The sequence below is a fragment of the Roseovarius azorensis genome (assembly GCF_900109455.1).
Classification (GTDB): domain Bacteria; phylum Pseudomonadota; class Alphaproteobacteria; order Rhodobacterales; family Rhodobacteraceae; genus Roseovarius; species Roseovarius azorensis.
The window spans coordinates 54686-108691 of sequence record NZ_FOAG01000010.1 but is presented as its reverse complement, the minus strand read 5'-3'; the positions used below and the strand labels follow the sequence as shown (position 1 = coordinate 108691).

Sequence of the window (54006 nt, the reverse complement as noted above, 5' to 3'; positions counted from 1 at the left end):
CGGCTGACGCACCGGATGAGCGATACCAACCCGGTTCAGGTCGCGCTGATGCGGCTGGCCGAGGGGCAGGAACGGCTGGTTCAGGCGCTCGAGTCGCGTGAGGTTGTTGCCAACGAGGGGCTTGATGCCGAAAGCCGGATGCGGCTGCGGTCGATTGACGTGCAGATGCTGCGCATTCTGGAAGAAATCAGCGCCGGCCGGCAGGAGGCGATGAGCGAATTGCGCACCGATCTGGCGGCCTTGACGCGGGTGCTGGGTCAGGCGCGCGGCTCTACCGCGCGGTCGATCCGTCAGATGCCGCTGCGGTCCGAGGCGGATTCCGGCGGGGAGGGCTGAGCCATGGCGCTGTCGCGGCGCACCGGCGCGCGGTTTCAGGCCTCGATCTGGCCCGGCTTTGTCGATGCGATGACCGGACTGTTGCTGGTGCTGATGTTCGTTCTGACGATTTTCATGATCGTGCAATTCGTGCTGCGCGAGGAAATCACCGGTCAGGCGAGCAGACTGGATACACTGTCTGCCGAGGTGGCGGCGCTGTCGCGGGCGCTTGGGCTGGAACAGGACAGGAGCGCCACCTTGCAGGATCGGGTGGGTGCGCTCACCGCCACGCTGGACGAGGCGCGAGGCCGCATCGCGAGTTTCGAGGAACAGGTGGCGGGACTCTTGTCGGAGCGCGCGCAGTCGCAGGGCCGGATTGCCGATCTGGAAGACGAGCGCGAGGCCTTGCTGAGCGAACAGGAGCAGTTGCAGCTGGCGTTGGCGGGCCTGCGCGAGGAAGTGGACGCACAGGCCGAGGCCGCCCGGCTGGCCGCTGCGCGCCGTGAGGCGCTGGAGGCGCTGGCCGAGGATTTGCGCCGCGATCGGGCGGAGGCTTTTGCAGCGCAGGCGGCGCTCGAGCAAAAACTGAGCGAAGAGGAACAGGCGCGGCTCGCCGAGGCGGCGGCGGCGGAGGCGCTGCGCAGGCGGCTGGAGGGGGCGCAGGCCGAACTGACCGCGATGACGCTGGCGCTGGAGGAACAGCGCAGGCGTGCCGAAGAGACGCTGATCTTGTTGGCGGCGGCGGAAACCGCGCGCGAGGATCTCAACAACCAACTGGCACAGGCGCTGCTGGATGCGGAGCGGGCAGAGGTCGCGCAGGAGACCGAGATTTCGCAGTTGCAGTCGGCATTGGCGCAGGCTCGCGCTGAGAAGGAGGCTGCGGAAAGCGCCGCACTCGATGCCGAGGAGGTGCGCGAACAACTGGTGGCGGCGCTGGCGGCACAGCGCGCGGCAGAGGCAACCGCCGCCGAAGAAATGAGTGCCGCCGAAGAGCGGGCGGCGCTCTTGTCCGAGGCGCGCGCCCGACTGGCAGAGGAGCGCGAGGCCGCGAGCGCCGCGCAAAAGGAGACGGCCTTGCTCAATCAGCAGGTCGCCGCGCTGCGTCAGCAGTTGTCGGGCTTGCAGGCGCTGCTGGATGACGCGAGAGAGCGGGAAGAGGCGGCGGAGGTTCAGCTACAGTCGCTTGGGAATGAGCTCAACACCGCGCTTGCGCGGGTGGCGGCAGAAGAGCGGCGTCGGCGCACGGCGGAAGAAGAGCGTCGGCGGCTTCTGGAGGCGGAGGCCGAACGGCTTGCGGCGGAAAAGGAGGATCTGGAGAAATACCGCTCTGAATTCTTTGGCCGCCTGCGTGACCTTCTGGGCCAGCAGGAAGGTGTGCGAATTGTGGGCGACAGGTTCGTGTTCTCCTCCGAGGTGCTGTTCGCGCCGGGTGAGGCGCGGCTGTCGGCGGCGGGCGAGCAGGAGATCGCCAATGTAGCGGCGATCCTGCGCAATGTGACCGATGCCATTCCAGAAGGTATCGACTGGGTGCTTCAGGTGGACGGGCACACGGATACGGTGCCCATCGTCGGGGGCGCACAATTCGCGGATAACTGGGAGTTGAGTCAGGCGCGGGCGCTGTCGGTCGTGCGGTATATGACCGATGTTCTGAGCTTCCCGCCCGATCGGCTGTCGGCCAACGGGTTTGGCGAGTTTCAGCCGGTGAATCCCGCGGATACGCCGCAGGCGCGGGCGCAGAACCGGCGCATCGAGTTGAAGCTGACAGGGAAATAACCGGGTCTGGTCTGGCCGGTTAAGTTGTTGCGGCGGCCACAAGGGTAAGGGCCGCCGCAAACGTTTCATTCGGCCGTGAGGAGCGGCGGCTTTTTCTTGCCTGTCAGACGGCGGTTGACAGGGCCTTCGACATCGAGCGCGATCTTGCCCTCCCTGACGCTTACCCTGACCACGCCGCCCTTGGCCAGCTTGCCAAAGAGCAGTTCCTCGGCCAGCGGCTTCTTGATGTGTTCCTGAATGACCCGTGCCAGGGGGCGCGCACCCATCTTGTCGTCATAGCCCTTGTCGGCTAGCCATTCGGCGGCAGGTTCTGTCAGTTCGATGGTCACGTCGCGGTCCAGCAGTTGCGCCTCGAGCTGGAGGACGAATTTCTCGACCACCTTGAGGATTACGGATTTCGGCAGCGGCGCAAAGGAGATGACCGCATCCAGCCGGTTGCGGAACTCGGGGGTGAAGGTACGCTCGATGGCGGCGGTGTCCTCGCCCTCGCGGCGGTCACGGCCAAAGCCGATGGCGGATTTCGCCAGCTCCGATGCGCCCGCGTTGGAGGTCATGATGAGAACCACGTTGCGGAAATCCACCTTGCGACCGTTGTGATCGGTCAGCGTGCCGTGGTCCATCACCTGAAGCAGGATGTTGAACACATCGGGATGCGCCTTTTCGATCTCGTCGAGCAGCAGCACGCAGTGCGGGTGCTGATCGACACCATCGGTCAGCAAACCGCCCTGATCGAAGCCGACATATCCCGGAGGCGCGCCGATCAGGCGCGAGACGGCGTGTTTCTCCATGTATTCGGACATGTCGAACCGCAGCAGTTCCACGCCCAGCGTGTCCGACAGCTGTTTGGCCACCTCGGTCTTGCCCACGCCGGTGGGTCCGGCGAAGAGATAGTTGCCGATCGGTTTTTCCGGCTCGCGCAGGCCCGCGCGGGCGAGTTTGATCGAACTGGCCAGCGCCTCGATTGCCGCGTCCTGACCGAAAACGGTGCGCTTCAGGGCGGCTTCGAGATCCTTGAGCACCTCGGCGTCGTTCTTGGAGACATTCTTGGGCGGGATGCGGGCGATCTTGGCCACGACATCCTCGATCTCCTTGACGCCGATCGACTTGCGCCGCTTGGACGCGGCCACCAGATGCTGCGCCGCGCCCGCCTCGTCAATGACGTCAATCGCCTTGTCGGGCAGTTTGCGGTCGTTGATGTAGCGCGCCGCGAGATCGACCGCAGAGCGGATGGCGTCGTTGGTGTATTTGACGTGGTGATGATCCTCGAAATAGGGTTTGAGACCCTTGAGTATTTTCACCGTATCCTCGACCGTCGGCTCGTTCACGTCGATCTTCTGGAACCGGCGCGACAGAGCGCGGTCCTTCTCGAAGTGCTGGCGGAATTCCTTGTAGGTGGTCGAACCCATGCAGCGCAGCTTGCCGCCCTGAAGTGCGGGTTTGAGCAGGTTAGAGGCGTCCATCGCCCCGCCGCTGGTTGCGCCCGCCCCGATCACGGTGTGAATTTCGTCGATGAAAAGCACGGCGTCGGGATGTTTTTCCAGATCGTTGACCACCGCCTTGAGCCGTTCCTCGAAATCGCCGCGATAGCGCGTGCCGGCCAGCAGCGCGCCCATGTCCAGCGAAAAGATCGTGGTGCGGGACAGCACCTTGGGCGTTTCGCCCTTGACGATCTTGAGCGCCAGCCCCTCTGCGATGGCGGTCTTGCCGACGCCGGGATCGCCCACCAGAAGCGGGTTGTTCTTGCGTCGGCGGCAGAGCACCTGAATGCAACGCTCGACCTCGGAATCACGACCGATCAGCGGGTCGATATCGCCCCTGCGCGCCTTTTCGTTGAGATCGACGCAGTATTTCGACAGCGCAGAGTCGCCCGCCTCGACAGCATCGGTTTCGGTCTGTTTGCCCGCCGCCTCGTCCTCGAGATCGGAAGCGCCGATCACCGGGCGGGATTCCCCGTAGGCGGGATCCTTGGCGACGCCGTGGGCGATGAAATTCACCGCGTCATAGCGCGTCATGTCCTGTTCCTGCAGGAAATAGGCGGCATTCGACTCGCGTTCTGCAAAGATGGCGACCAGCACATTGGCCCCGGTCACCTCGGTCCGGCCCGAGGATTGCACATGGATCGCGGCACGCTGGATGACGCGCTGAAAGGCGGCGGTCGGCACCGCCTCTGATCCGTCGATATCGGTCACCAGATTGGCGAGGTCGTCGTCGATGAATTCGACCAGAGTGGTGCGCAGTTCCTCGGTGTTGACGCTGCATGCCTTCATGACGCGGGCAGCGTCAGGCTCGTCCACGAGGGCGAGCAGGAGGTGTTCCAGCGTGGCGAATTCGTGCTGGCGTGCGTTGGCCAGGGCCAATGCCGCATGGATTGCCTGTTCGAGCGTGTTCGAGAATGAAGGCACGGCGTGGTGCTCCTTCTGATCTTGGTCGGGGCAGCATGCCCGCAAACCTTGGCCTCATAGTGTTAAAGTTTGGTCGATAGTGGCGCGGCTTCAAGGATTATTTCGTCAAACTGCCTCACTTTTCGTTATACTGATGCTGCTTTTGGTCACATGCGCGTCAAAACCGGTCCTTGCGGCTCCGGATTTCGGCAAAAACCTTTGTCTGGTCCGTGCCCGAAAGTCCCAACCGGCTCTGGATTGCCGGATCACCGGCGCGCAGAAACGGGTTAGTCGCGAGTTCTTCTGCAAGCAGCGAGGGAACTGTGGGTCGCCCTGTAGCACGGGCGGCGTCGATTTCTTTCGCTCTGGATCTAAGCGCGGGGTTCTCGGGGTCAATGGTCAGCGCGAATTTCGCGTTCGCCTGCGTGTATTCATGGCCTGAGCAGACCACCGTTTCCGGCGGCAGGGCGGCGAGTTTACGGAGGCTTGCGTGCATCTGCGCCATGGTGCCCTCGAACACCCGGCCACAGCCGAGCGCCATCAGGCTGTCGGCGGTAAAGACAGCACGGCTTCCGGGGAAATGAAAGGCGACATGGCCGATCGTATGGCCCGACACATCCATGACATGACCGGTCTGCGTGCCGATGCGAATGGTATCACCCTCCTGCACCGCCTGATCGAGAGGCGGCAAGCGGTGAGCGTCGGCAGCGGCACCGATGACCCGCGCCGGGGCGGATTTCAGCAGGTCGTCGAGGCCGTCGATATGGTCCCAGTGATGATGGGTGAGCAGCACATGGCTGAGCGTCCAGCCATTGTTTTCAAGCGCTTGCAGGATAGGTGCGGCCTCCGGCACATCAATCGCCGCGGTCGCTCCGGTGTCAGGATCATGCGCCAGATAGGCGTAGTTGTCGGAGAGACAGGGAATGGTAAGGATTTGCAAAGCCATGGTATTTTCCCGATTTCCGGTTAGTGTTAACCTCCAGAGTGACTGATCTTGGGCCGTGCCGCAATGCATCTGGACGTGCAGGACTTGCGAAATTTCTATTACCGCAACCCTCTGGGGCGGGCGGTGCAGAGTGCTGTGCGCGAGCAGGTGACGACATTCTGGCCCGAGGCGCAGGGGCAGACCGTGGTGGGCTTTGGCTTTGCCCTGCCGTTTCTGCGGCCCTATCTTGCCGATGCCCGCCGGGTGATCGGGCTCATGCCCGCCCCGCAGGGTGTCATTGGCTGGCCGCAGGCCATGCCGAACATCTCGGTGCTGTGTGAAGAGACGATGTGGCCGATCGAGACCGGACATGTGGACAAGTTGTTGGTGGTGCATGGGCTGGAAACCTCGGAGCAACCCGGTGCCCTGCTGGAGGAATGCTGGCGGGTTCTGGGGCCGGGGGGATCGGCGCTCTTTATCGTGCCGAACCGGGCCGGGCTCTGGTCGCGTTCCGACCGCACGCCGTTCGGTTTCGGGCGGCCCTATAGCCAGACGCAGCTGGAGAGCCAGCTGAAGCTGCACAACTTCCTGCCGGAGCGGCACGCCACGGCGCTCTACCAGCCGCCTTCGGACCGGCGGTTCTGGCGCAAGACGGCCGGAATGTGGGAACGGTTGGGTGCCAGGCTGTCGGTGGTGGCGGCGGGCGGCGTGCTGATGGTCGAGGCCACCAAGCGGGTGCAGGCCCCGAGCGGACCGGCCTTGCGCGACAAGGTGCGCAAGCCGCTGGAGGCGTTGGCTCCGCGGCCCGAGGCCAAGCCGGTCTGAAGCGCGACCGGTTTTTCCGTTTCGGGGCTAACGGCGCGCCCGGAGTGGGCATGCGTGGGCTGGTTCGCGGGCCGGGGTGAACCGCGGCCTACGCGGTTTGCAGGTAGAATGCTGGTCCGCACGGGCGTCCTGGTGCGTCAGACAGGGTGGTAGCGGTAACGATTGTGGCGGGTTTCGGCAGAGCCTGCGCAGATGGAATCGCCAAATCATGAGAAAAAGCGATCTTTTTTGCAGAGGAAAAAGCATGCAATAGGTCGCAGTTTGCGCAAGTCTTTGAAATAAATCGGTATTCAATGGTATACTTTGGTTTTCAAGCGGCTTGCCCGCTCGGGAAGGCTCTGCTACACCGCAGCCGAATTTGGGTGTTTCGCGAAGGACACCAAAGGCCAACGCCCCCGGAGGTGACCCCTGCGTCGCCCCAGACCAACCGGGGCCAGATTATCGGAAGGGTGGACGTGTCCGAACCAGCTTCGATTTCCTCAGGCATTGCCGCGCGCTATGCCACAGCGATGTTCGAGCTTGCGAAAGAGAGCAAGTCTCTGGCCAAACTGGAAGGCAATCTCAATGATCTGGCGCAGGCGTTGACCGAGAGCGGCGATCTGCGCGCGATGATTGCCTCGCCGGTGCTGAGCCGGGACGAGCAGGGCACCGCGATGGGCGCGATTGCCAAGAAGATGAACCTCGTTCCCGAGTTGCAGAACGGCCTCGCGCTGATGGCGCAAAAGCGGCGTCTGTTCGTCCTGCCGCAGCTTGTCGCGCAACTCGACGCGATGATCGCCGAGGACAAGGGCGAGGTGAGCGCAGAAGTGGTGAGTGCCAAGGCGTTGACCAAGGCGCAGGCGGAAAAATTGGCCAAGACGCTCAAGGCGCGCGTCGGCAAGGATGTAAAGATCAATGCGACCGTTGATGAAAGCCTCATCGGCGGTCTTGTCGTCAAGATGGGCTCGAAGATGATCGACACCTCGATCCGCTCCAAGCTCGATTCCCTCCAGAATGTAATGAAAGAGGTCGGATAAATGGGTATCCAAGCAGCAGAGATTTCTGCGATCCTGAAGGACCAGATCAAGAATTTCGGCCAGGACGCCGAAGTCGCAGAGATCGGCCGGGTTCTCTCGGTCGGGGATGGGATCGCACGGGTGCATGGGCTGGACAATGTCCAGGCTGGCGAACTGGTCGAGTTTCCGGGCAAGATCATGGGCATGGCGCTCAACCTCGAGAGCGACAACGTCGGCGTCGTGATCTTTGGCTCTGACCAGGACATCAAGGAAGGCGACACCGTCAAGCGCACCAAGTCGATCGTGGACGTGCCAATCGGTGACGAACTTCTGGGTCGGGTCGTGGACGGCCTGGGGAACCCATTGGACGGCAAGGGGCCGATCAAGACCAAGAAACGCGGCCTGGCCGACGTCAAGGCGCCCGGCATCATCCCGCGCAAATCGGTGCATGAGCCGATGGCGACCGGCCTGAAATCGGTTGACGCGATGATCCCGATCGGGCGCGGTCAGCGCGAGCTGATCATCGGCGACCGTCAGACCGGCAAGACTGCCGTGGCGCTGGATACGATCCTGAACCAGAAGAATTACAATGACGCCGCCGGCGACGATGAGAGCAAGAAGCTCTACTGCATCTATGTTGCCGTCGGGCAAAAGCGCTCGACCGTGGCGCAACTGGTGAAAAAGCTCGAAGAGAGCGGCGCGATCGAATATTCCATCGTGGTAGCCGCCACCGCGTCGGACCCCGCACCGATGCAGTTTCTGGCACCCTATTCCGCAACAGCGATGGCCGAGCATTTCCGCGACAACGGCCGTCATGCGCTGATCGTTTACGATGACCTCTCGAAACAGGCCGTGGCCTATCGCCAAATGTCGCTGCTGCTGCGCCGTCCGCCCGGGCGCGAAGCCTATCCGGGCGACGTGTTCTACCTCCACTCGCGTCTGCTGGAGCGCTCGGCCAAGCTGAACGAAGACAACGGTGCGGGTTCGCTCACGGCGCTGCCGATCATCGAGACGCAGGGCGGTGACGTGTCGGCGTTCATTCCGACCAACGTGATTTCGATCACTGACGGGCAGATTTTCCTTGAGACGGAACTGTTCTATCAGGGGATCCGCCCGGCTGTGAACACCGGTCTGTCGGTGTCGCGCGTGGGCTCTTCGGCCCAGACCAATGCGATGAAGTCGGTTGCCGGTCCGGTGAAGCTGGAACTGGCGCAGTATCGCGAGATGGCGGCGTTCGCGCAGTTCGGCTCGGATCTGGATGCGGCGACGCAACAGCTGCTCAATCGCGGCGCGCGTCTGACGGAACTGATGAAGCAGGCGCAGTATTCGCCGCTGACCAATGCCGAGATCGTCTGTGTCATCTATGCCGGCACCAAGGGCTATCTGGACAAGATCCCGGTCGATCAGGTGGGGCGTTTCGAACAGGGGCTGCTCAAGCATCTGCGCGGCAAACACGCCGGTCTGCTGGAGCACATCACCAAGGACGACCCCAAGATCAAGGGTGAATCCGAGGACCGGATCAAGGCTGCGCTGGACGAATTCGCCGCTGATTTCGCGTAAGGGGGATAGCGCATGCCTTCTCTCAAGGATCTGAAAAACCGGATCGGAAGCGTCAAGAACACGCGGAAGATCACCAAGGCCATGCAGATGGTTGCCGCGGCGAAATTGCGCCGCGCGCAGGAAGCTGCCGAGATGGCGCGCCCCTATGCCGAGCGGTTCAATGCCGTGATGGAGAAACTGGCGGCCTCGGTGGGCGACGCAGAGAATGCGCCGCGCCTGCTGACAGGGACCGGCGAGGACAAGGTTCATCTGCTGGTCGTGATGACCTCCGAGCGCGGACTGTGTGGCGGGTTCAACGCGAATATCGCCAAGCTGGCGAAATCCCGCGCCGCGGAATTGCTGGCAGAGGGCAAGACCGTCAAGATCATCACCGTCGGCAAGAAGGGCCGCGATGCGATGAAGCGGGAATATGGCAGGTATTTTGTCGATCACGTCGACATGTCCGAGGTCAAGCGCGTCGGCTATGCCGAGGCGCAGGCGATTGCCGTCAATGTGCTGAACCGTTTTGATGCGGGCGAGTTCGATGTGGCCTCGCTGTTCTTTGCGCGGTTTGAGAATGTGGTCAGCCAGATTCCGACGATGCAGCAGATCATCCCCGCGGATGTCGGCGGCGCGGCGGTCGAGGCCGATCAGGGCAGCTTTTACGATTACGAGCCTGACGAGCAGGCGATCCTAACCGATCTGCTGCCGCGCGGTGTGGCCACCGCGATCTTCAGCGCGCTGCTTGAGAACGGGGCAGGCGAACAGGGGGCGCGGATGTCGGCGATGGACAACGCCACCCGCAACGCGGGCGAGATGATCGACAAGCTGACCATCGAGTACAACCGTTCGCGGCAGGCCGTGATCACCAACGAGCTGATTGAAATCATTTCGGGCGCGGAAGCGCTTTAAGATAACCGGAGACGAAACATGGCAAAAGCAAAAGGCAAAGTGACCCAGGTCATCGGCGCCGTGGTGGACGTGCACTTTGACGATCACCTGCCAGCGATCCTGAACGCGCTGGAAACCGATAACAACGGCAAGACGCTGATTCTCGAAGTGGCGCAGCATCTGGGTGAGAACACCGTGCGGGCGATTGCGATGGACGCCACCGAAGGTCTGGTGCGCGGACAGGAGGTCAGCGACCGGGGCGAACCGATTTCGGTGCCGGTGGGCGATGCCACGCTGGGCCGCATCCTGAACGTCGTCGGCGAGCCGGTGGACGAGAAAGGCCCGATCAAGGCGAAGGAACACCGCACCATTCACCAGCCGGCGCCGGAATTCTCGGAACAGGCGACCGAGTCGGAAATCCTGGTCACAGGGATCAAGGTGGTGGACCTGCTGGCGCCTTACGCGAAAGGCGGCAAGATCGGCCTGTTTGGCGGTGCCGGTGTGGGCAAGACGGTTCTGATCATGGAACTGATCAACAACATTGCCAAGGTGCACTCTGGGTTTTCGGTGTTCGCCGGGGTGGGAGAACGGACCCGCGAGGGCAACGACCTCTATCACGAGATGATCGAGTCGGGTGTGATCGTGCCGGACAATCTGACCGACTCGAAGGTGGCGCTGGTCTATGGCCAGATGAACGAGCCGCCGGGGGCACGGATGCGCGTGGCGCTGTCGGGTCTGACGCTGGCCGAGCAATTCCGCGATCAGTCCGGGTCTGACGTGCTGTTCTTTGTCGACAACATCTTCCGATTCACGCAGGCGGGGTCCGAGGTATCGGCGCTGCTGGGGCGTATTCCCTCGGCTGTGGGCTATCAGCCGACGCTGGCCACCGACATGGGCGCGATGCAGGAGCGCATCACCTCGACCAAGGCGGGTTCGATCACGTCAATTCAGGCGGTTTATGTGCCGGCGGACGACCTGACCGACCCGGCGCCTGCCACGACATTCGCACACCTCGACGCAACCACCGTGCTGAGCCGGGCGATTTCGGAACTGGGCATCTATCCGGCCGTGGACCCGCTCGATTCCAACTCGCGCCTGATGGATCCGGGCATCGTCGGCGAAGAGCATTACAAGGTGGCGCGGGACGTGCAGGGCGTGTTGCAGCGCTACAAGAGCCTGCAGGACATCATCGCCATTCTCGGCATGGACGAATTGTCTGAGGAGGACAAGCTGACCGTGGCGCGCGCCCGGAAGATCCAGCGCTTCCTGTCGCAGCCCTTTGACGTGGCCAAGGTGTTCACCGGCTCGGACGGTGTGCAGGTGCCTCTGGAAGAGACGATCAGGTCGTTCAAGGCCGTGGTTGCCGGTGAATACGATCACCTGCCGGAGGGCGCGTTCTACATGGTCGGCGGCATCGACGATGTGATTGCCAAGGCCGAACGCATGGCAGCCGACGCAGCGTAAGGGAAAGGTGGGGATTTCCCCACCATTCGTCACAAGAGGAGGCCGGAATGGCTGAGACAGTGCAATTCGATCTTGTGAGTCCCGAACGTCTGCTGACGTCGGTGGCGGCGCGAGAGGTGCAGATCCCCGGAGCCGAAGGCGATCTGACGGCCATGGCCGACCACGCGCCGCTGATCACCACGCTGCGCCCTGGCGTCGTGAAGGTATCGGGCCCCGAGGGTGAGCGCGAATATGTCGTGACCGGCGGCTTCGCCGAGATCAGCGGCGACAGCGTGTCGGTGCTGGCCGAGCGTGCCGTGGCGCGCGAGAACATGACGCAGGAACAGTTCAAGTCGATGGTGGCCGAGGCCACTGCCAGGCTGAACCACGCGCAGGAGGCCCATGCCTCCGAGCCCGGCGCGGTGGACGAGGCGGCAAAGCTACTGGCCGACATGGTGGCGGTGGGTGATCATATCGGTTTGTCGGCGCAGTGATATCTGCCCGAATGTAATGCTGGAAGGGGTCGTTTTACGGCCCCTTTTTCGTTCCCAATTATGCCCAGAATGATGACTAGAGAAGGGCCGGGACCGGAAGGCGCGGGCATGCAGGTATTCATCCAACAGGCCATTGGAATTGATCAGGGCGATGACGTGCTGTTCACGGATTATGCCGATGGTGGCGACATGTGGACGGGCAAGGGGGATCGCGAACGCCGCAAGAAGATCGCGTTCAGCAAGCCGTTCAAATCCGCGCCGGTGATTCATATCGCCCTGTCGCTGTGGGATATCGACAGCGCCCGCAACACGCGCGCCGATGTGACGGCGGAAAAGATCACATCACAAGGGTTTGAAGCGGTGTTTTGCACTTGGGGCGATACCCGGGTGGCGCGGGTGCGCGTGCGCTGGATGGCAATCGGTGCCGCGTTCCACGAGGATGACTGGCGGGATTTGTGTTGAGGCAGGTTTGGCGGGGTGAAACCCCACCCCACGGGGCTCAGCCGCCGAACTGACCCTCATAGACCGGCTCGAGGGTGGGGGTCTCGAAGAGCGAGGAAACCGATGTGCCGTTCCAGATGTTGAGGATCGCCTGCGCGAACACGGGGGCCGTTGGGATGATGCGCATGTTGGGGGTGGCGCGCACGGCCTCGGTGGGTTGGATCGTGTCGGTGATGACCATCGACTTCAGCACCGAGTTGGTGATCCGTTCGACCGCCGGACCGGACATGACGCCGTGGGTGGTATAGGCGTGCACCTCCTGCGCGCCGTTCTCGATCAGCACCTCGGCGGCCTTGCACATGGTGCCCGCGGTGTCGCACATGTCGTCGACGATGATGCAGATCTTGCCGGTCACCTCGCCGATCACGGTCATCTCGGCCACTTCACCAGCCTTTTCGCGGCGCTTGTCGACGATGGCGAGCGGCGCATTGATCCGCTTGGCCAGTTCGCGGGCGCGGGCCACGCCACCCACGTCAGGTGAGACGATCATCACATCCTCCACACGGCCCTTGAACTGGGTCAGGATATCCAGCGCAAAGATCGGCGAGGCGTATAGGTTGTCGACCGGAATGTCGAAGAAGCCCTGAATCTGTGCGGCGTGCAGATCCATGGTCAGCACCCGTTCGACGCCCGCCTCGACGATCATGTTGGCCACCAGCTTGGCCGAAATCGGTGTGCGCGCCTTGGAGCGGCGATCCTGACGGGCATAGCCGAAATAGGGGATCACGGCGGTGATGCGCGCCGCGGAGGACCGGCGCAGCGCGTCGGCCATGATCAGCAGTTCCATCAGGTTGTCATTGGCCGGATTCGAGGTGGGCTGGATGATGAACATGTCCTCGCCGCGCACGTTCTCGTAGACCTCGACAAAGATTTCCTGATCGTTGAACCGTTCGATCCGGGCATCAACCAGCCCCACGTTGACGCCGCGATGCATCGACATGCGCCGCGCGATGGCGGTGGCGAGTGGCATGTTGGCGTTTCCCGAGATCAGTTTCGGCTGCGACGTGGTTGGCATTATGGTGGTCCCCGGCTGTGCGATGTGACAGATTCGTGATGTTGACACCGCTTAGCATGTGCCTAGGGTCAGGCAAAGCGATGCCAGCAGGGAGCGAGCCGAAATGGCCCATATCGACTATTATTTCTCGACATTGTCCCCTTTTGCCTATCTGGCGGGACGCGGGCTGGAAGAGATCGCCGCGCGTCACGGGGCCAGCGTGACCTACAAGCCGCTGGATATCATGGCGCTGTTCGCGCGCACCGGCGGCACGCCACCCGCGGAACGGCATCCGTCGCGCAATGCCTACCGCGCGCAGGATCTGCCGCGGCAGGCGAAAAAGCGGGGTATGCCGCTTAATCTCAAGCCCGCATTCTGGCCGACCAATCCGGCGCCGTCCTCTTATGCGATCATTGCCGCGCAAGAGGCGGGCGGCGGGGATATGGGATCGCTTGTGCATTCGGTGCTGCGCGCCTGCTGGGCCGAAGAGCGCAACATAGCAGAGGATGAGGTGGTGCGTGATTGTCTGACAGCGGCCGGGTTCGATCCGGATCTGGCGAATCGCGGGTTGCTGAGCGGGGCCGAGACCTATGCTGCCAATCTGGAGGATGCGGTGAACGCGGGTGCCTTCGGCTCGCCGTTCTATGTCGTGGACAGCGGGCAATCGTTCTGGGGACAGGACCGGCTGGAGGATCTGGATCTGCATCTGGCGGGCAAGCTGTGAGCGATGCCGCGGGCTGAGCGGGCGGGTTTTCCGACCTGGTGGCGAGAGTTCGGGAAGGGACCGCGCGCCGGTCTGGCAATCCATTGTTCGCTGGCGCACTCGGGTAGCTGGGGCGCCGTGGCGCGCGATCTCGCAGAGGTTCTGACAATCACCGCGTTCGATCTGCCGGGGCACGGGCAGAGTGCGGCCTGGGACGGGCGCGGCGAGATTCAGGCCGTGAGCACCGCGATTGCGGCGGATTTTCCCGATCGGCCTGCGGATGTCATCGGGCATTCCTTTGGCGCGACGGTCGCGCTGCGGCTGGCGGTGGAGCACCCCGATCTGGTGCGCACGCTGATCCTCTATGAGCCTGTGTTCTTTGCGGTGGCCTTTGCGGATCAGCCACAGATGCGGACCGCTTATGCTGCGACCATGGCGGAGTATGATGCGGGGATCGCCGCCGGGGATCATGCACGCGCCGCAGCGGAGTTCACCCGTATCTGGGGCGATGGGCGGCGCTGGGTGGATTTACCCGCCGCAGTGCGCGCACAGCTTGCGTCACAGATGCCGATGATCGAGGCGGCGGCCCCGGCGCTGCATGACGATGCTGGCGGGATGCTGTCCAGCGGCGCGCTGGAGAGGATCGGCGCGCCGGTGCTGTTGATGGAGGGGAGCGCCTCGCCCCCGATAATCGCGGCGATCAACGCGGGGCTGGCCGCGCGGATGCCCCACGCCCGGCGTGCCGTGATCGCTGGCGCGGGGCATATGGGGCCAATCACCCATCCGGCACAGGTGACGGCAGAGGTTCGGCGGTTTCTCGAAGCGGGTGTGAAGGTGGGGTGAAACCCCACCCTGCCGATGTCATGCGCCGTGAGCGATATCGAGAAACCGGCTGATATCCGCCTCGGTGATCGACCAGTCGCAGACGAGGCGCATCATCAGGGGTTCGTCGGCGGGGCCGTTGTCCAGCGGGCCATCGTAGAGCGCATAGGCGGCACCTGCCGCCCTGAGCCGTTGATGCGTGGCGCGGGGCAGGGTTGCAAAGATCATGTTGACCTCGCGGTCAAAGACGATCTCGGCCCCCGATACGTCGCGCAAGCCCGCGGCCAGCCGTGCGGCGCGGGCATTGGCGGTCTGCGCCGTGTCCAGCCAGAGATTGTCGCGCAGATAGCCAAGCATCTGCGCCGAAAGATAGCGGTGCTTGGAAAAGAGATGCGCCGAGCGTTTGCGGCGCAGTTCGAATTCCCATGCGTTCTCGGGGTTGAAGAAGATCACCGCCTCGACCCCGAGGCAGCCGTTCTTGGTGCCGCCCATGCTGACCGCGTCAATCCCTGCCTTCCATGTCATCTCGGCCGGGGTGCAGCCAAGGGCGGCCACCGCATTGGCGAACCGCGCGCCGTCCATATAGGTGGGCAGGCCGTGATCGCGCGCGATCTGGCAGAGCGCGGCAATTTCAGCGCAGGTATAGATCCGCCCGCGTTCGGTGGCCTGGGTCAGCGCCACAGGCCCGTGCTGCGGGTTGTGGACATCGCCCGCAGGCCATGCGCCGATAGCAGCACGCAGGGCGTCCGGCGTCATCTTGTCGGCCTGTCCCACAAGGCTGAGTTTCGCGCCGCCGGTGAAAAACTCGGGCGCGTTGCATTCATCGGTGTGGATATGTGCGAGCGGCGTGCAGAACACCGTCTGCCAGGGCTGCGACAGCGTGGCCAGCGCCAGTGCATTGGCCGCCGTGCCGGTCGCCACCAGATAGACACTGGCCTGCGGCGCCTCGAAGAGCGTGCGCAGCCGGTCGCGCACCTCGTCCATCAGCGCATCCTCGCCATATGAGGGCGAATAGCCCGCATTGGCGTCGATCATCGCCTGCATCACGGCGGGGAGGGCGGGGCCGGTATTGTCGGAGGCGAAGTTCATCAGATGGGTTCCTCGATTATATGGTCTTCCCAGTCGTCCTCGGGCACTTCGAATTCCGGCAGGGTGCGGTGCTGCATGGAAACGCCCGCCCGATGCACGGTTTGCGGATCGCCCGAAATCAGCGGGTGCCAGTCGTAAAGGCGCTTGCCCTGATGCAGCAGCTTATAGGCGCAGGTGTCGGGTAGCCAATAGGCGTGGCTGTCGATGGTATGCGGCTTGAGTGTGATGCATTCGGGCACGAACTGATGCCGGATCGGGTATTGTGCGCAAAGACACGTGGTGTCGTCGAAGAGACGACAGGCAACGCGGGTAAAGGCGACCTCGCCGGTTTCCTCATCCTCGAGCTTGTTCATGCAGCATTTGCCGCAGCCGTCGCAGAGCGCCTCCCATTCCTTTTGCGTCATGCGGTTCAGGGGTGTGGTTTCCCAGTAGCGCGGGCGCAGGCCGGAGCGGTCGATGGGGTCGGTCATAGCGCGGCCAGAATGCTGCGCGCGCGGGCGCAATCGGCGTCCATCTGCGCGATGAAGGCGTCCAGACTGTCAAAGGTTTCCTCGGGGCGCAGATAGTCGATCAGCCCGACCGAGAGGTGAGCGTCATACAGATCGCCGGAGAAATCGAAGAGGAAGGTTTCGAGATTGGGTTCCGCGCCGTGGAACATCGGGCGAACGCCCAGCGAGGACGCCCCCTGATACTGGCCCTTGTGCGGCCCATCGAGCACGTCGACGAGTACCGCATAGACGCCGAACCTGGGCAGGTGCAGCCCCTTGAGCGACATGTTGGCGGTGGGATAGCCCAGCGTGCGGCCGCGCTGTTCGCCGCCGATCACCGGCCCGTCGATGCGGTGCCAGTGACCCAGCATGGCGGCGGCGGTGCGCGGTTCGCCGTCGCTGAGCGCGCGGCGGATGGCGGTGGAAGAAACCTGGCCGGAACTGCCCTCGACCAGTTGCGCGATGGTGGTGCCAAAGCCCATCTCGGCACCGAACTCCTGCAGCATTGCGGCGTTGCCCGCGCGCCCCTTGCCAAAGCAGAAATCCGCGCCGACGACCACATGACGCAGCCCGAGGCCGTCGCGGATCACCCTTGCGGCGAACTCCTGCGGGCTGAGCGCGGCGAGTGCGGCGTTGAAATTGATCTCATAGAGCCTCTCGACCCCGAGTTTTTCCAGCCGGTGCGCGCGTGTCTCGCGACCCATCAGGCGAAAGGGAGGGGCGTCGGGTGCGAAATATTCGCGCGGATGCGGATCGAATGTCAGGACACCCAGGGGTGCGCCGATGGCATCACCGGCGCTGCGGGCGATGTCAATCACCGCGCGGTGGCCGAGATGGACGCCATCGAAATTGCCGATGGCGACAGAGGCCCCGCGATCGGCCTCGGTGACATAGGTGTAATCCCGGATGATACGCATGGCGCAGGGGTAGCGCCGGACGCGCCCACGCGCAAGGGCGATCAGGCGCGGGCGGGGCGCACCCGGCGGGCCAGGAGCGCGGCAAGATAGAGAAGCGTCAGGATCGCCGCCATCCCGGCGACAAAGAGCACCAGTGCCGAGGGTTCAGTCGGCAGCGGCAGGGCATCGGACAGCGGCGCGGGCAGCGCGCCGGTGGCGAGTGTCCAGCCCATCGTGGTGGCGAACCAGACCGGCATCGCGGCAAGCCCAAGACCGAGCGCCAGCCCCAGTCGCGCGCGGCGCACGCGCAGGCCCCGGCGCAACGCGGTGATCTGGCGCGAGAGATCCTGTCCGATGGCGATGAAAGCGGGCACCACCAGAAGCACCAGCAGCATACCGAAGCCAAGGCCATAGACCAGCGTGATCACCGTCGGTTTGAGAAACTGCGCCTGCGTCGAGCGTTCGAAAAGCAGCGGCGCAAGGCCCAGCACCGTTGTCAGAGTGGTCAGCACCACGGCGCGCAGGCGATCTGCCGTGCCCTCGATGATGGCGGGCACGATGCCGCGCTCGCGGGCGTATTCGTCGATCGAGGTGACCAGGACGATGGAATCATTGATGATGATGCCGGTCATGCCCAGAAGGCCCACGACGGTGAACATCGAGAGCGGCACATTCCATTGCGCGTGGCCCCAGATCGTGCCGACAAGGCCAAAGGGGATAATTGCCATGACCACCAGTGGCCGGGTCCAGCTGGAGAACACGAGCGACAGCACAAGATAGATACCCAGCAGCGTGAGCATGAGGCCGAGGCGGGCGTCGGCCATGAATTCGTCCTCCTGTTCCGACAGGCCCGCAAGGCGATACTCGATCTGATGCTCGCTGGCGATGGCGGGCAGGATTTCGGTTTGCAACGCCTGCATGATTTCGGCGGCGCGGGCGGGGTCGTCCTCGGAGATGTCGCCGGTCACCGTGACGACCCGCAGCCCGTTCTCGCGTCGCACGGTGGCAAAGCCGGTGCGCGATGTCACGCTGACGACATCGGCCAGCAGGACATGGCCGCCCGCGGGCGTGCGCAGTAGCATCCGGTCGAGAAAATCGGCGGCAAGGTCTTCTTCCGGCAGTTCGACGCGCACCGTGGCAGAGCGCGGGCCGTCGGGATAGGTCGCCGCCTCGATTCCGTTCACGCGGTGGCGCAGGATACGGCCAAGGTCATCGGTGCTGATGCCGAGCGCCCGCCCCTGTGGGGTCAGGTCGAGGATGAGTTCGGACTTGTCATAGGCAAGGTTGTCTTCGAGCGCCGAGACCTCGGCATAGCGTCCAAGCGCGGATTTCAGCGCCTCGGCGGCGGCTTTCAGCTCTTCGGCGGTGGCGCCGTAGATCTGCACGTCAAGCGCATCGCCGCCGGGGCCGGAGCGCGCGCCGCGAAAGCTGAGCGTTTCGGTGAGCGGCAGTTGCGGCACCCGGTCCTGCAGGTCGGCGACAAAGGCAAAGCTGGAATAGGGGCGCAGGTCGGCGTCGATCAGTTCGATGGAAATACCGCCCAGCAGGTCCGAGTCGCGGGTGTCGGATCCGGCCAGTCCGCGCCCCGCGGTGCCGCCCAGCTGCGCCACCACATAGGCCAGCGGGTTGGTGCCGTACCGCTCTTCGTATTCCGCGCCGAGCGTCTCGGTGGCGCGCTGCATCTCGCGCATCTGCGCGAGAGCATCCGCACGGGTGGCCCCTGGCACCATCGCGAAATTGCCCGAAACAGTGCCCTGTTCGGGCGCGTTGAAGAACCGCCATGTGACATCACCGCGGATGAAGCTGGCGATCTGCGTGGCCAGCAGCACCAGCGCCGTGGCCACCACCACATAGCGCGCGTGGATTACCCAGGCGATAAACGGGCGAAAGACGCGGTCGCGCATCCTGGTGAACTCGCGATTCATCACCCGGCTGGGGATGTCATACCAATGCTGCCTGGCGGAGTGGGCCAGCGCATGCGCCATGTGGTTGGGCAGGATCAGAAAACACTCAATGAGGCTCGCCAGCAGCACGGCGATGACGGTGAAGGGGATGTCATAGATGAGATCGCCGAACCGCCCGCCGATAAAGCCCAGCCCGAAAAACGCAATAAGGGTGGTCAGAGTCGCCGAAAAGACCGGCAGCGCCATGCGCGTGGCGGCGCGTTCGGCGGCCAACGGCGGGGGTTCACCCAGTTTCCGGTGACGTGCATCGGCATGTTCGCCAACGACGATTGCATCATCCACCACGATGCCAAGCGTGATGATGAGCGCGAAGAGCGAAATCATGTTGAGCGTGAGACCGGCGGCATACATCAGCGCGATCGCGCCAAGCATCGCCACCGGAATCCCCGCCGCCACCCAGAACGCGGTGCGCGCGTTGAGAAAGAGAAACAGCAACCCCACGACAAGCGCAAGGCCGGTCATCGCATTATCGAGCAACATGCTGAGTCGGCCGGAAATAGCCTCGGCGCGGGTGCGGATCAGGTCGATGGTCACGCCCTCGGGCAGGGTGTCGGTCATCTGGTCGGCGATGGTCTGGACCTGCGCCTGAATCCTGATCGCATCGCCCTGCGCCGAGCGGTCGACGCGCAGCGATATGGCCGGGGCATCGCCCACATAATAGGCGAGATTACGGGTCGCCCCCTCGACCCGGATGCGGGCAACATCGCCAATGGTGAGCGTGGTGCCGTCGGGGGTGGAACGCAGGGGGATGGTGGCCAGATCGCGCGGGCTGCGTTTTTCGGTGCCGGTGCGCACGCGGGTATTTGCTCCGGTCATGTCACCGGCGGGATCGGTGCTGACCCCGGTGGCGATGGCGGCGGCGATTTCGGCCATGGTGATGTCATGGGCGATGAGGTTGGTGCCGGGCACCTCGACGATGGTTTCGGGCGCTGCGACGCCCTGGATGGTGGTGCGGGTCACGCCTGCGTCAAAGAGTCGGGTCACGAACTCATCCGCCAACCGCGCCAGTTGCTCGGTGCCCACGGGGCCGGTGATTACCACATCTGTCACCCGGTCGCGCCACGCGCCGCGCCGGATCACGGGTTCCTCGGCCTCGTCGGGCAGGGTGGTGATCACATCGAGCGCCGCCTGCACCTCGTTCGTGGCACGGCTCATGTCCCAGCCGGGCTCGAAGTCCAGCGTGATGCTGGCGCTGTTCTCGCGGCTGCTGGCGTTCGAGCTTTCGCCCCCCTCGACCGCCAGCAGGGCCGGTTCAAGAATCTGGACGATTGCGTTGTCGACATCCTCGGCGCTGGCCCCCTCCCACGCGACCGAGACGGTGACGTTGTCGATCACCACGTCGGGAAAGAACTGCGCGCGCATTCGCGGCAGGGTGGCCAAGCCAAGCACCAGCATCAGGACCAGCAACAGGTTTGCCGCAGTGCGGTGGCGGGTGAAATAAGACAGCAGGCGGGCCATGGGTCAGCCGCCGATCCGGCGTTCCAGCCGCTCGACCATCTGCGCGGGCACCTGCGGCTGACCAAGTTGCGCGAGCAGGCGCTGTTTGACCGCATCGGGCATGTCGGGGCTACTTTCGACGTAGGCCACCAGCCGCGCGCGCCGGTCGGGGGTCAGGGTCACGGTTTCCTCGTCCGTTTCCTCATCGGGTGCGGTGGGCAGTGGGCGGACCTTGATGCCGGGTCCAAGCACGGGGGTGCGGTCGCGGACCACCGCGCGCCCCGAAAGCCCTTCGCCACGCACCAGGACATCGTTGCCCTGACGGCGCAGAACGTTGACCGGCAGGGCCTCGAGCCGGTCCCCGGTATCCAGCACCAGAACCGTGCCGTCCGGTCCCAGAGCATCCGCGGGCAGGTGGACAACGCGTTCGAGCCGAGGTTCCTCGACTGTGACGGTCACGAAATCGCCGGGCTTCATCGCCGGAGCGCTGTCGAGCGTCGCAAAGATCAGCCGCCCGGTCTGGCCCTCACCCACCGCCGCCGATTGGCGGGTGACGGTTCCCGTCGCGGTGAGATCGAGGCCAAAGGCGTCCAGCGTGGCGGTGACGGGCGCGGGCAGCAGCGCGCCGCTGTCGTCCAGCAGGCGGGCATATTGCGGGGTGGAGACACGAAAGGCCACCTCCAGAGCCGTACCATCGACCAGTCGCGCCAGTTGCTCATTGGCCGACACCAGACGGCCTGCAACCAGCGTCACATCGCTGAGCGTGCCGCTGAAACCGGCGTTGATACGGGTTTCGGCAAGGCGGCGCTCGGCCTCTGACAGGGCCAGTTTGGCGCGCGCGGCGGCGGTTGCTGCCTGATCGACACGCGCCTCGGCCTGCGCCAGCGCCTGACGCCCGGCCAGAACCGCCTGACGCGCCTGCACCACGTTGTATTCGGCGGTCTCGACGGCGGTAAGCGTGCCCACGCCGCGCGATTCCAGATCGCGCTGGCGGGCCAGCGCGCGCTCTTGCAACGCGGCCTGATCGCGGCGGGCGGCCAGTTCGTCCTGCGCCAGTGTCAGGGCGCGGGCGGCCTCGCGTTCTTCGGCGCGCGCGTCCATCAGATCGGTGCGGGCGCGGTCAAGCGCGGATTGGGCGTCGGCGGGGTCTATGCGGGCCAGGAACTGTCCGGCCCGCACCTGGCCCCCTTCAATGAAATCGGGAGACAGTTCCGTGATGGTGCCGGTGGCCTGAGCACGGATTTCGAGGGTGCGGCGGCTCTGAATCTGGCCAAAGGCGGTGAGTTCCGGGGTGATCGTGGCCTCGGTGGCCAGCGTGGTGCGCACGGCAAAGACGCGCTCGCGGCGTTCGGGCACGCGGGTTTCGCGGCTCAGGCGCTCTTCGATCGCGCTCATGATTGTCTGCCCGGCATAGGCCAGAAGGCCCAATGTCAGCGACAGAAGAAAGAGCCCGGTCAGGCCCTGACGCAGAAACCGCATGGCGCGCAACCCTTGCTGGTACGGTCTGTTGGACGGACCCAATTCAATTTAACCCCGGCTGGCGAAAAGCCAAGCCACATGGTCGTCAAACGCAGGCGAGGCCTATTTCCGGCGCTTGTGTTCGTCGAGACGCGGGAGGATCTCGACGAAATTGCAGGGCATGTGGCGGTAATCGAGCTGCCATCTGAGAATTTCGTCCCATGCGTCGCGGCAGGCACCAGGGCTGCCGGGCAGAGCAAAGAGATAGGTACCGCCCGCCACACCCCCGGTGGCGCGGCTCTGCACCGCCGAGGTGCCGATCTTCTGCATCGAGATGATGGTGAACACGGTGCCGAAGGCGGTAATCTCTTTCTCGTAGACATCGCGATGCGCCTCGATTGTCACGTCGCGCCCGGTCAGCCCGGTGCCGCCGGTCGAGATCACCACATCCACCTCGGGGCTTGTCACCCATTCGCGCAGCTGTGCGGCGATCTGGTCGCGCTCGTCGCGCACGATCATCCGGTCGGCGAGAATGTGGCCCGCGCTCTCGATCCGCTCGACCAGCGTCGCGCCGGAACGATCCTGCGCCATGTCGCGGGTATCCGAGACCGTCAGGACGGCGATGCGGATCGGGATGAATTCCTTGCTGTCGTCGATGCGGGACATGGTTGTTCAACTCCGTTGCAGTAACGCGAGACGTGCGGCAAGGCTGGCAAATATCGCCGCCGAGACCAGGCCGAGGCCGCGGGTGAAACGCGGTGAGGTCGCCATGCTGCGGCCAAGCCCCCCGGCAAAGACGCCGACCGCACCGTTGATGACAAACCCGCCGAGCGCCAGCACGAGGCCGTAGATCAGGAACTGCGGCAGGATGGCGTGGGCGGGGTCAATGAACTGTGGCACGAAGGCGAGCACGAAGAGGATCACCTTGGGGTTGGTCAGGTTGACCACCATCCCCTCGCGAAAGGCGCGGGCGGCGCGCATCGGCGCGACGGTGGAGCTTTGCGGGCATTGGCGCAGGGCGTTCCACGCCAGCCACAGAAGATAGGCCACGCCGATCCAGCGGATCGCGTCAAAGGCCCAGGGCAGGGCGGCGATCATGGCGCCGAGACCGAGACCCGCGAGCGTTACATGCACCATGCCGCCCGCGGCGATCCCGGCGCTGGCGGCGACGGCGGGGCGCGGCCCCGCGCGCAGGCCGAGACCAAGGCAGAACATCATGTCCGCGCCCGGCGTCAGGTTGAGCGCGAGACCGGCAGGGATGAAGGCCAGAAGGGTCAGCGGATCTAGGATCACTTGCTGCCTCCCAGTCGCGCCCTGAGCGCCAGAAGATCTGCCCAAGCCTCGCGCTTGGCGTGCGGGCTGCGCAAGAGATAGGCGGGGTGAAACATTGGCAGCGCGGGTTTGCCATAGGCCTCGGCCCAGTGTCCGCGCAGCCGGGTGATGCCGCGCCGCCCCAATCCTGCCTCGCAACTGATATTGCCCATGAGCACGATGAGGTCGGGATCGGCAAGCGCCACATGGCGCTGCATGAAGGGACGCATCATGGCGATTTCCTCGGGGCTGGGATCGCGGTTCTGTGGCGGGCGCCAGGGCAGGACATTGGTGATATAAAGCGCCTCGTCGGGGCGATCCGCGCCGCGCGACAGGCCGATGGCGGCGAACATCCGGTCCAGAAGCTGTCCGGCGCGGCCGACAAAGGGCTTGCCCTGCAGATCCTCGTCGCGGCCCGGTGCCTCGCCAATGACCATGACGCGGGCGGCGGGAGTACCATCGCAGAACACCAGATTGCGCGCGCCGCGTCTGAGATCGCAATGTGGATAGGCCGCGAGGGCCGATTGCAGCGCGTCCAGCGTGGTCGCGGCAGCGGCAGCGCGCTGTGCGTCGGTCACGGGATCGGCGTGCAGTGCCACGCCCGGAGGGGGTGTAACCGGCTCTGGCGCGGGTCTGGCGGATTTTTCGGGCAGGTCGTAACGATTGAGCGGCGCGTCCGAGACAGCCTCGGTCGCGCCAAGTTCGATCTGCCAGGCCAGGCAGGCAAGGGTGTCATGCGGGCTGAGCATCGATTCCATGGCGCGAGGCTATCCTGCCTCGGCGGGGCGTGAAAGAGGTGATGGTGGCGCAGGGGGCATGAGTATCTGCAGTACGATGAAAGCAGGCATTTGAGGATGGCTGAAACCCTGCCTTGCTCATGGGCGGTGCGGGTTTTAAAAGCGTTGGAAACCGGATCGGAGGCGGCATGAGTTTTCCACACGCGCATCTCTTGGGGATCGAGCCGCTGGCGCCTGAGAACATCACTGCGATCCTCGATCTGGCCGAGGAGTATGTGACCCTCAATCGCAGCGATACGAAACATGGTGACGCGCTGGCGGGTCTCACGCAGATCAACATGTTTTTCGAGGCATCGACCCGCACGCAGGCCAGTTTCGAACTGGCCGGCAAGCGGCTGGGCGCGGATGTGATGAACATGGCGATGCAGGCCAGCTCTTTGAAGAAAGGCGAGACGCTGATCGACACTGCGCTGACGCTCAACGCCATGCATCCCGATCTGCTGGTGGTGCGACACCCGCAGTCGGGCGCGGTGGATCTCTTGGCGCAGAAGGTGCGGTGCGCGGTGCTGAACGCGGGCGACGGGCGGCACGAGCATCCCACGCAGGCGCTGCTCGATGCGTTGACGATTCGGCGCGCCAAGGGGCGGCTGCACCGGCTGAACATCGCGATCTGCGGCGATATCGCACATTCTCGAGTGGCGCGGTCGAACATCCTGCTCTTGGGCAGGATGGAGAGCCGGGTGCGCCTCATTGGTCCGCCGACGCTGATGCCTGCGGGGATCGAGGAGTTCGGTGTCGAGGTTTACGACGATATGCGCGCGGGGCTTGACGGCGTCGATGTGGTGATGATGCTGCGCCTTCAGAAAGAGCGGATGGATGGCGGGTTCATCCCGTCGGAGCGGGAATATTATCACCGCTACGGGCTTGACGCGGAAAAGCTGGGCTACGCCAAGCCTGATGCCATCGTCATGCACCCAGGGCCGATGAATCGCGGCGTGGAGATCGACGGCGAGATCGCCGACGACATCAACCGCTCGGTCATTCAGGATCAGGTCGAGATGGGGGTGGCGGTGCGCATGGCGGCGATGGATCTTCTGGCGCGCAACCTGCGTGCGCGGCGGGCCGGATGAGCATGGTGCTGAATATACCCGCGCAGGAGGCGCATGTGGTGCGCGTCTTTGCAGTGATCGAGAATCCGGATGCGCCGCTCGCCGACGAGGCGGTGCTGGCGGCACTAGGCGCGGGGGGCGCGCTGCGAACCGAGGAAATTGAGTTGTTCGATCTTGGGGATCTGCAGGATCTTCCGCTGGCGGATTATCTGGCCGAGGGGCATGGCATCGGTGCTGCGGATCTGGAGCCGATGCGCGGGCAGTTGAACGGGCTGACAGGCCGGGTGCTGATCCTGCCGTCGCGCGCCTTCGCGGGCCGCGCGACGGAGATGCGGGTCGAGGCGGCGCTGCGACTTGTCGGACGTTTTGCCGAGGAGGTGGCTCCGGTGCGGTTCGCGCCCATGCCCGGTGGTGGCGCCGAGGGCGGGCTTGTGGCTGGCGCCGGCAAGCGGGCGGGACGGCAACGGGCGGCGCGGTGGCTGGCCTTTGGCTTTTTCGCGATCATGGCAGCGGTGCTGGCGCTGGTGATCGGACTGGCGGTGAAGTTGTGATGGGCGCTTCGCTCCGTGCGATGCCACACGCCGCCGGTCTCGTCGATGACGAGCGGGCGCCGACGGCGTCAGGTATGGAGTGAGACCGACGATGCAGGAGCCGAAAGATCCAAGGATGTCCGGCCGGATCGCCATGATCGCATTGCTGGTGATTGCCGCCCTGACCTTGGTCATGATCTGGGTGGCGGCATGAGCGCGTTGCGAAATGATAAGAGAAAGAGTGGTTCATGACCCGCACGCTGTTTATTGATGCCCGTCTGATCGACCCCGAGGCGGGGACGGATGCACCGGGCTGGCTCTTGATCGACAAGGGGGTGATTGCCGGGCGGGGGGCCGAGGGTGCGCCGCAGGCCGATACCGTGGTCGACTGCGGTGGCCATTGCCTTGCCCCCGGCATCGTCGATATCGGTGTCAAGGTCTGCGAGCCGGGCGAGCGGCACAAGGAAAGCTATCGCTCTGCCGGGCTGGCTGCCGCTGCGGGCGGGGTGACGACGATGGCGACGCGGCCCGATACGCTGCCTGCGATCGACAGTCCCGAGGTGCTGGAATTCGTGGCCCGCCGCGCCAATGAGGCCGCGCCGGTGAATGTGCTGGTGATGGCGGCACTGACCAAGGGGCGGCAGGGCCGCGAGATGACCGAGATCGGGTTTCTGATGGATGCGGGCGCCGTGGCCTTTACCGATTGCGACCATGTTGTGACCGACACCAAGGTGCTGAGCCGCGCGCTGAGCTATGCGCGGTCCTTGGGCGCGCTGGTGATCGGCCATCCGCAGGATCCGGGGCTGAGCGCGGGGGCGGCGGCAACATCGGGCAAATTTGCAAGTCTGCGCGGTCTGCCCGCCGTTTCGCCCATGGCCGAGCGGATGGGGCTAGACCGTGACATAGCCCTGCTGGAGATGACCGGCGCGCGCTATCACGCCGATCAGATCACCACCGCCCGCGCGCTGCCCGCCTTGCAACGGGCCAAGCGGAACGGACTGGACATCACCGCAGGCACCTCGATCCATCATCTGACGCTCAATGAGCTTGATGTCTCGGATTATCGCACCTTTTTCAAGGTCAAGCCGCCGCTGCGCGCCGAAGAGGACCGGCAGGCCGTCATCGAGGCGCTGCGCGAGGGGCTGATCGACACGATCAGTTCGATGCACACACCGCAGGATGAGGAATCCAAGCGCCTGCCGTTCGAAGAGGCGGCGAGCGGCGCGGTGGCGCTGGAGACGCTGCTTCCGGCGGCCCTCCGGCTCTATCATGCCGAGGCGCTCGACCTGCCGACGCTGTTCCGGGCAATGGCGCTCAATCCGGCGCGGCGGCTGGGGCTGGCCTCGGGGCGACTGGCGGTGGGTGCGCCTGCTGATCTGGTGCTGTTCGATCCTCATAAACCCTTTGTGCTGGATCGCTTCGCGCTGAAATCGAAATCCAAGAACACGCCCTTTGACGGGGCGCGATTGCAGGGTAGGGTGCTGGCGACCTATGTTGCAGGAACCGTCGTTCATGAGGCCGAGTGATGCCCGCGATTGAAAGCACTGCCGCCGTTCTGGGGCTCTGGGCGGTTGTCGGTTATCTGATGGGATCGATCCCTTTCGGGCTGGTGCTGGCGCGGGTCATGGGTCTTGGCAATCTGCGCGAGATCGGATCGGGCAATATCGGGGCGACCAACGTTCTGCGCACCGGCAACAGGACCGCGGCGGCGCTGACGCTTGTGCTGGACGGGGCCAAGGGGGCGGTGGCGGTCCTGCTCGCGCGCGCCTTCACAGGCGAGGATGCGGCGCAGCTGGCGGGGCTCATGGCGTTTCTCGGGCATTGCTATCCGGTCTGGCTGGGCTTTCGCGGCGGCAAGGGTGTGGCGACCTTTCTGGGGCTTATGCTGGCGCTGGTCTGGCCGGTCGGAGTGGCGTCTTGCCTGACATGGCTGGTGGGTGCGGTGACCACGCGGGTGTCGTCGATGGCGGCATTGCTGGCGGCGGCGCTCTCGACCGGCTGGATGATCCTGCTGGGAGACGGAGGAACCCTCACGCTGGGGATCACGCTGACACTGCTGGTCTTCTGGCGGCATCGGGCCAATATCGGGCGGCTCAAGGCGGGGACGGAACCGAAGATCGGGCAGAAGGATTGAAAGGGGGCGGAATGGATTTCAGAACGGCGGTAAAGACCTGTCTTGTCGAGAAATACGTCGCTTTCGAAGGCCCGAACCGGTTTGACCCCGATCCTATGGCCGGGCAGGCCTGAGCAGTCGTCGGCTCAGCGCTCGGGCAGCCCGGCGCGCTGCAGGCAGGCGCGGAATTCCCCCATCCTGTCCGCATCCTTGAGTGGCATCCGGTCGAGATCGGCGACGGTCATTTCGGGCAGTACCTCAAGGCAGGCACGGACCGCCTCTTGCGCCTCGGGCAAACGCCCCGCCTGCACGTGGCTGGCCGTCAGGATGAAATGGCCGATATACCAGCGAGGCATCCGATGGATTGCGCGTGCCGCCCACTCCACCGCTGCATCGAACCGCCCGGCCATGTAATGCGCAAGCGCAATGCCGCTGAACCGGAAGAAGATGCTGGGATCGCGTGGGTTGGAACGGATCGCGATCTGCTGATTGGCAATCGCCTCTTCGCTGCGCCCGACGAGGCCCAGAGCGGTGCCAAGGCTGCCGTAGGCGAGTGAGCAGTTAGGATTGAGTTCGACCGCGCGTTGCAGGGCGACAATCGACTCGTCATGTTTGTGCAGACCCCAGCCGCTGATGCCAAAGGCCCAGTGGGCGTATTCGTTGCGCTCGTCGAGTTCTGTCGCGCGGCGGCCGAGTTCGTATGCCTCGGTGATCGTCGCGCGGGCGTCTTCGGCATAGCCCATCAGCGCGGTGTGATGCTGGATGAGCGAGAGTACCATTGTCGCCTCGGCGCTGACTGGATCGAGTGCCAGGGCGCGGTGCAGGAGACCGCGGGCCGTATCAAAGCTCTGGGGAGTGAAATCATAGAGCAGATGCCAGGCGCGCATGGTCAGCTCCCACACCGTCAGATCGGGGCGGGTGGAGCGCTCGACTGGCTCCTCGATAGTGGTCAGATGCACGCGGGTCTGTATGGAGGCCACGACATTTCGGGTGATCTCGTCCTGCAGGTCGAAGACATCCTCAAGCTGACCGTCGTAGCGCTCTGACCAGACATGGCCGCCGCTCAGGCCATCGATGAGCTGTGCGGTGACGCGGATCCGCTCGCCCGCGCGGCGCACGCTGCCTTCGAGCACGAAGCGCACGCCAAGCTCGGTGGCGACGCGGCGGATATCCACGTTCTGCCCCTTGTAGGTAAAGGTCGTGTTGCGTGCTATGATGAAGAGCCAGGGCGAGCGCGACAGCGCGGTGATGATATCCTCGGTGATGCCATCCGAGAAATATTCCTGCTCTGGATCGCCCGACATGTTTTCAAAGGCCAGAACAGCAATCGAGGGTTTGTCGGGGCGCGGTGGCGCCTTATCGGGCAGGTCGGATCCCCCGGCGTTCCGCAGATGGCGGTGCAGGTCGAGCTTGGAGGAAACACCAAGCTTGCGGTAGATCGTCGTCAGGTGGGTGCGCACCGTCGAGGGCGCGATGCAGAGACGCTCTGCAATGGCCTGATAGGTGTCGCCGCCGGAAAACGCCTCGGCGATCTGGCGTTCCCGGGCGCTGAGGGTTTCTGGCCTTGAAATGTCTTTTTCCAATGCGCGTCCCGTCGTTTGTCGCCGGCCGTCCGGCACTTATGCGCGTTTGGGCCGGTGCTGTAAGCGAAATACTACACATGCCCGAGCCAAAATACAGCACTTGCCCGATACTGGCAGGGAGCAATCCCGCGTATGCTGCCACTATCACTGCAAGACATGGAGGTCACAATGCTCAAGGAACAGACAAGAACGTCGGAGATCGTGCGACGCGGATGGGACGCGGTGGCGCGGGGTGACTGGGAGGCGCTGGTCGCGGATTATATCGAGGATATGGTGTTCGTCATGCCGGGGCAGGCCGATGTGCTGAACGGGCGGGCGGCCTTTAGAGAAGCGCTGGATGGACTTGGTGGGCTTTTGCCCAAGGGGTTCTCCATCAGCTCGATCCGTCAGATTGGCGAGGGACCAGAAGTGGTCTCGATCGTTGAATGGACCTGCGACAGCATTCCCGAGGGCAGTCAGTTGGCGGTGCTCTTTCGGTTCCGTGGCGACAAGGTGGCCGAGGAACGCTGGTTCGTGGATACCGAACAGTGGAAGGCAGCGTTCTGAGAGCAGAATCCGGGGCGGGAGTGCCCGCCCCGAAACAACCGTTCAATAACTGTATTCAGCGTAGATCCGGCTCAGGTCGCCCTGCCAGTCTCCGTGGTAATGATCCAGAAGTTCATCGGCCGGAGTTTTGCCTGAGTCCACGCTCTCGCGCAGGGCGTTCAGGAAATGCGTCTCGTCGGGGATCAAGCCGCCGCCGCCCGCGCGTGCGCGAGCCTTGAGTCCTGCCTCGGAGATATCGAGAACCTCGCGCGCCAGTCGGTGCATGCGGATGTCGCCGACACGCGCCTGCAATCCGTCAACGCTGGCGGCGACGCGCAGCGCGTCGCGGGTCGCCGCATCCCAGCCCTTGGCAAGATCCCAAGCGGCATCGAGCGCGCCCTGATCATACATGAGGCCGACCCAGAACGCGGGCAGCGCGCACAGCCTGCGCCACGGGCCGCCATCGGCACCGCGCATCTCCATGAATTTCTTGATCCGCGCCTCGGGGAAAGTGGTGGTCAGGTGGTCCGCCCAATCCGAGAGCGTGGGTTTCTCGCCGGGCAGGGCGGGCAGTTCACCGCGCAGGAAATCGCGGAAACTCTGACCGAGGGCGTCGATATACTGCCCGTCGCGATAGACGAAATACATCGGAACATCGAGCGCGTATTCGGCATAGGCCTCAAAGCCGAAGCCCTCGTCAAAGACAAAGGGCAGCATGCCGGTGCGCGCCGGATCAAGATCGCGCCACACCCGCGCGCGCCAGGATTTATGCCCATTGGGTCTGCCCTCGAAGAACGGCGAATTGGCGAAAAGTGCGGTGGCCACGGGTTGCAGGGCAAGTGCCACGCGCAGTTTCTGCACCATGTCCGCCTCGGAGGCGAAATCGAGATTGACCTGCACCGTGCAGGTGCGGCGCATCATGGTCTGGCCCATGGTGCCTACCTTCTGCATGTAGCTGTCCATAAGCTTGTAGCGGCCCTTGGGCATGAGCGGCATGTCCTGATGCGTCCAGACCGGGGCCGCGCCAAGGCCGATGAATCCCACGCCCACCTTGTCGGCGATGTCCTTCACATCCGCCAGATGCTCGTTCACCTCGTCGCAGGTCTGGTGAATGTTCTCCAGCGGCGCGCCCGACAGTTCCAGCTGGCCGCCCGGTTCGAGGCTGACATTGGCGCCGTCCTTTTCCAGCCCGATAAGCTTGCCGGCCTCCTCGACCGGGGTCCAGCCGTGCAGATCGCGCAGCCCTTCGAGCACGGCCAGAATGCTGCGGGGGCCCTCGTAGGGGATCGGCCGCAGCGTGTCCTTGCAATAGCCGAATTTCTCGTGCTCGGTGCCGATGCGCCAGTCCTGTCTGGGTTTGCAGCCGCTTGCGAGATATTCGGCAAGCTGACTGTGACGTTCAATCGGCCCGCCGCCGGATTGTGGGATGGACATGTTCGGGCCTCCTGATGGGTCATGGCGTTTCGCGGGCCACAGTTGGCGTCAATCTGACGGACTGTCAATGCAGCCAAAGGTGCGAGGGCGCGCTTTGCCTGCGCTGCCAGATCACTGTGGGGTGATCGGGCAGGCGGCGCATCTGGGCCAGCATGTGTTCGGTGCGAAGACCCGGCAGGGTAGCGAAGGCGTCGAACAGCGCTTCGGCCCCTTCGGCGGTAAGGGGGATGTGCAGATCAGGCTGATCGGGCTGGCTGAGCACCCAGTGGGCGGGCGTGCCGGACGGATCGAGAGTGAGTGCGCTCAGATCGCGGACCGCAACGATGCCACCCGTCAACGGGCCAAAATAGGTCACCTGCCCCTCGTCCACCGAGACGATGCCCGGGCCGCCGCTGCCTGCGCGAAAGCGGGCGCGTTGCAGACCCATGACCAGGATCGCGCCGGCCAGCGCGATGGCGGCATAGCCCAACCAGTGCAGCAGCCCGCCGGTGGTCAGCACCCACCACAGACCAACCGCCGCCAGACCCAGCCCGCTCAGAACCTCGCGCCAGCGCCAGAGGGCGGCGCGAGCCTCCGGCCGCACAAAGCTCATGTCCAGTCTCCGAATGTGATCTGCCAGAGAGTGAGCGCCGCGACAACGGCGGTGTCGGCGCGCAGGATGCGCGGCCCGAGGCTGACGGGACGGGCCTGTGGCAGGCCCGCTATCCGCGCACGTTCGGCATCGGAAAAGCCGCCCTCGGGGCCGATCAGGATGGCCCATTTGCCCGTCCCCGCCGCGCCGGGTGTCCGGGCGCTGTCGGCAAGCGTTTCGTCGCAGAACATCAGATGACGGTCCTCGGGCCAGGCATCGAGCATCCGGTCGAGCCGGTGCAGATCGCTCACCTCTGGCACGAAGGTGCCACCGCATTGCTCGGCGGCCTCGATGGCATGGGCCTGAAGGCGATCCTGCCGGATACGTTCCGAGTTGGTAAAGTCGGTCTGAACGGGGAGGATCCGCGCCGCCCCCATCTCGGCTGCCTTTTCGACGATGAAATCGGTTCGCGCCTTCTTGATCGGCGCAAAGAGCAGCCACAGATCGGGCGGATCGCGTTGCACTGCGGTCTCTTCCTGCGCAATCAGAACGCCGCCGCGCTTGCCCGCCTCTGTCACTTCGGCGCGCCATTCGCCGTTGCGCCCGTTAAAGACCAGAACGGCATCGCCCAGCCCCTGTCGCATCACGCCAAAGAGGTAATGAGCCTGCGCCTGGGTCAGAGCAATGGTTTGCCCTTGCCCCAAAGGGTGTTCTACATAAAGTCTGATCTTAGCCGTTTTCATGGGGACAGCATATGACCGGACACAACCAGACGCCAGAGGCCGCAGGCGTGGTTGCCGATGCCTACAGTGGCAACTGGGTGGACCGTCTGGCGCCGGAAATCACCCGGCCCTATCTGCGGCTTGCGCGCGCCGACCGACCCATCGGCACATGGCTCTTGCTTCTGCCTTGCTGGTGGGGGCTGACGTTGGCGATGCTGTCGGACGGGCGGGCGGGCTGGCACGATCTGTGGATCCTCATCGGCTGCGCCATTGGCGCGTTTCTGATGCGTGGGGCGGGTTGCACCTGGAACGATATCACCGACCGGCACATCGACGGGTCGGTGGCGCGCACCGCGTCGCGGCCGATTCCCTCGGGTCAGGTCACGGTGCGCGGCGCAGTGCTCTGGATGGTGGCACAGGCGCTGGTGGCCCTTGGCATCCTGTTCACGTTCAATACTGCCGCCATCGCGCTTGGCGTGCTGTCGCTCTTGCCGGTGGCGGTCTATCCGTTTGCCAAGCGGTTCACATGGTGGCCACAGGTGTTTCTGGGTCTCGCGTTCAACTGGGGGGCGCTTCTGGCCTGGACGGCCCATGCCGGGCGGCTGGAGGTCCCGGCGGTCGTCCTCTATTTCGCTGGAATCGCCTGGACGCTGTTTTACGATACGATCTATGCTCATCAGGACGCCGAGGACGATGCGCTCATCGGGGTCAAATCCACCGCGCGTCTCTTTGGTCGGGATTCTCCCCGCTGGCTGCGCTGGTTTCTGGCGGGCGCGGTGTCGCTGATGGCGGTTGCGATCATTCTGGCGGTGCCCGACGGGCGCATGGCGGCGCTGTTAGTGGCGCTTTGCGGACCATGGGCGATGGGCTGGCACATGCACTGGCAGATGCGGCGGCTGGACCTCGATGACAACGCCCGCCTCCTGATGCTGTTTCGCTCGAACCGCGACGCGGGCCTTCTGCCTGTGCCGTTTTTCGCCGTCGCGCTGCTGCTGTGATTGATCTCGGTCCAAGGCGGGCCTAAAGACGAGGGCAAGGTCAACAGGAGTGGTCATAGCCTGATGCGTTTATCCTCGGTTTTCACCATTGCGGCGACCTTTCTGGGAGCGGCAGTGACTTGCGTCGTGGCGGCGGGCTTTGCGGTGAGCGCGATCGAGGACGGATCGCGCCACGCGGTGCGCGACCGACTGGACGGTGAGGGCATGCACTGGGCCGAGGTGCATACCGATGGGTTGCAGGTATTTCTGGCGGGCACTGCACCGACCGAGGCCAAACGCTTCAAGGCGCTTTCCTTGGCGGGCACGGTGGTGGATGCGGCGCGGGTGATCGACCAGATGCTCGTCGAGGATGCCGCCGATATCGCGCCTCCGAAATTCGCCATCGAGATATTACGCAACGAAAGCGGGATATCGCTGATCGGGTTGGTGCCTGCGGCCACCGACCGCGAACAGCTGCTGGCCGATATCGGCTCTGCGACCAACGATGCGGCGGTGGCGGATTTGCTTGATGCAGCGGATTATCCCACGCCAGAGACCTGGCCCGACGCGCTGCTCTATGCGGTGCGTGCGCTGGGCCAACTGCCGCGCAGCAAGATCTCGGTCAGCGCTGAACGTGTCGAGATCACCACCATGGTCGACAGCGTGGAGGCGCAGCGGCGGATCGAGACCGATCTGGCGCGGCGCGCGCCCGAAAATGTGCGCCTTGCGCTCAATATTTCCGCACCACGCCCGGTGATCACGCCCTTTACATTGCGGTTTGTCATCGACGAGGGCGGTGCGCGCTTCGACGCCTGTTCTGCCGATACCGAAGAGGCCCGAGAGCGCATTCTGCGCGCCGCCGGGCAGGCGGGGATGCAAGCCAGGGCCGATTGCGTGGTGGGCATGGGCGTGCCCTCGCCGCATTGGGCGCAGGCGGCGGAACTGGCGATTGCTGCGGTTGCCGAACTGGGGGGCGGTAACGTTACCTTTGCCGATGCCGATGTCGCGCTCTGGGCACCGCACGGCACCGGGCAGCGCGTCTTTGACGATGTGGTTGGCCGACTGGAGGCCGATCTGCCCGAAGTGTTTTCGCTCAGCGCCACGCTGCCGCCTCCGCCCGCTGACGCAGCGCCGGTGGTGCCGGAATTCATCGCCACCCTGTCGCCTGAGGGGCAGGTCCTGCTGCGCGGTCGGGTGGGCAGCGAGCAGACGCGGACCACCGTGGCAAGTTTCGCCAAGGCGCGCTTTGCCTCGGATGCGGTGCATGTGACCGCCCGGGTGGCCGAGGGCCTGCCGGGGGACTGGCCGATGCGGGTTCTGCTTGGGGTCGAGGCGCTCTCGTATCTGTCGAGCGGAGTGGTGACGGTCACGCCTGACCGTCTGAGCGTCGAGGGAAATACAGGCCGCGAGCGCGCCAGTTCCGAGATCGCCCAGTTTCTGGCGGACAAGCTGGGTGGGGCGGAGCAGTTCGCGATCAATGTCGCCTACAAGGAACAGCTCGATCCCGTGGCGAGCGTCCCGACACCCGAAGAATGCGTGGCGCGCATTGCCGAGGTGCAGAGCGGGCGCAAGATCAATTTCGAGCCTGGCTCGGCGACGATCGACGGGCAGGGTGCGGAAATCATGGATGATATAGCCGACATTCTCAGGGAATGCGGCGAAATTCGCATGGAGATCGGCGGCCATACCGATAGCCAGGGTCGCGAAGAGATGAATGCACAACTGAGCCTGGACCGCGCCCGCACGGTGCTGAACGAATTGCGGCTGCGACGTGTGCTGACCTCGGCCCTGGAAGCCAGAGGCTATGGCGAGAGCCAGCCGATTGCCGACAACGACACGGAAGAGGGCCGCGAGACCAACCGGCGCATCGAATTCCGTCTGATCCGGCCAGAGCCGGTGGCGGAAAAGGAAACAGGTCTTGAAAGCCTAGAAGAACAGGTGGAAGAAGGAACTGAGCAATCCGAAGATGCGCAGGACCAGACCACCAATGAACAGAACTGAGTTTATAATCGCCACGGCCATCGTGCTGTTCGTGGCGTTCTGCATGGGCTGGTTCGCCAACTGGCTGGTGCATCGCTTTATCCGGGTGCCCGGTTCGGACATGGGCGAACTGGATCGTATGGCGCAGGAACTGCACGAGGCCGAAGAGACCCGCGATCAGGCGATCACCTATCTGCAGCAGCGCGAAGCGGAACTGACCAATCAGCTGAGCCAGACCGAGGCAGAGCTGGCCGCCACCATGGAAGGGCTGCGCGAGGCCCGCTATGAGGCCGAACAACTGCGCGTGCATCTGGAAAAGGTCGCCAATCGAGCGACGGGGTAGCCTTGGGGTCGCCATGATGCCTGTGAGGTCGCTTCGGGCGACGATACCGGAGGGGCCGCGCAATGCAGCATGCGGTAGATTTACACGCTATGTGAGATCGGGCGTATGTGTCTCGCCCCATTGGCGCAGTGCGCCCATCACGGGGCCAAGCGCACGGCCCGCTTCGGTCAGCACGTATTCAGAGCGCGGTGGGTTCGAAGAATAGGCGCGGCGCGCCACGATGCCTGCGTTCTCCAGTTTCTTCAATCGGTTGGAGAGCGTGTTGGGCGACAGCCCGAGCATGTCTTGCAAATCCTGAAAGCGGCGTGGGCCTTCGAGAAAGAACTCGCGCAGGATGAGGATCGACCATTGGTCGCCCATGACATTGGTGGCGCGCAGGATCGGGCAATTGTCACGGCTGGATGTGATCATGCGCGCGATTATAGCGGGAGAATTCAAAACGGGAATTGACTATAATAAATGAAGTAACTACCAAAAAGGTAGCAATAATGGAGATTCCGATGCTATCTGATGTCTTTCTTGCCTATGTGCATGTCTTTTTCATTTTCCTGCCCGGTCTGGCGCTTGTCATTGTGGCTCTTGGAGCGGCACGCGCCGGGCTGGGCGGGGCCGCCTTGATGCGTGCGGTGCTGTGGCCTGCCGGGCTCTTGTCGTTTTGGGGGGCGGGGGCGATGGCGCTCTCGCAATCGGGAGCGTTCATGGTGCCCGCCACGCTGAGCGATCCGCCGGTCGTGCTCTTCTCGATGCTGGGCGGAGCGGTCACGCTGTGGCTTCTGGCAACGCGCACGCGGACCGGGCAGGCCATCGTCGCGCATACCGATCCGGGGCTGCTCATCGCCTTTCAGATCCCGCGGGTCATGGGCGCGGTTTTCCTTGTCGGCTGGGCGGCGGGCGTTATCCCGTGGCAATTCGCGCTGTTAGCGGGGCTGGGCGACATCTGGGCCGGAGTCGAGGGTTATCGGGCGTGGAGGGCCTGTGCACGGGATGCCCCGGATGCCCGGGCCAAGGTGATGCGTGCCAACCTTGTCGGGTTGGGTGATTTCGTCGTGGCGGTGCTGGTGGGAATCACCACGTCGGAAGGGTTCGCGCATCTGATGGCGCACGAGACCCCCAACATCATCAATCTGCATCCGCTGGCAATGTTTCCCGGTTTCTTTGTTGCAATCTTTCTCGCCTTCCACTTTGTCTCTCTGAGCAAGCTGCGGTCCCCTCCTGCATCTCTGCAGCCGTCTGAGAGGCGCGCGTGCAAGGCGGTGGTCTGCCGTCTTGCGCGTTGCGCGCGTGATGTGGCTGCGGCGCAATCAGCCCTTGGCAAATTTCACGATCGCATCGGTCAGGCAGTCAAGGCTGTCGGTCGCTGGCGTGCCGCGTGGCAGGGCATCGGTCATAAGCGACAATTCGGTGCAGGCCACGAGCAGGTGATCGGCGCCCTGCGCGAGCAGGGTTTCGGCCTCTGCGTGCAGGCGGGGGCCGAGGGTGGCGGCGGTCTCGCCTGCCTTGACCGCGCGGATGATCGTCAGGAGCGCGCTGTCGTCGGGCAGGGTCACGGCGGTCAGCCCATGCGCGGCAAAGGCGGCATCGAACACACCCGCAAGCCGCGTGGCGGGCGAGGCGAGCATGCCGACGCGCTGCGCACCCTGTGCCGTGAGCGACCGCGCGGTCGCCTCGATCATGTCGAGAAACGGCAGGGGTGTCGCCGCCGCAACGGCTGGGGCATAGTGGTGCGCGGTATTGCAGGGCATGGCGAGCGCCTGCGCTCCGGCGGAGTGCAGATCGCGGGCCATGCGCGCGAGGGTGGGCCCCGGATCCTCGCCGGTACCCTCGATCAGCGCCTTGATCCTGCTGGGCACCTGCGGGTTCTGATGCACAATCAGCGGAATATGATCCGCATCGTCGCGTGCGGGCACGGCGTTGAGCAGTTTCTGCATCAGCAGGATGGTGGCCTCGGGTCCCATTCCCCCCAGAATGCCGACGGTTTTCATGTGGCGGTCTTATCCTGTCGATGTTGCCGTGCGGCTCTGCGTGACGAGCCGGATGTCGGCGCTGCGGGCGTGTCCTTCCATGCCCTCGGCGCGGCTGAGACTGGCGGTGACGCGTGCAAGATCAGGCAGCGCGCGCGCATCCACCTCTTGCCAGGTCACGGTCTTGAGGAATTTGTGCACCGAAAGCCCCCCTGTATAGCGCGCCGCACCGGATGTGGGCAAGACGTGGTTGGGGCCTGCCGCCTTGTCGCCGAAGGCCACGGTGGTGTTCTCGCCCAGAAAAAGCGAGCCATAGGCGCGCAGGCGCATGCGCCACCACGGCAGGTCGCGGGCCTGAACATGCAGATGTTCGGGCGCCTTTGCATCGGCATATTGCGCCATGTCCTCGGGTGTATCGCATAGCGCCACCTCGGCCAGATCGCGCCAGGCGGCGGTGGCCGCCGCGCGGTTCGGTTCCGGCAGCTCGGCGATCAGGGCGGGCACGCGGGCCAGCACGGCATCGGCCAGCGGGCGGTGCGTTGTGACGAGCCAGACGGGGGAATTGCTCCCATGCTCCGCCTGTCCGACAAGATCGGCGGCGACGGTTTCGGGATCGGCGGTGTCATCGGCGAGGACCAGGCTATCGGTGGGGCCTGCGAACATGTCGATGCCGATGGGGCCGAAAAGTTGTCGTTTCGCCTCGGCGACATAGGCGTTGCCGGGACCGACGAGGATATCCGCCGTCGGCGCGCCGAAGAGGCCAAAGGCCATCGCGGCAATGCCCTGCACGCCGCCGATGGTCAGGATGCGCGTGGCCCCCGAGAGGTCCATTGCGTAGAGCATAGCGTCGGGGATGCCCTGGCTGCCGTTTGGTGGTGAGCAGGCGGTAATGTCGGGCACGCCCGCCTCACGCGCGGTGGCAATGGACATCAGCGCCGAGGCGATATGGCTGTAGCGCCCGCCCGGAACGTAACAGCCTGCGGCGGCGAGTGGGATCTGGCGTTGGCCCGCCCACAGACCGGGGCGTAATTCGAGGGCCATGTCCTGCGCGGTGGCACGCTGTGCGGCGGCAAAGCGCGAGATGTTGTCATGTGCCCAGCCGATATCGTCCTTGAGCCCCTGCGGCACGCGGGCCACGGCGGCGTCGATCTCGGCGCGGGTGACGGTGATCGCCCCATACCAGCCGTCGAGCTGACGGGCATATTCCAGCGCGACCTGGGCGCCGCCCGTGCGCAGCCGCGCCAGCATGACCTGCACGGTATCGGCCACGTCGGCGGCGGTGCGAGGCGGTTCTCCGGGAGCGGTTTTCAGATGAGTGACGGACATGGTGCGATCTCCTTGCCTCTATGGAATGGGGGGACGCACGCGCTGTGGCAAGGGAATTGCCGGGATCGTGACGAGGATTTTTCAGGTGCTGAAAGGCCCTTTCGGAAATCCCGAAAGCGGCTCAGAGCCGGGCGACAAGGCCGCGTGCGCAGATCTCGATCAGATTGAGCGCACTCTCGAAATCCTGCGTGTAATAAGGATCGGGGATCGTATCGGTGCCCGCATCGGGCGCATAGTCGGTAAACAGCCGCACGGGTGTGATTTCACCTGCGGGGCGCAGCGCCTCGATATCGTGCAGGTTTTCGGTGTCCATCGCAATGATCAGGTCGAACATGGAAAAATCCATCGGGCTGAACTGGCGCGCGCGCAGGTCCGAGATATCATAGCCGCGGGCACGCGCAGCGGTCTGCATCGGGCCGTAAGGGGCCTCGCCGACATGCCAGCCGCCGGTTCCGGCGCTGTCGGTGATGAGATGCGGCGCGAGGCTGCGCACAATGCCCTCTGCCGCCGGAGAGCGGCAGATATTGCCGAGGCAGACAAAGAGGATGCGAGTGGTCATCAACGCTCCTTTGCCCATAAGATACGCGAAGGAGGGCGAATGCGAAAGATTGTCATTCTGACCGGGGCGGGGATTTCGGCCGAGAGTGGGCTGGGCACATTCCGCGACGCCGGCGGACTCTGGGCGCGGCACCGGATCGAGGATGTGGCGACGCCTGAGGGGTTTGCCCGCGATCCCGCGCTGGTGCACCGGTTCTACAATGCGCGCCGGGCGCAGGCGGTGGAGGCGCGGCCCAACCCGGCCCATGCGGCGCTGGCGCGGCTGCAGGCGGCGCATGATGGCGAGGTGGTGATCATCACGCAGAATGTGGACGGGCTGCATGAGACGGCGGGCGCGCAAAATGTGATCCACATGCACGGCATGCTGTCAGGGGCGCTGTGCGCTGCCTGTGACGCGCGCTGGCAGGCGCCGCTGGCGATGGGGCCGGGCGATGCCTGTCCGGTCTGTGCTGCGCGCGCGGCGCGACCCGATGTGGTCTGGTTCGGCGAAATCCCATACCGGATGGTGGAGATCGGGCAGCATCTGGACGAGGCGGATGTCTTTGTCGCGATAGGCACCTCCGGGCAGGTCTGGCCTGCGGCGGGTTTCGCGCAGCAGGCGGCGCGCGGCGGGGCCTGGCGGGTCGAGATGAACCTGGAGCCGTCCGACATAACCGGCGATTTCTCCGAGACACGGCTGGGCCGCGCCTCGGAGGTGGTGCCGGTCTGGGTGGCCGAGGTGCTGGGTGCCTAGTTGCCTGTGCCGTGGCTGTGCCCGTGCCCATGACCCTCGGCGGATTTGCGGGTCAGGTCGACGGGGATGTCGAGGGTGATCTCGCCGGATTTCTCGAACACCAGCGTGAGCGGCACGGTCTTGCCCTGCTCAAAGCTTTCGGTCAGCCCCATGAACATGATATGGCTGCCACCGCGTTCCAGAAACAGCGTCTCGCCTGCGGGAACGGGCAGCCCATCCTCGACATGGATCATCTTCATCACGCCGCCCTCTTCGCGGTGGGTGTGGATCTGCGCGATCTGCGCAACGGGGGAATTCGCTCCGATCAACCGGTCATCGGCATCGCCGATGTTTTCGATCAGCATGAAGGCTGCGCCGGTCTTGGCCGCCGGGCTGGCGCTGCGGGCGTAGGTGTCGAGGATGTGGATTTCCTGCGCCATGGCGGGCAGGGCAAGGGTGGCGGCGGCAAGCGCCACGAGAAGGGTGGATTTGGGGGACATCTGTCGCTCCTTTGATCTGTCTGTGAATGGGTCTACGGGATCAGACAGCCGGGGGCGCGCGCGCCGTGAAAGCGGGGTATTCGGATCCGGCGGGGCGTCGCGTGATCCCGGTCAGCCGGGGGGCTGCGGTCGCCGCTGCCCTGTGGGCCGCGTCGGGCGCGGCGGGGGCCTCGCCAAAGAGGCCGAGCATGCAGTCGGGGCAGATATGCGGCGTGCCGGTGGGCTGGCCCGTGGCATCGACCGCAACGCTGACCGGGCCGGTGCCGGTACAAAGCACGATATGTCCCACCGGCTGCGCGGCGCCACGCGCCACGGCCAAGGTCTGACTGGTCAGCGCCAGAAAAAGGCAGAGGCCGAGGGCCGTCAGGGAATGCCGCGTGATCATCATGCAGCGATATAGGTGCTCAGCCGGGGCCGGGGCAAGCCGTAACGCAAGACAGCCCCGCCGCGAGGGACGGGGCTGTCGGAAAATTGACCGGGGACGGCAATCAGGCGGTTGCGGCCTGCGCCTTGGCGATCTCTTTCTTGACCCTGAGCGCGTTGGCTGACAGTTCGTCGTCCTTGGCCTTGGCGAGGAACGCATCCAGCCCGCCACGATGATCGACGCTGCGCAGCGCATGGGCCGAGATCCGCAGCTTGATGCCACGCTTCAGGGTTTCCGACTGCAGCGTCACATCGTTGAGGTTCGGCAGATACCGACGCTTGGTCTTGTTGTTGGCGTGGCTGGAGTTGTTGCCAACCATCGGGCCTTTTCCGGTCAGTTCGCAGCGGCGCGACATGGGGTCATCCTCGTCTTTGAAGAGGGCGCGTGCTGGCCCTTCTTAACACAAATGGGCACCGCCACAGGCAGCGCCCCGAATTCCGTCTGGGGTCTTTAGGCCCAAAGCGGCGGCGCGTCAAGGGATTCGGGCGTGGAATTTGGGGCATTGATCGGGGTGGGGATGCGGCTAGGATCGGGGCAAAGCGGAAGGAGACGACGATGGAGATCATGAAGGCAGGAACACGGGCCAGCCGTCTGGCCAGCACGGACTATTTCACCGGGCGGGTCTGGCAGGACACGGTGATCGAGGCGCCGGCGCCGGCGCGGGTGCGGGTGCTGCGCGTCACCTTCGAGCCGGGGGCGCGCACGGCGTGGCACACGCATCCCTTCGGGCAGACGCTGCATGTGCTGTCGGGGGCGGGCCTGATCGGGCGGCGCGGCGCGGCGGCGCAGGTAATCCGGCCAGGCGACACGGTCTGGATCCCGCCAGGCGAGGAACACTGGCACGGCGCGACACCCGAGATGATGATGTGCCACCTGGCGGTGCAGGAGGCCGAAGACGGCCGCACAGCGGACTGGTTGGAGCATGTGAGCGAGGAGGAGTATGGGGCGATTGGGGGGTGAAGGGGGGAGGGATTGAGCGGTCATTCGTGGTAGACATCGACGCTGGGGCGCGGAGCCGTAATCGGGCTGATCACCGCGATGCAGCCCCAAAAGTGTCCGTGACACTCTTCGTGCGGCATGGCATGGTGCGCACAACCTTGAATGGTGGCGGTGCAGCATGGCGGAAAACGACGGAATTCATCGCGCAATCATTGATCGAGACAGCCTTCCGGCAAAGTGGCCGACGCATCGCCACGCGCCGGAATTCTGGGAACAGCTTGGAAGAACCGTCGCAACCTTTGGCTTTCTTGAAGAAGTCTTGGGTAAGGCGATTTTTGCATATACAGCAACACGGCGGTATGAAACGCAAGCCAAAGCGCAAGCAGCCTATGCGGCATGGCTTCCGACTCTTGAACGCGCCTTGACGGAAACGTTGAAGCCGCTTGCCGATGCTTACGGAAAGGCGGTCCGTGACAATTCCGAAAACACTACTGAAAACGTCGGCAAACTGATTGTGGCGATAAAGGAAGCGTCGGAAATAAGGAATGTAATTTGCCACGGCTCTTGGCGAACGCCCGACGCCGAAGGACGTTCTTTACCTCTTTTCATAAACAAGCGTAAAGAGATTTTCGAAACGCCTATAGATATTGCGTATCTTCACCAAGTTCACTGCCATGTTGCGGAACTCGCCTGCACCGTAGTTGATACCGTAACCCACATGGGCTTTCAGTTTCCTGGCGGTGCTGGGCCGGGGAAGCGGGTTTGGAACAATGAGTGAAGGCATCTTGGCAGTCCAACACCATTGGTGGTGAGGAACTCCCTCGCGGCTGGCATCTGCGCGCGGAATCAAGCCCGTAGGGCGCCGCGCGATCGCCGGGCCGTCCCGCGGCCTGGCGATTTTGAGGCGTCGCATGACGCTTGGAGGTCACACGGGATTTGCTGGCATAAAGCGGCAGTTCCCGCCGTTGCTTCGCCAGTCCCCGGCCCAGCGACCGCGCACCCCGGCCGGGATCGGTCCCCCTCACCCCCGTCCATGCGCCGAGTCGAAATCCAGCACCGGGTTCACCGGGATGATCCGGTTGGGATTGATGGTGTCGTGGCTGTAGTGGTAGTGGCGCACGATGTGGTCGAAGTGGACCGTCCGGCGCACGCCGGGCCATTGGTATAGCTCGCGCAGATAGCCCCAGAGGTTGGGGTAGTCGATGATCCGGCGGCGGTTGCATTTGAAATGCCCGTGATAGACCAGATCGAACCGGATCAGTGTGGTAAAGAGCCGCCAGTCGGCCTCGGTCAGCCGGTCGCCCATTAGATAGCGGTTGCTGTCCAGCCGCTCCTCCAGCCAGTCGAGGCTGTCGAAGAGCGGGTGGACGACGGCGTCATAGGCATCCTGCGAGGTGGCGAAACCGGCCTTGTAGACGCCATTGTTGACCGTGTCGTAGATGCGTTCGTTGATCGGCTCCAGCGCTTCGCGCAGATCCTCGGGCCAGTAATCGTCGGTGTTGCCGGTGATGCGGTCAAAGGCCGAGTTGAACATGCGGATGATCTCGGAGCTTTCGTTCGACACGATGGTTTCACGCTTGATGTCCCACAGGATCGGCACGGTGACGCGGCCGGATATCTGCGGATCGGCCCTGAGGTAGATGTCGCGCGCGAAGGGCAGGCCATAGAGCCGGTCGCCGGTCGCGCCGGGATAGTCGGTGGCAAAGGTCCAGCCGTCGGACAGCATGTCGGGATGCACGACAGAGACGCCGACATGATCCTCGAGCCCCTTGAGGGCACGAAAGATCAGCGTGCGGTGCGCCCAGGGACAGGCATAGGAGACATAGAGGTGATAGCGACCGCTCCCGGCTTCGAAGCCGCCCTCGCCCGAGGGGCCCGCGCGCCCGTCCGCCGTGATCCAGTTGCGGAACTTCGCGGTCGAGCGGACGAACTTGCCGCCCGTCGATTCGGTATCATACCATGTGTCCTGCCATTTGCCGTTGACCAGCTGGCCCATTGTCATGCCCTCCGTTTGAGCACAATCTAGGATCCGGCCCGCGTGGCGGTAATACGCGGGTCCGCGCAGGGCCCGTGCATGTCCGCACAGGCGGGTGCGGTTCAGTCGTCAGCGGCGCGTCTCGCGTTTCCCGAATTCGCTGTCCAGCAGGGCGCGCAGTTTCTTCGCCCCGCCGCGCAGCGCCGCCTGAACATTCGCATCGTGATGGGTGATGGTCTGTGGCTGCATGCCTTCGGGGCGGGCCTCGATGGTGCAGCGGATGTCGTCCGCGCCGCCCTTGGCGGCGTTGACATCGGCCAGATGAACCTCGATCCGCGAGAGGCGTCCGGTCAGATGCCCGAGGGCGTCGGCGAGCGTCGCCTGCGCGATCTCGGATAAGCGGTCGTCGCCGTGGATGTTGTGATCCGTGTTGAGCTGAAACTGCATGTCGCGCCTCCGCGGTTTTTCTGACATTTATCACAGGACAGCTATGCAGCGGTTTGATCCTGCGCAAGATGCGGGAGGGCGGGAGGAGAAAGGATGCAGGCGGCAGAAGCAAGACGGGTACTGCTGCTGGGGGCCACGGGAACCATCGGGCGCGCGGTGCTGACCGGGTTGCGGGTGCGGGGGCATGCGGTGACCTGTCTGACCAGGCCACCGGGCGGGGCGCTGCCCCAATCGGCGGCCCTGGATCGGGTGATGGCCAGGGGGCGGTTCGATGCTGTGCTGTCCTGCATGGCCTCGCGCAGTGGCGCGCCGGACGATGCCAGGGCGGTGGATCACGATGCGCATCTGGCGGTGCTGCGGGCGGCGCAGGCGGCGGGTGTGTGGCAGTTCGTGCTGCTCTCCGCCATCTGCGTGCAGAAACCGCTGCTGACGTTTCAGCAGGCAAAGCTCGACTTCGAGGCGGCGCTGATGACGTCCGGGCTATGCTGGTCCATCGTGCGGCCCACTGCCTATTTCAAGTCGCTGTCGGGACAGATCGCACGGGTGCGGGCGGGCAGGCCCTATCTCATCTTCGGCGACGGGCGGGGTACCGCATGCAAGCCGATCAGTGATGGCGATCTGGCGGCCTATCTGGTGGAGTGTCTGCACCGCGAGGACCGCTGGAACCGGGTGCTGCCGATCGGCGGGCCGGGACCGGCGATCACCCCGCGCGAGATGGGTGAGGAACTGTTCCGGCTGACCGGGCAGGCACCGCGGTTCCGCTCGGTGCCACCGGGGCTGATGGATGCCATCGTTGCAGGGTTGTCGCTGGCCGGGCGCGTTTCGGGGCGGCTTGCCGCCAAGGCGGAACTGGCGCGGATTGGGCGCTATTACTCGACCGAATCGATGCTGGTCTGGGACGCGGCGGCGGGACGCTATGATGCTGCGGCCACGCCCGAGACAGGCAGCGAACGGCTCTTTGACTATTATGCCGCGGTGCTGCGCGGCGAGGCCAGCGCCGAGCGCGGGGAGCACGCGGTTTTCTGATCGTTTTCAGCAGGATGAAGATATTGCATCCAGCTTATTGCAGGTCCCCGAAGGCCGCTTGCAGCCGTTCCATCGCTTTGGTTACCTGCGCGCGCTGAGTGCCGAGGTTGAAGCGCAGGAAAGTCTCACCTCCGCTGCCAAAATCTGCGCCGATGCTGGGAGCGATGCGGGCGTCGGTCTTGACGCGCCGGATGACCTCTTCCATCTCCATCCCGGTATTGGCGAAATCGACCCAGCCCAGATAGGTCGATTGCATCGGCATGGCTGTCAGCCCCGGAATCCCGGAAATACCGTCAACAAAGATTTGCCGGTTGCCGTCCAGATACCGCACCAGCGCGTCCACCCATGCCGCGCCGCGCGGGCTGTAGGCGGCCTGGGTCAGAACGACACCGAGCAGATTCGGCTTGATGTCGAGGGCGCGCATCGTGGCGGCGAAACGCTGGCGCAGGCGCTCGTCGGGGATTGTGACACAGCCAAGGCGCGACCCGGCGATGTTGAAGGTCTTAGAGGCCGAGGTCAGCATGATCAGCCGGTCGATCACATCCGGTGCGGCGATCGGGAACGGGACATGAGTATGGCCGGGAAAGACAAGATCGTGATGAATTTCGTCGGACATCAGCAAGAGATCGTGGCAGGCGCAGAACGCGGCCAGGGCGTGCAGTTCCTCGGGTGCCCATACCCGGCCGGCGGGGTTGTGCGGCGAACAGAAGATCACCACCTTTTCCCTACCGCTGAGCGAGGCCTCAAGCGCGTCGAGATCCATGTGATAGACCCCGTTCCCGATCCTGAGCGGGCTCTCCCTGACGATGCGTCCGGCCCTGCGAATCTTGCCGATGAATTCGTGGTAGACGGGGGTAAAGATGATCACCTCGTCGCCGGGCTCGGTATAGCTTTGCAGGCAGAGGCCGATGCCGTTGCCGAGGCCAAAGGTCGAAAACATCGCCTGTGGGTCGGCGGCCCAGCCGTGCCGCTCGCGCATCCACCAGGCGACCGCGTCCTTCATATCGCCTTCGCCGGTGAAATACCCGTAATTCGCCTTGTCCAGAAGGCCCGTGGTTGCCTCTTGCAGCACATCCGCCGCGCTAAAATCCATATCCGCCACCCACATCGCGATACCGTCCGGGTCGGCGACGCCGGTTATGGCGGCCATTTCGTCCCATTTATTCGAATTGGTGCCGAACCGGTTGATGGGCTCGTCAAAGTTGACGTTGATGACGGCCTTGCTGGAATTCATGCCCGGACTCTCCTGATGTTTGCGCGCAGGCTAGCGGATCACGGGCCGAGCGCAAGGGGCGTTGCAGACGGGCAGGGTATCGCCTAAATAGCCGCCATGAAACGCCCTATCCTGATCCATCCCGATCCGCGCCTGAAAAAGGTCTGCACGCCCGTGGCCGACGTGACGGACGGGTTGCGCAACCTTGCCGGGGACATGCTGGAAACGATGTATGATGCGCCCGGCATCGGTCTTGCCGCACCGCAGGTGGGGGTGCTGGAGCGGCTGATCGTTCTGGATTGCGTCAAGGAGGAAGGCGCCACACCGCGCCCGATGGTGATGCTCAACCCCGAGATCGTGGCGGTTTCGGAAGAGACCAATGTCTATGAGGAAGGGTGCCTTTCAATCCCCGAAGAATATGCCGAGATCACCCGACCCAGAGAGATCGAGGTGCGCTGGCTGGGGCTGGATGGCAAGGAGCATCGCGAGGGGTTTGGCGGGCTGTGGGCGACCTGCGTGCAGCATGAGATCGACCATCTCGACGGCAAGCTGTTCATCGATTACCTGAGCGCGATCAAGCGCCAGTTGATCACGCGGCGCATGCAGAAGCTCAAGCGCGAACTGGCGCGGGGGTGAGCACCGTGGCGCGTCCCTGCCTGCGCTGGCCGGACAGGCGGCTCAGGATGGTGGCTGCGCCGGTCGCGACGGTTGACGAGGCGGTGCTGCGCATATGGACCGAAATAATCGAGGTCATGGAGGCGATGCCCGGTGTGGGTCTCGCCGCGCCCCAGATCGGTGAGATACAGGCGCTGGCGGTGATTAATGCCAGTGAGGTGCGCGAACAGGTGGTGCGCATGGCCAATCCGGTGATCCTGCATGCAAGCGTGCAGAGGCGCGCGCATGAAGAGGCGAGCCCCTGCCTGCCCGGCGTCTCGGCGGTGATCGAGCGGCCGCGCGCGGTGACGGTGCGGTTTCTCAACGATGCGGGCGAGACCGAGGAACGCGATTTTGTCGGACTCTGGGCGACGAGTGTGCAGCATCAGATCGACCATTTGCAGGGGCGGATGTATTTTGACCGGCTGAGCAAGGTTAAGCGGGACATGCTGTTGCGGCGGGCGCGCAAACTGGCGGTGTAACCCCGCCCTACGGGAGTGGACATGCGTATCGTATTCATGGGGACGCCAGAGTTTTCGGTGCCGGTGCTTGATGCGCTGGTGGCGGCGGGGCATGAGATTGCGGCGGTCTACTGTCAGCCGCCGCGCCCTGCCGGGCGCGGACAAAAGGCGCGCGCCTGCCCGGTTGAGGCGCGGGCCATGGCGCTGGGTCTGCCGGTGCGCCATCCGGTCAGTCTGAAAGGCGCAGACGAGCAGGCGGAGTTCGCGGCGCTTGCGGCGGATGTCGCGGTGGTGGTGGCCTATGGGCTGATTCTGCCGCAGGCGGTGCTGGATGCGCCCAAACAGGGCTGTCTGAACATCCACGCCAGCCTATTGCCGCGCTGGCGCGGCGCGGCGCCCATCCACCGCGCGATCATGGCCGGGGATCGCGAGACGGGCGTGTGCATCATGCGGATGGATGCGGGGCTGGACACCGGGCCGGTGCTGTTGCGCGAGACCCTGGCAATCGGCGCACAGGAAACGACGGGGCAACTGCATGACCGGCTGTCGGAGATGGGAGCGCGGCTGATCGTCGAGGCGCTGTCGCGGCTGCCGGAGTTGCGCGCAGAACCGCAGGCCCGGACGGGTGTCACCTATGCGACCAAGATCGACAAGGCCGAGGCGCGGGTGCAGTGGAGCCGTCCGGCCGAAGATGTGGATCGGCTGATCCGGGGGCTTTCACCCTTTCCCGGCGCGTGGTGTGAGGTGAGGGGCGAGCGGATAAAGCTGCTCGGATCCAGTCTGGCCGAGGGGCGGGGAGCGCCGGGCGAGGTTCTGGACGATGCACTCACCGTGGCTTGCAGCACGGGGGCGGTGCGGCTTTTACGCTTGCAACGCGCGGGCCGCGCGGCGCAGGATGCGGGCGAGTTCCTGCGCGGCATGGCCCTGCCACGCGGCACGTTTCTGGAGTGACGGGATGTTTCTGCAACTCTTCGGCACGGTGGTGATCGCGGGCATCGTGGGCTATGTCAGCGAGAAAAGCGGGTTCACGCGCAATGGTTATGTTCCCTCGATCATCATCTGCGTGGGTGGCGCGTTCCTGTTCTATTTCATCCGCATCATGTTCGGTTTCCGCTTTGGCGCACCGGGGGTGGATGCGATCATTTCCTCGGTGGGCGCGCTCATCATCGTGCCGACCCATTGGCGGCGGCGGAGGTAACGGGCGATGGCTGTGGTCTGGCTGATCATCATAGGCGCTGCGGCAGGGTTCCTTGCGACGCGGCTGATGCGGGTCGAGGCCGGGGTGGTGCCGACCATCCTGATCGGGATCGCCGGGGCACTGATCGGCGGCGTGCTGATCCGGGCGATCCTGACGGTAACCGGTATCCTGGGCGGCCTGATCGGGGCGGTTCTGGGCGCGCTCCTGCTGCTGTGGCTGTGGCAGACCTATCTGGATCGGAAATAGAGTCTAGCTGCGTGGCGGGCGGGCGCGGTAGGCCGGCAGGCGCCAGCCAAACGCCAGCGAGCCTGCGCGCAGCGCCCATGTGGTGGCCGCGCAGACGGCGAGGACGATCAGCGGATCCCCGGTGAACATCGCGACACTCACAGCAGCCAGCGCGCCTGCAAAGGCGGCGGTGACGTATAGCTCGCCCTGTTTCAGCACCAGCGGCACCTCGTTGCAGACCACATCGCGCATCAGCCCGCCCATGCAGCCCGTGACCATGCCCATCAGCACCACGATCACCCCGCTCTGCCCCATGGTCATGGCGGCGCTGACGCCTGCGGGCACCGCCACGGCCAGTGCGAAACTGTCGAGCCACAAGAGCAGGCGATAGCGGCTTTCGACCAGATGAGCGGTGAAAAAGACCAGAAGGGCGGCGGCGCAGGCAATCAGGATGTAATCGGGATTGCCCAGCCAGAAGACCGGGTTGCGGTCCAGCAACACATCGCGCAGCGTACCACCGCCCACCGCCGTCAGGCAGGCGACAAAGGCAAAGCCGACTATGTCAAGCTGCTGGCGCGAGGCGACCAGTGCGCCGGTCAGTGCAAAGATCAGCACCGAGGCGTAATCGAGCAGCGTGAGCGCGCTCACGGTTGCGCCCTGCCGGGCTTGAACGGAGCCATGCCCGCGCGAGCCAATTCATCGGCGCGCTCGTTCTCGGGGTGGCCGGCGTGGCCCTTGACCCATTCCCAGGTGACCCTGTGGCGGCTCTGCGCCTCGTCGAGGCGCTGCCAGAGGTCGGCATTCTTCACGGGTTTCTTGTTCGAGGTCTTCCAGCCGTTCCGTTTCCAGCCGTGAATCCAGCCGGTCACGCCGTTCTTGACATAGGCGCTGTCGGTGATGAGCGTGACGGCGGAGGGACGGCTCAGCGCCTCGAGCGCATGGATTGCTGCCAGAAGTTCCATCCGGTTGTTGGTCGTCTGCGCCTCGCCGCCCGAAAGTTCACGTTCCTTGACGATCCGGCCTCCGTCCACCGCGCGCATCAGCACACCCCAGCCGCCGGGGCCAGGATTGCCGGAGCAGGCCCCGTCGGTATAGGCGAAAAGATCGGGCATCAGGCGAACACTCCGATGGCGATTATCGTAAGGAGGATAAGCCGGTCGAATCGCGCAAACCCGGCAAGGCCGCGGATGGGGAACGTGTGGGGGATCGCCTGCATGGGCGGCAAGATGGCCTGCGAAGCGCCGGGTGGCAAGAGAGTCATGGGTATTTGAACCAAGAAGAAACCAGGGTGGGATCAGGCCGGTTCGCGCAGCACGCGGGGCACCTTGAACTCGACGCTCTCCTGCGCGGTCTCGATGGTTTCGACGGTCACGTCATAGCGGGAGCGTAGCGCGTCGATCACCTCGTTCACCAGCACTTCGGGTGCCGACGCCCCGGCGGTGAGGCCAAGGCTGGTGATGCCCTCGAGGGCGCGCCAGTCGATATCGGTGGCGCGTTGGACAAGTTGCGCATAGGTGCATCCGGCGCGTGCGCCGACCTCGACGAGGCGGCGGGAATTCGAGGAGTTGGGCGCGCCCACGACCAGCATCGCTTCGGCGTGGGCGGCCATGACCTTGACCGCCTCCTGCCGGTTGGTGGTGGCGTAGCAGATATCCTCCTTGTGTGGCCCGACAATTGCCGGAAATCTCGACCGGAGGGCAGCGACAATCTCGGCGGTGTCATCGATCGAAAGCGTGGTCTGCGTCACGAAGGCGAGGCGCGCGGGATCGCGCACGTCGAGCGCGGCCACGTCTTGCGGCGTTTCCACCAGCAGGACCGCGCCCGGCGGCAACTGGCCCATGGTGCCGATCGTTTCGGGATGGCCTGCATGGCCGATCATCACGATCTGCAACCCTTTCTCGTGATGGCGTTCGGCTTCTATATGCACCTTGGAGACCAGCGGGCAGGTGGCATCGACATAGAGCATCCGGCGCGCGGCGGCCTCGGCGGGCACCGATCTGGGCACGCCATGTGCGGAAAAGATGACCGGCCGGTCGTCGGGGCAATCGTCCAGTTCCTCGACAAAGACCGCGCCCTTGGCGCGCAGGTCATCGACCACGTATCTGTTATGCACGATCTCATGACGCACATAGACCGGCGCGCCCCATTTCGAGAGCGCCATTTCGACGATCTTGATGGCGCGGTCCACACCGGCGCAGAACCCGCGGGGGGCGGCGAGGTAGAGGGTGAGGGGGGGCTTGGTCATCGTGCATCTCCTGCTTGGATCAAGAGGTAAGGCAGGTGAGGCATGGCGTAAAGGGATGCGGCAGGAAATCTGGCTTGTCCGGGCTTGACCTTCCTGTGTCGAACGCCAGAGAAAGGAAGGGAAACCCAAGGAGGTGGCATGAGACAGCACGTCATGCTGGCGGTGGTCTGTGCGGGAATTCTGTGCAGCTACCCCGCGTCAGCCGATCAGACAGGGGGACTTTTACCTTACAGGGATGCGGAGGCGGTGGCGCGTGGTGCCGAGATCTATGCCGCGACCTGTGCCGCGTGCCACGGGGAGCAACTGCAGGGCGCACCGAACTGGAAGACGCGGGACGCCGAGGGTTACCTACCCGCGCCACCGCATGACGAGACCGGACATACCTGGCACCATCCCGATGCGCTGTTGCTCGAACTCGTGCGACGTGGAACGGCGGCAGTGGTCGGGCAGGGCTATCGCAGCCGGATGCCGGGCTATGCCGGTGAACTGACCGAGGCGGAGATGCGCGATGTGCTGGCCTATATCAAATCGACATGGCCCAAGCGCGTGATCGAGGTTCACGACCGGATCAACGCAGAAGCAGGTGGATAGGTTTCATCCCGTCGCCTGGGCCGTCACCCATGCCAGCACGATATAGCGTCCGGTCTTGGCAATCGTGACCAGCAGGAGAAAAAGCCAGGCGGGCGTGCGCATGATGCCTGCAGCGACGGTAAAGGCATCGCCCAGAGGGGCCCAACTCAGCAGCAGCGTCCAGACGCCCCAGCGGGCATACCACTGCTGCGCCCGCGCGAGTTGCACTGCATTGACCGGAAACCAGCGGCGGCTGCGGAACTGCTCGATGCCGCGGCCCATGACATAGTTGACAACCGCGCCGAGGGTGTTGCCGATGCTGGCCACCAGGATCAGCCAAGTCAGCGATGCGGTGCCCGCAATCTGCAGCGCCACGAAGACGAACTCGGATTGAAAGGGCAGCAATGTTGCCGCGCCGAAAGCGGCGAGAAAGAGCCCTGCAAGCTGCGGGAAAAGACCCGCTCCTTCCGCGATCATGCGCGCGGTGTCCGGGCCTTTGCAGTGTCGTGGTTCAGGCGCCGATTACTCTTGTTCGACATAGGCTTCCTGGCGGTCGTTGCTGTAGTCGCGTGGCGGGCGACCGATGACATCCTTGAGATCGGCAAGCTCGATGAAGTTATCGGCCTGACGGCGCAGCTCGTCCGAGATCATCGGCGGTTGGCTGCGGATGGTCGAGACGACCGAGACGCGCACGCCCTGCCGTTGCAGGCTTTCCACCAGGGGCCGGAAATCGCCGTCGCCGGAGAACAGCACGATATGATCGACGCGCGGGGCAAGCTCCATCGCGTCCACCGTCAACTCGATGTCCATGTTGCCCTTGACCTTGCGGCGGCCCTGACTGTCGGTGTATTCCTTGGCCGGTTTGGTGACCATGGAATAGCCGTTGTAGTGCAGCCAGTCGACCAGCGGGCGGATCGGCGAGTATTCGTCATTTTCCAGCAGCGCGGTGTAGTAGAAGGCGCGCAGCAACTTGCCGCGGCGCATGAACTCGGAGCGGAGCAGCTTGTAGTCGATGTCGAACCCGAGTGCCTTGCCGGCGGCATACAGGTTAGATCCGTCGATGAACAAGGCCAGACGGTCATCCTTGTAAAACATCTTAAATGTCCTTCCAAATTTTTTTGTCTTGCCCGTGAGTGTGAGTGGTGTGAGTGGTGTCGGCGCGACAAATTAAAGTGATCAATTAGGGATTTTGATGGGCGCGCGCAAGACAGTGTGGAGTCTCGAAAGGATAGGGATTTGATGACAAACGATCAACTCTGCTTGATCGCCATGGGTGGAAATCTGCCGTCCGGGGCCGGGAGTCCCGCGGGAACTCTGCGCGCGGCGCTGGAGCGGTTGCGCGCCGAAGGAGCAGTGATCGAAGCCGTGAGCGGGTTCTACCGCACGCCGGCCTTTCCGGCCGGGTCGGGTCCCGATTTTGTCAATGCCACCGCCGCCATGCGGATCCCGGGCTGTCCGCAGGATGTGCTGGCGCTATTGCACCGCATCGAGGCGGCGTTCGGGCGCGAGCGCGGGCGCCGTTGGGGACAGCGGACGCTGGATCTGGATCTGATCGCGATGGGCGATCAGGTTCTGCCCGACCGCGCGACATTCGAGGCGTGGCTGGCGCTGGACCCGGCAGAGCAGCAGCGCTGCGCGCCGGAGGGTTTGATCCTGCCGCATCCGCGACTGCAGGAGCGGGCCTTTGTTCTGGTGCCGCTGGCG

General features: G+C 64.5%; 60 protein-coding genes (2 of these 60 only partly in view). 30 read left to right on the top strand and 30 right to left on the bottom strand.

Features of this window, described 5'->3' with window-relative positions; all coding sequences use genetic code 11:
• Together BSG08_RS14735 and BSG08_RS14730 are read left to right on the top strand one after the other, a co-directional pair.
• On the top strand, positions 1-336 hold the end of the coding sequence (locus tag BSG08_RS14735) for a biopolymer transporter ExbB (protein ID WP_093038492.1). Its footprint begins 891 nt before the window's first position; 336 of the gene's 1227 nt are visible here — the last part of the coding sequence; its start codon lies off the left edge, out of view; its stop codon occupies positions 334-336.
• A 3-nt stretch (positions 337-339) separates the two neighbouring features.
• Complete coding sequence (locus BSG08_RS14730) at positions 340-2088, top strand: peptidoglycan -binding protein (RefSeq protein ID WP_093038490.1); 1749 nt, start codon at positions 340-342, stop codon at positions 2086-2088.
• A 65-nt stretch (positions 2089-2153) separates the two neighbouring features.
• Here BSG08_RS14730 and clpA read toward each other — a convergent pair whose 3' ends face one another.
• Both clpA and gloB read right to left on the bottom strand, forming a co-directional pair.
• Positions 2154-4490, bottom strand: a complete 2337-nt coding sequence (gene clpA / locus BSG08_RS14725; RefSeq protein ID WP_093038488.1) for an ATP-dependent Clp protease ATP-binding subunit ClpA — start codon at positions 4488-4490, stop codon at positions 2154-2156.
• A 157-nt stretch (positions 4491-4647) separates the two neighbouring features.
• Complete coding sequence (gloB, locus tag BSG08_RS14720) at positions 4648-5415, bottom strand: hydroxyacylglutathione hydrolase (RefSeq protein WP_093038487.1); 768 nt, start codon at positions 5413-5415, stop codon at positions 4648-4650.
• 63 nt (positions 5416-5478) lie between these two features.
• Between gloB and BSG08_RS14715 the strand changes: the two genes are divergently transcribed.
• From BSG08_RS14715 to BSG08_RS14685, 7 genes are all read left to right on the top strand, one after another.
• A complete protein-coding gene (locus BSG08_RS14715; protein WP_093038485.1) occupies positions 5479-6219 on the top strand; it encodes a methyltransferase domain-containing protein in 741 nt (246 codons plus the stop codon).
• A gap of 455 nt (positions 6220-6674) precedes the next feature.
• The gene (locus tag BSG08_RS14710; protein WP_093038538.1) at positions 6675-7235 is read left to right on the top strand and encodes a F0F1 ATP synthase subunit delta; all 561 of its coding nucleotides are present in this window, start codon (positions 6675-6677) and stop codon (positions 7233-7235) included.
• The gene (gene atpA / locus BSG08_RS14705; protein WP_093038483.1) at positions 7236-8774 is read left to right on the top strand and encodes a F0F1 ATP synthase subunit alpha; all 1539 of its coding nucleotides are present in this window, start codon (positions 7236-7238) and stop codon (positions 8772-8774) included.
• 12 nt (positions 8775-8786) lie between these two features.
• The gene (locus BSG08_RS14700; RefSeq protein ID WP_093038481.1) at positions 8787-9665 is read left to right on the top strand and encodes a F0F1 ATP synthase subunit gamma; all 879 of its coding nucleotides are present in this window, start codon (positions 8787-8789) and stop codon (positions 9663-9665) included.
• 18 nt (positions 9666-9683) lie between these two features.
• On the top strand, positions 9684-11108 hold the full coding sequence (atpD, locus tag BSG08_RS14695; RefSeq protein ID WP_093038480.1) for a F0F1 ATP synthase subunit beta: 1425 nt from the start codon (positions 9684-9686) through the stop codon (positions 11106-11108).
• Between the two features lie 47 nt (positions 11109-11155).
• Positions 11156-11581, top strand: coding sequence for a F0F1 ATP synthase subunit epsilon (locus BSG08_RS14690; protein ID WP_093038478.1), 426 nt, complete (start codon positions 11156-11158; stop codon positions 11579-11581).
• Between the two features lie 108 nt (positions 11582-11689).
• Entirely contained in the window at positions 11690-12043 is a 354-nt protein-coding gene (locus BSG08_RS14685) for an H-type lectin domain-containing protein (RefSeq protein WP_093038476.1), read from the top strand.
• 37 nt (positions 12044-12080) lie between these two features.
• Here the strand turns inward: BSG08_RS14685 and BSG08_RS14680 are convergent, their stop codons facing one another.
• On the bottom strand, positions 12081-13097 hold the full coding sequence (locus tag BSG08_RS14680) for a ribose-phosphate pyrophosphokinase (RefSeq protein ID WP_093038474.1): 1017 nt from the start codon (positions 13095-13097) through the stop codon (positions 12081-12083).
• 103 nt (positions 13098-13200) lie between these two features.
• Between BSG08_RS14680 and BSG08_RS14675 the strand changes: the two genes are divergently transcribed.
• Complete coding sequence (locus BSG08_RS14675; RefSeq protein ID WP_093038473.1) at positions 13201-13800, top strand: 2-hydroxychromene-2-carboxylate isomerase; 600 nt, start codon at positions 13201-13203, stop codon at positions 13798-13800.
• A gap of 3 nt (positions 13801-13803) precedes the next feature.
• Entirely contained in the window at positions 13804-14622 is an 819-nt protein-coding gene (locus BSG08_RS14670; RefSeq protein WP_093038471.1) for an alpha/beta fold hydrolase, read from the top strand.
• Between the two features lie 18 nt (positions 14623-14640).
• Here BSG08_RS14670 and BSG08_RS14665 read toward each other — a convergent pair whose 3' ends face one another.
• From BSG08_RS14665 to BSG08_RS14630, 8 genes are all read right to left on the bottom strand, one after another.
• Positions 14641-15690 carry a threonine aldolase family protein gene (locus BSG08_RS14665; RefSeq protein WP_093038469.1) on the bottom strand — a complete coding sequence of 350 codons (1050 nt, stop codon included), beginning with the start codon at positions 15688-15690 and terminating at the stop codon, positions 14641-14643.
• The gene (locus BSG08_RS14660; RefSeq protein WP_093038467.1) at positions 15690-16160 is read right to left on the bottom strand and encodes a YcgN family cysteine cluster protein; all 471 of its coding nucleotides are present in this window, start codon (positions 16158-16160) and stop codon (positions 15690-15692) included. The genes BSG08_RS14665 and BSG08_RS14660 overlap by 1 nt, the downstream gene beginning before the upstream one ends.
• Entirely contained in the window at positions 16157-17095 is a 939-nt protein-coding gene (locus BSG08_RS14655; protein WP_093038466.1) for a bifunctional riboflavin kinase/FAD synthetase, read from the bottom strand. Before BSG08_RS14655 ends, BSG08_RS14660 begins: the two co-directional genes overlap by 4 nt.
• A 41-nt stretch (positions 17096-17136) precedes the next feature.
• Positions 17137-20496, bottom strand: coding sequence for an efflux RND transporter permease subunit (locus BSG08_RS14650; protein WP_093038464.1), 3360 nt, complete (start codon positions 20494-20496; stop codon positions 17137-17139).
• A 3-nt stretch (positions 20497-20499) separates the two neighbouring features.
• On the bottom strand, positions 20500-21954 hold the full coding sequence (locus BSG08_RS14645; RefSeq protein WP_093038462.1) for an efflux RND transporter periplasmic adaptor subunit: 1455 nt from the start codon (positions 21952-21954) through the stop codon (positions 20500-20502).
• 102 nt (positions 21955-22056) lie between these two features.
• Entirely contained in the window at positions 22057-22599 is a 543-nt protein-coding gene (gene moaB / locus BSG08_RS14640; RefSeq protein ID WP_093038461.1) for a molybdenum cofactor biosynthesis protein B, read from the bottom strand.
• 6 nt (positions 22600-22605) lie between these two features.
• Positions 22606-23223 carry a LysE family translocator gene (locus tag BSG08_RS14635; RefSeq protein WP_175544800.1) on the bottom strand — a complete coding sequence of 206 codons (618 nt, stop codon included), beginning with the start codon at positions 23221-23223 and terminating at the stop codon, positions 22606-22608.
• Positions 23223-24002, bottom strand: a complete 780-nt coding sequence (locus BSG08_RS14630) for a uracil-DNA glycosylase (protein WP_093038456.1) — start codon at positions 24000-24002, stop codon at positions 23223-23225. Before BSG08_RS14630 ends, BSG08_RS14635 begins: the two co-directional genes overlap by 1 nt.
• 167 nt (positions 24003-24169) lie before the next feature.
• On the opposite strand from BSG08_RS14630, the gene BSG08_RS14625 reads away from it, so the two are divergent.
• From BSG08_RS14625 to plsY, 4 genes are all read left to right on the top strand, one after another.
• Positions 24170-25111, top strand: coding sequence for an aspartate carbamoyltransferase catalytic subunit (locus tag BSG08_RS14625; RefSeq protein ID WP_093038536.1), 942 nt, complete (start codon positions 24170-24172; stop codon positions 25109-25111).
• Positions 25108-25641, top strand: coding sequence for a hypothetical protein (locus BSG08_RS14620; RefSeq protein WP_093038454.1), 534 nt, complete (start codon positions 25108-25110; stop codon positions 25639-25641). Before BSG08_RS14625 ends, BSG08_RS14620 begins: the two co-directional genes overlap by 4 nt.
• Positions 25642-25868: 227 nt before the next feature.
• Positions 25869-27146, top strand: coding sequence for a dihydroorotase (gene pyrC / locus BSG08_RS14615; RefSeq protein WP_093038452.1), 1278 nt, complete (start codon positions 25869-25871; stop codon positions 27144-27146).
• Complete coding sequence (gene plsY, locus BSG08_RS14610) at positions 27146-27754, top strand: glycerol-3-phosphate 1-O-acyltransferase PlsY (protein ID WP_093038450.1); 609 nt, start codon at positions 27146-27148, stop codon at positions 27752-27754. Before pyrC ends, plsY begins: the two co-directional genes overlap by 1 nt.
• Before the next feature lie 125 nt (positions 27755-27879).
• On the opposite strand, the gene BSG08_RS14605 is transcribed toward plsY, so the two are convergent.
• The gene (locus tag BSG08_RS14605) at positions 27880-29316 is read right to left on the bottom strand and encodes a LuxR C-terminal-related transcriptional regulator (RefSeq protein ID WP_245770716.1); all 1437 of its coding nucleotides are present in this window, start codon (positions 29314-29316) and stop codon (positions 27880-27882) included.
• A gap of 132 nt (positions 29317-29448) precedes the next feature.
• Here BSG08_RS14605 and BSG08_RS14600 point away from each other — a divergent pair, with 132 nt between their 5' ends.
• A complete protein-coding gene (locus tag BSG08_RS14600; RefSeq protein ID WP_217649903.1) occupies positions 29449-29862 on the top strand; it encodes a nuclear transport factor 2 family protein in 414 nt (137 codons plus the stop codon).
• Positions 29863-29904: 42 nt separating this feature from the next.
• Here the strand turns inward: BSG08_RS14600 and BSG08_RS14595 are convergent, their stop codons facing one another.
• The 3 genes from BSG08_RS14595 to BSG08_RS14585 form a co-directional block, all read right to left on the bottom strand.
• Complete coding sequence (locus BSG08_RS14595; RefSeq protein WP_093038448.1) at positions 29905-31275, bottom strand: glutamate--cysteine ligase; 1371 nt, start codon at positions 31273-31275, stop codon at positions 29905-29907.
• Between the two features lie 64 nt (positions 31276-31339).
• Entirely contained in the window at positions 31340-31867 is a 528-nt protein-coding gene (locus tag BSG08_RS14590) for a hypothetical protein (RefSeq protein ID WP_093038446.1), read from the bottom strand.
• A complete protein-coding gene (locus tag BSG08_RS14585) occupies positions 31864-32589 on the bottom strand; it encodes a 16S rRNA (uracil(1498)-N(3))-methyltransferase (protein WP_093038444.1) in 726 nt (241 codons plus the stop codon). Before BSG08_RS14585 ends, BSG08_RS14590 begins: the two co-directional genes overlap by 4 nt.
• Positions 32590-32600: 11 nt before the next feature.
• On the opposite strand from BSG08_RS14585, the gene ubiA reads away from it, so the two are divergent.
• From ubiA to BSG08_RS14570, 3 genes are all read left to right on the top strand, one after another.
• Positions 32601-33566: a 4-hydroxybenzoate octaprenyltransferase gene (ubiA, locus tag BSG08_RS14580; protein WP_093038442.1), complete on the top strand. Its 966-nt coding sequence runs from the start codon at positions 32601-32603 to the stop codon at positions 33564-33566.
• A 63-nt stretch (positions 33567-33629) separates the two neighbouring features.
• Positions 33630-35546, top strand: coding sequence for an OmpA family protein (locus BSG08_RS14575; RefSeq protein ID WP_093038440.1), 1917 nt, complete (start codon positions 33630-33632; stop codon positions 35544-35546).
• Positions 35533-35868, top strand: a complete 336-nt coding sequence (locus tag BSG08_RS14570; protein ID WP_093038439.1) for an ATP synthase subunit B family protein — start codon at positions 35533-35535, stop codon at positions 35866-35868. Before BSG08_RS14575 ends, BSG08_RS14570 begins: the two co-directional genes overlap by 14 nt.
• A gap of 87 nt (positions 35869-35955) precedes the next feature.
• Here the strand turns inward: BSG08_RS14570 and BSG08_RS14565 are convergent, their stop codons facing one another.
• The 4 genes from BSG08_RS14565 to BSG08_RS14550 all read right to left on the bottom strand — a co-directional run bounded on the left by BSG08_RS14565 (position 35956) and on the right by BSG08_RS14550 (position 39714).
• Positions 35956-36279: a winged helix-turn-helix transcriptional regulator gene (locus BSG08_RS14565; RefSeq protein ID WP_093038437.1), complete on the bottom strand. Its 324-nt coding sequence runs from the start codon at positions 36277-36279 to the stop codon at positions 35956-35958.
• A gap of 890 nt (positions 36280-37169) precedes the next feature.
• Complete coding sequence (cuyB, locus tag BSG08_RS14560) at positions 37170-37850, bottom strand: cysteate racemase (RefSeq protein ID WP_093038435.1); 681 nt, start codon at positions 37848-37850, stop codon at positions 37170-37172.
• A 9-nt stretch (positions 37851-37859) separates the two neighbouring features.
• On the bottom strand, positions 37860-39155 hold the full coding sequence (gene hisD / locus BSG08_RS14555; RefSeq protein WP_093038433.1) for a histidinol dehydrogenase: 1296 nt from the start codon (positions 39153-39155) through the stop codon (positions 37860-37862).
• A 121-nt stretch (positions 39156-39276) separates the two neighbouring features.
• Positions 39277-39714: a low molecular weight protein-tyrosine-phosphatase gene (locus tag BSG08_RS14550; RefSeq protein WP_093038530.1), complete on the bottom strand. Its 438-nt coding sequence runs from the start codon at positions 39712-39714 to the stop codon at positions 39277-39279.
• A 39-nt stretch (positions 39715-39753) separates the two neighbouring features.
• Between BSG08_RS14550 and BSG08_RS14545 the strand changes: the two genes are divergently transcribed.
• The gene (locus BSG08_RS14545; RefSeq protein ID WP_093038431.1) at positions 39754-40446 is read left to right on the top strand and encodes an NAD-dependent deacylase; all 693 of its coding nucleotides are present in this window, start codon (positions 39754-39756) and stop codon (positions 40444-40446) included.
• Here BSG08_RS14545 and BSG08_RS14540 read toward each other — a convergent pair.
• The 3 genes from BSG08_RS14540 to rpmB form a co-directional block, all read right to left on the bottom strand.
• A complete protein-coding gene (locus tag BSG08_RS14540) occupies positions 40443-40925 on the bottom strand; it encodes a copper chaperone PCu(A)C (RefSeq protein WP_093038429.1) in 483 nt (160 codons plus the stop codon). The two genes, BSG08_RS14545 and BSG08_RS14540, sit on opposite strands and share 4 nt — an antisense overlap.
• A gap of 40 nt (positions 40926-40965) precedes the next feature.
• Positions 40966-41313, bottom strand: coding sequence for a hypothetical protein (locus BSG08_RS19730; RefSeq protein ID WP_342742610.1), 348 nt, complete (start codon positions 41311-41313; stop codon positions 40966-40968).
• Positions 41314-41413: 100 nt separating this feature from the next.
• Positions 41414-41704 (bottom strand): 50S ribosomal protein L28, encoded by a 291-nt coding sequence (rpmB, locus tag BSG08_RS14530; RefSeq protein WP_093038427.1) that lies wholly within the window; start codon positions 41702-41704, stop codon positions 41414-41416.
• Between the two features lie 200 nt (positions 41705-41904).
• Between rpmB and BSG08_RS14525 the strand changes: the two genes are divergently transcribed.
• Together BSG08_RS14525 and BSG08_RS14520 are read left to right on the top strand one after the other, a co-directional pair.
• On the top strand, positions 41905-42309 hold the full coding sequence (locus BSG08_RS14525; RefSeq protein ID WP_093038425.1) for a (R)-mandelonitrile lyase: 405 nt from the start codon (positions 41905-41907) through the stop codon (positions 42307-42309).
• Between the two features lie 157 nt (positions 42310-42466).
• Positions 42467-43066 (top strand): hypothetical protein, encoded by a 600-nt coding sequence (locus BSG08_RS14520; RefSeq protein ID WP_093038423.1) that lies wholly within the window; start codon positions 42467-42469, stop codon positions 43064-43066.
• A 243-nt stretch (positions 43067-43309) separates the two neighbouring features.
• On the opposite strand, the gene BSG08_RS14515 is transcribed toward BSG08_RS14520, so the two are convergent.
• Complete coding sequence (locus BSG08_RS14515; protein WP_093038421.1) at positions 43310-44284, bottom strand: glutathione S-transferase family protein; 975 nt, start codon at positions 44282-44284, stop codon at positions 43310-43312.
• A 108-nt stretch (positions 44285-44392) separates the two neighbouring features.
• Positions 44393-44710 carry a hypothetical protein gene (locus BSG08_RS14510; RefSeq protein ID WP_093038528.1) on the bottom strand — a complete coding sequence of 106 codons (318 nt, stop codon included), beginning with the start codon at positions 44708-44710 and terminating at the stop codon, positions 44393-44395.
• Positions 44711-44803: 93 nt separating this feature from the next.
• Between BSG08_RS14510 and BSG08_RS14505 the strand changes: the two genes are divergently transcribed.
• The gene (locus BSG08_RS14505) at positions 44804-45736 is read left to right on the top strand and encodes an NAD(P)H-binding protein (protein WP_217649902.1); all 933 of its coding nucleotides are present in this window, start codon (positions 44804-44806) and stop codon (positions 45734-45736) included.
• A 34-nt stretch (positions 45737-45770) separates the two neighbouring features.
• Here the strand turns inward: BSG08_RS14505 and BSG08_RS14500 are convergent, their stop codons facing one another.
• A complete protein-coding gene (locus BSG08_RS14500) occupies positions 45771-46970 on the bottom strand; it encodes a MalY/PatB family protein (RefSeq protein WP_093038419.1) in 1200 nt (399 codons plus the stop codon).
• A 96-nt stretch (positions 46971-47066) separates the two neighbouring features.
• Here BSG08_RS14500 and def (BSG08_RS14495) point away from each other — a divergent pair, with 96 nt between their 5' ends.
• From def (BSG08_RS14495) to BSG08_RS14475, 5 genes are read left to right on the top strand one after another with little or no spacing between them, the layout of a single operon-like run.
• Positions 47067-47585 carry a peptide deformylase gene (gene def / locus BSG08_RS14495; protein ID WP_093038417.1) on the top strand — a complete coding sequence of 173 codons (519 nt, stop codon included), beginning with the start codon at positions 47067-47069 and terminating at the stop codon, positions 47583-47585.
• A gap of 5 nt (positions 47586-47590) precedes the next feature.
• A complete protein-coding gene (def, locus tag BSG08_RS14490) occupies positions 47591-48085 on the top strand; it encodes a peptide deformylase (protein ID WP_093038524.1) in 495 nt (164 codons plus the stop codon).
• 21 nt (positions 48086-48106) lie between these two features.
• Positions 48107-49015, top strand: a complete 909-nt coding sequence (fmt, locus tag BSG08_RS14485) for a methionyl-tRNA formyltransferase (RefSeq protein ID WP_093038414.1) — start codon at positions 48107-48109, stop codon at positions 49013-49015.
• A 4-nt stretch (positions 49016-49019) separates the two neighbouring features.
• On the top strand, positions 49020-49262 hold the full coding sequence (locus BSG08_RS14480) for a hypothetical protein (RefSeq protein ID WP_093038412.1): 243 nt from the start codon (positions 49020-49022) through the stop codon (positions 49260-49262).
• 6 nt (positions 49263-49268) lie between these two features.
• Positions 49269-49508 (top strand): GlsB/YeaQ/YmgE family stress response membrane protein, encoded by a 240-nt coding sequence (locus tag BSG08_RS14475; protein WP_093038410.1) that lies wholly within the window; start codon positions 49269-49271, stop codon positions 49506-49508.
• A 3-nt stretch (positions 49509-49511) separates the two neighbouring features.
• Here the strand turns inward: BSG08_RS14475 and BSG08_RS14470 are convergent, their stop codons facing one another.
• The 3 genes from BSG08_RS14470 to ispH form a co-directional block, all read right to left on the bottom strand.
• Positions 49512-50135, bottom strand: coding sequence for a trimeric intracellular cation channel family protein (locus BSG08_RS14470; RefSeq protein ID WP_093038408.1), 624 nt, complete (start codon positions 50133-50135; stop codon positions 49512-49514).
• Entirely contained in the window at positions 50132-50599 is a 468-nt protein-coding gene (gene rnhA, locus BSG08_RS14465) for a ribonuclease HI (protein ID WP_093038406.1), read from the bottom strand. Before rnhA ends, BSG08_RS14470 begins: the two co-directional genes overlap by 4 nt.
• Before the next feature lie 182 nt (positions 50600-50781).
• Positions 50782-51732, bottom strand: coding sequence for a 4-hydroxy-3-methylbut-2-enyl diphosphate reductase (gene ispH / locus BSG08_RS14460; protein ID WP_093038404.1), 951 nt, complete (start codon positions 51730-51732; stop codon positions 50782-50784).
• Positions 51733-51870: 138 nt separating this feature from the next.
• On the opposite strand from ispH, the gene BSG08_RS14455 reads away from it, so the two are divergent.
• Positions 51871-52323 (top strand): c-type cytochrome, encoded by a 453-nt coding sequence (locus BSG08_RS14455; protein WP_093038401.1) that lies wholly within the window; start codon positions 51871-51873, stop codon positions 52321-52323.
• 3 nt (positions 52324-52326) lie between these two features.
• Here the strand turns inward: BSG08_RS14455 and BSG08_RS14450 are convergent, their stop codons facing one another.
• Positions 52327-52779, bottom strand: a complete 453-nt coding sequence (locus BSG08_RS14450) for a YqaA family protein (protein ID WP_093038399.1) — start codon at positions 52777-52779, stop codon at positions 52327-52329.
• A 45-nt stretch (positions 52780-52824) separates the two neighbouring features.
• Positions 52825-53397, bottom strand: a complete 573-nt coding sequence (locus BSG08_RS14445) for a LabA-like NYN domain-containing protein (RefSeq protein ID WP_093038397.1) — start codon at positions 53395-53397, stop codon at positions 52825-52827.
• 144 nt (positions 53398-53541) lie between these two features.
• On the opposite strand from BSG08_RS14445, the gene folK reads away from it, so the two are divergent.
• A protein-coding gene (gene folK, locus BSG08_RS14440) for a 2-amino-4-hydroxy-6-hydroxymethyldihydropteridine diphosphokinase (RefSeq protein ID WP_093038395.1) crosses the window boundary here: on the top strand, positions 53542-54006 show its 5' portion. Its footprint extends 102 nt past the window's final position; the window shows 465 of its 567 coding nt (coding positions 1-465); the start codon lies at positions 53542-53544; its stop codon lies beyond the right edge, outside the window.

What these genes read in the sequence shown, in the direction of transcription:
- BSG08_RS14730 (WP_093038490.1), top strand. Translation starts at nt 340, where the DNA reads ATGGCGCTGTCGCGGCGCACCGGCGCGCGGTTTCAGGCCTCGATCTGG.
- gloB (WP_093038487.1), bottom strand. Translation starts at nt 5,415, where the DNA reads ATGGCTTTGCAAATCCTTACCATTCCCTGTCTCTCCGACAACTACGCC.
- BSG08_RS14715 (WP_093038485.1), top strand. Translation starts at nt 5,479, where the DNA reads ATGCATCTGGACGTGCAGGACTTGCGAAATTTCTATTACCGCAACCCT.
- atpA (WP_093038483.1), top strand. Translation starts at nt 7,236, where the DNA reads ATGGGTATCCAAGCAGCAGAGATTTCTGCGATCCTGAAGGACCAGATC.
- BSG08_RS14700 (WP_093038481.1), top strand. Translation starts at nt 8,787, where the DNA reads ATGCCTTCTCTCAAGGATCTGAAAAACCGGATCGGAAGCGTCAAGAAC.
- atpD (WP_093038480.1), top strand. Translation starts at nt 9,684, where the DNA reads ATGGCAAAAGCAAAAGGCAAAGTGACCCAGGTCATCGGCGCCGTGGTG.
- BSG08_RS14690 (WP_093038478.1), top strand. Translation starts at nt 11,156, where the DNA reads ATGGCTGAGACAGTGCAATTCGATCTTGTGAGTCCCGAACGTCTGCTG.
- BSG08_RS14685 (WP_093038476.1), top strand. Translation starts at nt 11,690, where the DNA reads ATGCAGGTATTCATCCAACAGGCCATTGGAATTGATCAGGGCGATGAC.
- BSG08_RS14680 (WP_093038474.1), bottom strand. Translation starts at nt 13,097, where the DNA reads ATGCCAACCACGTCGCAGCCGAAACTGATCTCGGGAAACGCCAACATG.
- BSG08_RS14675 (WP_093038473.1), top strand. Translation starts at nt 13,201, where the DNA reads ATGGCCCATATCGACTATTATTTCTCGACATTGTCCCCTTTTGCCTAT.
- BSG08_RS14670 (WP_093038471.1), top strand. Translation starts at nt 13,804, where the DNA reads ATGCCGCGGGCTGAGCGGGCGGGTTTTCCGACCTGGTGGCGAGAGTTC.
- BSG08_RS14665 (WP_093038469.1), bottom strand. Translation starts at nt 15,690, where the DNA reads ATGAACTTCGCCTCCGACAATACCGGCCCCGCCCTCCCCGCCGTGATG.
- BSG08_RS14660 (WP_093038467.1), bottom strand. Translation starts at nt 16,160, where the DNA reads ATGACCGACCCCATCGACCGCTCCGGCCTGCGCCCGCGCTACTGGGAA.
- BSG08_RS14655 (WP_093038466.1), bottom strand. Translation starts at nt 17,095, where the DNA reads ATGCGTATCATCCGGGATTACACCTATGTCACCGAGGCCGATCGCGGG.
- BSG08_RS14650 (WP_093038464.1), bottom strand. Translation starts at nt 20,496, where the DNA reads ATGGCCCGCCTGCTGTCTTATTTCACCCGCCACCGCACTGCGGCAAAC.
- BSG08_RS14645 (WP_093038462.1), bottom strand. Translation starts at nt 21,954, where the DNA reads ATGCGGTTTCTGCGTCAGGGCCTGACCGGGCTCTTTCTTCTGTCGCTG.
- moaB (WP_093038461.1), bottom strand. Translation starts at nt 22,599, where the DNA reads ATGTCCCGCATCGACGACAGCAAGGAATTCATCCCGATCCGCATCGCC.
- BSG08_RS14630 (WP_093038456.1), bottom strand. Translation starts at nt 24,002, where the DNA reads ATGGAATCGATGCTCAGCCCGCATGACACCCTTGCCTGCCTGGCCTGG.
- BSG08_RS14625 (WP_093038536.1), top strand. Translation starts at nt 24,170, where the DNA reads ATGAGTTTTCCACACGCGCATCTCTTGGGGATCGAGCCGCTGGCGCCT.
- BSG08_RS14620 (WP_093038454.1), top strand. Translation starts at nt 25,108, where the DNA reads ATGAGCATGGTGCTGAATATACCCGCGCAGGAGGCGCATGTGGTGCGC.
- pyrC (WP_093038452.1), top strand. Translation starts at nt 25,869, where the DNA reads ATGACCCGCACGCTGTTTATTGATGCCCGTCTGATCGACCCCGAGGCG.
- plsY (WP_093038450.1), top strand. Translation starts at nt 27,146, where the DNA reads ATGCCCGCGATTGAAAGCACTGCCGCCGTTCTGGGGCTCTGGGCGGTT.
- BSG08_RS14600 (WP_217649903.1), top strand. Translation starts at nt 29,449, where the DNA reads ATGCTGCCACTATCACTGCAAGACATGGAGGTCACAATGCTCAAGGAA.
- BSG08_RS14595 (WP_093038448.1), bottom strand. Translation starts at nt 31,275, where the DNA reads ATGTCCATCCCACAATCCGGCGGCGGGCCGATTGAACGTCACAGTCAG.
- BSG08_RS14590 (WP_093038446.1), bottom strand. Translation starts at nt 31,867, where the DNA reads ATGAGCTTTGTGCGGCCGGAGGCTCGCGCCGCCCTCTGGCGCTGGCGC.
- BSG08_RS14585 (WP_093038444.1), bottom strand. Translation starts at nt 32,589, where the DNA reads ATGAAAACGGCTAAGATCAGACTTTATGTAGAACACCCTTTGGGGCAA.
- ubiA (WP_093038442.1), top strand. Translation starts at nt 32,601, where the DNA reads ATGACCGGACACAACCAGACGCCAGAGGCCGCAGGCGTGGTTGCCGAT.
- BSG08_RS14575 (WP_093038440.1), top strand. Translation starts at nt 33,630, where the DNA reads ATGCGTTTATCCTCGGTTTTCACCATTGCGGCGACCTTTCTGGGAGCG.
- BSG08_RS14570 (WP_093038439.1), top strand. Translation starts at nt 35,533, where the DNA reads ATGAACAGAACTGAGTTTATAATCGCCACGGCCATCGTGCTGTTCGTG.
- BSG08_RS14565 (WP_093038437.1), bottom strand. Translation starts at nt 36,279, where the DNA reads ATGATCACATCCAGCCGTGACAATTGCCCGATCCTGCGCGCCACCAAT.
- cuyB (WP_093038435.1), bottom strand. Translation starts at nt 37,850, where the DNA reads ATGAAAACCGTCGGCATTCTGGGGGGAATGGGACCCGAGGCCACCATC.
- hisD (WP_093038433.1), bottom strand. Translation starts at nt 39,155, where the DNA reads ATGTCCGTCACTCATCTGAAAACCGCTCCCGGAGAACCGCCTCGCACC.
- BSG08_RS14550 (WP_093038530.1), bottom strand. Translation starts at nt 39,714, where the DNA reads ATGACCACTCGCATCCTCTTTGTCTGCCTCGGCAATATCTGCCGCTCT.
- BSG08_RS14545 (WP_093038431.1), top strand. Translation starts at nt 39,754, where the DNA reads ATGCGAAAGATTGTCATTCTGACCGGGGCGGGGATTTCGGCCGAGAGT.
- BSG08_RS14540 (WP_093038429.1), bottom strand. Translation starts at nt 40,925, where the DNA reads ATGTCCCCCAAATCCACCCTTCTCGTGGCGCTTGCCGCCGCCACCCTT.
- BSG08_RS19730 (WP_342742610.1), bottom strand. Translation starts at nt 41,313, where the DNA reads ATGATGATCACGCGGCATTCCCTGACGGCCCTCGGCCTCTGCCTTTTT.
- rpmB (WP_093038427.1), bottom strand. Translation starts at nt 41,704, where the DNA reads ATGTCGCGCCGCTGCGAACTGACCGGAAAAGGCCCGATGGTTGGCAAC.
- BSG08_RS14525 (WP_093038425.1), top strand. Translation starts at nt 41,905, where the DNA reads ATGGAGATCATGAAGGCAGGAACACGGGCCAGCCGTCTGGCCAGCACG.
- BSG08_RS14520 (WP_093038423.1), top strand. Translation starts at nt 42,467, where the DNA reads ATGGCGGAAAACGACGGAATTCATCGCGCAATCATTGATCGAGACAGC.
- BSG08_RS14515 (WP_093038421.1), bottom strand. Translation starts at nt 44,284, where the DNA reads ATGGGCCAGCTGGTCAACGGCAAATGGCAGGACACATGGTATGATACC.
- BSG08_RS14510 (WP_093038528.1), bottom strand. Translation starts at nt 44,710, where the DNA reads ATGCAGTTTCAGCTCAACACGGATCACAACATCCACGGCGACGACCGC.
- BSG08_RS14505 (WP_217649902.1), top strand. Translation starts at nt 44,804, where the DNA reads ATGCAGGCGGCAGAAGCAAGACGGGTACTGCTGCTGGGGGCCACGGGA.
- BSG08_RS14500 (WP_093038419.1), bottom strand. Translation starts at nt 46,970, where the DNA reads ATGAATTCCAGCAAGGCCGTCATCAACGTCAACTTTGACGAGCCCATC.
- def (WP_093038417.1), top strand. Translation starts at nt 47,067, where the DNA reads ATGAAACGCCCTATCCTGATCCATCCCGATCCGCGCCTGAAAAAGGTC.
- fmt (WP_093038414.1), top strand. Translation starts at nt 48,107, where the DNA reads ATGCGTATCGTATTCATGGGGACGCCAGAGTTTTCGGTGCCGGTGCTT.
- BSG08_RS14480 (WP_093038412.1), top strand. Translation starts at nt 49,020, where the DNA reads ATGTTTCTGCAACTCTTCGGCACGGTGGTGATCGCGGGCATCGTGGGC.
- BSG08_RS14475 (WP_093038410.1), top strand. Translation starts at nt 49,269, where the DNA reads ATGGCTGTGGTCTGGCTGATCATCATAGGCGCTGCGGCAGGGTTCCTT.
- rnhA (WP_093038406.1), bottom strand. Translation starts at nt 50,599, where the DNA reads ATGCCCGATCTTTTCGCCTATACCGACGGGGCCTGCTCCGGCAATCCT.
- ispH (WP_093038404.1), bottom strand. Translation starts at nt 51,732, where the DNA reads ATGACCAAGCCCCCCCTCACCCTCTACCTCGCCGCCCCCCGCGGGTTC.
- BSG08_RS14455 (WP_093038401.1), top strand. Translation starts at nt 51,871, where the DNA reads ATGAGACAGCACGTCATGCTGGCGGTGGTCTGTGCGGGAATTCTGTGC.
- BSG08_RS14450 (WP_093038399.1), bottom strand. Translation starts at nt 52,779, where the DNA reads ATGATCGCGGAAGGAGCGGGTCTTTTCCCGCAGCTTGCAGGGCTCTTT.
- BSG08_RS14445 (WP_093038397.1), bottom strand. Translation starts at nt 53,397, where the DNA reads ATGTTTTACAAGGATGACCGTCTGGCCTTGTTCATCGACGGATCTAAC.